General features: G+C 50.0%; 60 protein-coding genes and 1 pseudogene (1 of these 61 cut by a window edge). 24 read left to right on the top strand and 37 right to left on the bottom strand.

Annotated elements, in window-relative coordinates; genetic code table 11:
* Positions 1–6: 6 nt before the first annotated feature.
* Positions 7–210: a p-hydroxybenzoic acid efflux pump operon protein AaeX gene (gene aaeX / locus IEV89_RS18840; protein WP_188475053.1), complete on the bottom strand. Its 204-nt coding sequence runs from the start codon at positions 208–210 to the stop codon at positions 7–9.
* Between the two features lie 267 nt (positions 211–477).
* Here aaeX and aaeR point away from each other — a divergent pair, with 267 nt between their 5' ends.
* Positions 478–1,419 carry an HTH-type transcriptional activator AaeR gene (gene aaeR / locus IEV89_RS18835; protein ID WP_188475052.1) on the top strand — a complete coding sequence of 314 codons (942 nt, stop codon included), beginning with the start codon at positions 478–480 and terminating at the stop codon, positions 1,417–1,419.
* Positions 1,420–1,465: 46 nt separating this feature from the next.
* Here the strand turns inward: aaeR and tldD are convergent, their stop codons facing one another.
* The 8 genes from tldD to csrD form a co-directional block, all read right to left on the bottom strand.
* Entirely contained in the window at positions 1,466–2,911 is a 1,446-nt protein-coding gene (gene tldD, locus IEV89_RS18830) for a metalloprotease TldD (protein ID WP_188475051.1), read from the bottom strand.
* A 116-nt stretch (positions 2,912–3,027) separates the two neighbouring features.
* Positions 3,028–6,888, bottom strand: a complete 3,861-nt coding sequence (gene yhdP / locus IEV89_RS18825; protein WP_188475050.1) for an AsmA2 domain-containing protein YhdP — start codon at positions 6,886–6,888, stop codon at positions 3,028–3,030.
* Positions 6,889–7,071: 183 nt separating this feature from the next.
* Positions 7,072–8,541, bottom strand: coding sequence for a ribonuclease G (gene rng, locus IEV89_RS18820; RefSeq protein ID WP_188475049.1), 1,470 nt, complete (start codon positions 8,539–8,541; stop codon positions 7,072–7,074).
* The gene (locus IEV89_RS18815; RefSeq protein WP_188475091.1) at positions 8,531–9,124 is read right to left on the bottom strand and encodes a Maf family protein; all 594 of its coding nucleotides are present in this window, start codon (positions 9,122–9,124) and stop codon (positions 8,531–8,533) included. The genes rng and IEV89_RS18815 overlap by 11 nt, the downstream gene beginning before the upstream one ends.
* A gap of 7 nt (positions 9,125–9,131) precedes the next feature.
* The gene (gene mreD, locus IEV89_RS18810; RefSeq protein ID WP_188475048.1) at positions 9,132–9,620 is read right to left on the bottom strand and encodes a rod shape-determining protein MreD; all 489 of its coding nucleotides are present in this window, start codon (positions 9,618–9,620) and stop codon (positions 9,132–9,134) included.
* Positions 9,617–10,627, bottom strand: coding sequence for a rod shape-determining protein MreC (mreC, locus tag IEV89_RS18805; RefSeq protein ID WP_188475047.1), 1,011 nt, complete (start codon positions 10,625–10,627; stop codon positions 9,617–9,619). Before mreC ends, mreD begins: the two co-directional genes overlap by 4 nt.
* 261 nt (positions 10,628–10,888) lie before the next feature.
* The gene (gene mreB / locus IEV89_RS18800) at positions 10,889–11,932 is read right to left on the bottom strand and encodes a rod shape-determining protein MreB (protein ID WP_188475046.1); all 1,044 of its coding nucleotides are present in this window, start codon (positions 11,930–11,932) and stop codon (positions 10,889–10,891) included.
* A gap of 378 nt (positions 11,933–12,310) precedes the next feature.
* A complete protein-coding gene (gene csrD, locus IEV89_RS18795) occupies positions 12,311–14,248 on the bottom strand; it encodes an RNase E specificity factor CsrD (protein WP_188475045.1) in 1,938 nt (645 codons plus the stop codon).
* Positions 14,249–14,498: 250 nt separating this feature from the next.
* Here csrD and acuI point away from each other — a divergent pair, with 250 nt between their 5' ends.
* From acuI to fis, 11 genes are all read left to right on the top strand, one after another.
* Positions 14,499–15,479 (top strand): acrylyl-CoA reductase (NADPH), encoded by a 981-nt coding sequence (gene acuI, locus IEV89_RS18790; RefSeq protein WP_188475044.1) that lies wholly within the window; start codon positions 14,499–14,501, stop codon positions 15,477–15,479.
* Between the two features lie 162 nt (positions 15,480–15,641).
* Complete coding sequence (msrP, locus tag IEV89_RS18785; RefSeq protein ID WP_188475043.1) at positions 15,642–16,643, top strand: protein-methionine-sulfoxide reductase catalytic subunit MsrP; 1,002 nt, start codon at positions 15,642–15,644, stop codon at positions 16,641–16,643.
* 30 nt (positions 16,644–16,673) lie between these two features.
* Positions 16,674–17,276, top strand: a complete 603-nt coding sequence (gene msrQ / locus IEV89_RS18780; RefSeq protein WP_188475042.1) for a protein-methionine-sulfoxide reductase heme-binding subunit MsrQ — start codon at positions 16,674–16,676, stop codon at positions 17,274–17,276.
* 241 nt (positions 17,277–17,517) lie between these two features.
* Positions 17,518–17,970, top strand: a complete 453-nt coding sequence (gene aroQ, locus IEV89_RS18775; RefSeq protein ID WP_188475041.1) for a type II 3-dehydroquinate dehydratase — start codon at positions 17,518–17,520, stop codon at positions 17,968–17,970.
* 32 nt (positions 17,971–18,002) lie between these two features.
* Positions 18,003–18,473 carry an acetyl-CoA carboxylase biotin carboxyl carrier protein gene (gene accB / locus IEV89_RS18770; protein WP_188475040.1) on the top strand — a complete coding sequence of 157 codons (471 nt, stop codon included), beginning with the start codon at positions 18,003–18,005 and terminating at the stop codon, positions 18,471–18,473.
* A gap of 11 nt (positions 18,474–18,484) precedes the next feature.
* Complete coding sequence (accC, locus tag IEV89_RS18765; RefSeq protein ID WP_188475039.1) at positions 18,485–19,834, top strand: acetyl-CoA carboxylase biotin carboxylase subunit; 1,350 nt, start codon at positions 18,485–18,487, stop codon at positions 19,832–19,834.
* 85 nt (positions 19,835–19,919) lie between these two features.
* Positions 19,920–20,162 carry a YhdT family protein gene (locus IEV89_RS18760; RefSeq protein ID WP_188475090.1) on the top strand — a complete coding sequence of 81 codons (243 nt, stop codon included), beginning with the start codon at positions 19,920–19,922 and terminating at the stop codon, positions 20,160–20,162.
* The gene (gene panF, locus IEV89_RS18755) at positions 20,152–21,597 is read left to right on the top strand and encodes a sodium/pantothenate symporter (protein ID WP_188475038.1); all 1,446 of its coding nucleotides are present in this window, start codon (positions 20,152–20,154) and stop codon (positions 21,595–21,597) included. The genes IEV89_RS18760 and panF overlap by 11 nt, the downstream gene beginning before the upstream one ends.
* A 41-nt stretch (positions 21,598–21,638) precedes the next feature.
* On the top strand, positions 21,639–22,523 hold the full coding sequence (gene prmA / locus IEV89_RS18750) for a 50S ribosomal protein L11 methyltransferase (protein WP_188475037.1): 885 nt from the start codon (positions 21,639–21,641) through the stop codon (positions 22,521–22,523).
* A gap of 447 nt (positions 22,524–22,970) precedes the next feature.
* Positions 22,971–23,936, top strand: a complete 966-nt coding sequence (gene dusB, locus IEV89_RS18745; RefSeq protein ID WP_188475036.1) for a tRNA dihydrouridine synthase DusB — start codon at positions 22,971–22,973, stop codon at positions 23,934–23,936.
* Between the two features lie 21 nt (positions 23,937–23,957).
* Positions 23,958–24,254 carry a DNA-binding transcriptional regulator Fis gene (gene fis, locus IEV89_RS18740; RefSeq protein ID WP_004097144.1) on the top strand — a complete coding sequence of 99 codons (297 nt, stop codon included), beginning with the start codon at positions 23,958–23,960 and terminating at the stop codon, positions 24,252–24,254.
* A gap of 231 nt (positions 24,255–24,485) precedes the next feature.
* Here fis and IEV89_RS18735 read toward each other — a convergent pair.
* Positions 24,486–24,629: pseudogene (locus tag IEV89_RS18735) on the bottom strand (excisionase); the annotation flags it as partial.
* 107 nt (positions 24,630–24,736) lie between these two features.
* Between IEV89_RS18735 and IEV89_RS18730 the strand changes: the two are divergent.
* Both IEV89_RS18730 and IEV89_RS18725 read left to right on the top strand, forming a co-directional pair.
* A complete protein-coding gene (locus IEV89_RS18730; protein WP_188475035.1) occupies positions 24,737–25,000 on the top strand; it encodes an excisionase in 264 nt (87 codons plus the stop codon).
* 73 nt (positions 25,001–25,073) lie between these two features.
* Positions 25,074–25,445, top strand: a complete 372-nt coding sequence (locus IEV89_RS18725) for a hypothetical protein (protein WP_188475034.1) — start codon at positions 25,074–25,076, stop codon at positions 25,443–25,445.
* 4 nt (positions 25,446–25,449) lie between these two features.
* On the opposite strand, the gene IEV89_RS18720 is transcribed toward IEV89_RS18725, so the two are convergent.
* The 9 genes from IEV89_RS18720 to IEV89_RS18680 all read right to left on the bottom strand — a co-directional run bounded on the left by IEV89_RS18720 (position 25,450) and on the right by IEV89_RS18680 (position 31,255).
* Positions 25,450–25,644 carry a hypothetical protein gene (locus IEV89_RS18720; RefSeq protein WP_188475033.1) on the bottom strand — a complete coding sequence of 65 codons (195 nt, stop codon included), beginning with the start codon at positions 25,642–25,644 and terminating at the stop codon, positions 25,450–25,452.
* A gap of 131 nt (positions 25,645–25,775) precedes the next feature.
* The gene (locus tag IEV89_RS18715; protein WP_229746534.1) at positions 25,776–26,339 is read right to left on the bottom strand and encodes a hypothetical protein; all 564 of its coding nucleotides are present in this window, start codon (positions 26,337–26,339) and stop codon (positions 25,776–25,778) included.
* A 442-nt stretch (positions 26,340–26,781) separates the two neighbouring features.
* On the bottom strand, positions 26,782–26,955 hold the full coding sequence (locus IEV89_RS18710) for a hypothetical protein (RefSeq protein WP_188475032.1): 174 nt from the start codon (positions 26,953–26,955) through the stop codon (positions 26,782–26,784).
* A gap of 5 nt (positions 26,956–26,960) precedes the next feature.
* On the bottom strand, positions 26,961–27,824 hold the full coding sequence (locus IEV89_RS21920) for a phage tail protein (protein WP_188475031.1): 864 nt from the start codon (positions 27,822–27,824) through the stop codon (positions 26,961–26,963).
* A 92-nt stretch (positions 27,825–27,916) separates the two neighbouring features.
* On the bottom strand, positions 27,917–28,366 hold the full coding sequence (locus IEV89_RS18700; RefSeq protein WP_188475030.1) for a hypothetical protein: 450 nt from the start codon (positions 28,364–28,366) through the stop codon (positions 27,917–27,919).
* A gap of 14 nt (positions 28,367–28,380) precedes the next feature.
* The gene (locus IEV89_RS18695; RefSeq protein WP_188475029.1) at positions 28,381–29,136 is read right to left on the bottom strand and encodes a hypothetical protein; all 756 of its coding nucleotides are present in this window, start codon (positions 29,134–29,136) and stop codon (positions 28,381–28,383) included.
* 32 nt (positions 29,137–29,168) lie between these two features.
* Positions 29,169–29,342 (bottom strand): hypothetical protein, encoded by a 174-nt coding sequence (locus IEV89_RS18690; protein ID WP_188475028.1) that lies wholly within the window; start codon positions 29,340–29,342, stop codon positions 29,169–29,171.
* 378 nt (positions 29,343–29,720) lie between these two features.
* A complete protein-coding gene (locus IEV89_RS18685) occupies positions 29,721–30,347 on the bottom strand; it encodes a hypothetical protein (protein ID WP_229746533.1) in 627 nt (208 codons plus the stop codon).
* A gap of 14 nt (positions 30,348–30,361) precedes the next feature.
* On the bottom strand, positions 30,362–31,255 hold the full coding sequence (locus IEV89_RS18680) for a DNA-processing protein DprA (protein ID WP_188475026.1): 894 nt from the start codon (positions 31,253–31,255) through the stop codon (positions 30,362–30,364).
* 398 nt (positions 31,256–31,653) lie between these two features.
* Here IEV89_RS18680 and IEV89_RS18675 point away from each other — a divergent pair, with 398 nt between their 5' ends.
* On the top strand, positions 31,654–31,998 hold the full coding sequence (locus tag IEV89_RS18675) for a hypothetical protein (protein ID WP_229746532.1): 345 nt from the start codon (positions 31,654–31,656) through the stop codon (positions 31,996–31,998).
* Positions 31,999–32,339: 341 nt separating this feature from the next.
* Here the strand turns inward: IEV89_RS18675 and IEV89_RS18670 are convergent, their stop codons facing one another.
* The 9 genes from IEV89_RS18670 to IEV89_RS21985 form a co-directional block, all read right to left on the bottom strand.
* Positions 32,340–32,885, bottom strand: coding sequence for a type II toxin-antitoxin system VapC family toxin (locus IEV89_RS18670; protein ID WP_188475025.1), 546 nt, complete (start codon positions 32,883–32,885; stop codon positions 32,340–32,342).
* Positions 32,876–33,592 carry a hypothetical protein gene (locus tag IEV89_RS18665; RefSeq protein WP_188475024.1) on the bottom strand — a complete coding sequence of 239 codons (717 nt, stop codon included), beginning with the start codon at positions 33,590–33,592 and terminating at the stop codon, positions 32,876–32,878. The genes IEV89_RS18670 and IEV89_RS18665 overlap by 10 nt, the downstream gene beginning before the upstream one ends.
* A gap of 460 nt (positions 33,593–34,052) precedes the next feature.
* Entirely contained in the window at positions 34,053–34,382 is a 330-nt protein-coding gene (locus IEV89_RS18660) for a hypothetical protein (RefSeq protein WP_188475023.1), read from the bottom strand.
* Positions 34,383–35,004: 622 nt separating this feature from the next.
* A complete protein-coding gene (locus IEV89_RS18655) occupies positions 35,005–36,672 on the bottom strand; it encodes a DUF5906 domain-containing protein (RefSeq protein WP_188475022.1) in 1,668 nt (555 codons plus the stop codon).
* A complete protein-coding gene (locus IEV89_RS18650; protein ID WP_188475021.1) occupies positions 36,669–37,007 on the bottom strand; it encodes a hypothetical protein in 339 nt (112 codons plus the stop codon). The genes IEV89_RS18655 and IEV89_RS18650 overlap by 4 nt, the downstream gene beginning before the upstream one ends.
* Positions 37,004–37,309, bottom strand: coding sequence for a hypothetical protein (locus IEV89_RS18645; RefSeq protein ID WP_188475020.1), 306 nt, complete (start codon positions 37,307–37,309; stop codon positions 37,004–37,006). The genes IEV89_RS18650 and IEV89_RS18645 overlap by 4 nt, the downstream gene beginning before the upstream one ends.
* Positions 37,302–37,475: a hypothetical protein gene (locus IEV89_RS18640; RefSeq protein WP_188475019.1), complete on the bottom strand. Its 174-nt coding sequence runs from the start codon at positions 37,473–37,475 to the stop codon at positions 37,302–37,304. The genes IEV89_RS18645 and IEV89_RS18640 overlap by 8 nt, the downstream gene beginning before the upstream one ends.
* The gene (locus tag IEV89_RS18635) at positions 37,468–37,659 is read right to left on the bottom strand and encodes a hypothetical protein (protein ID WP_188475018.1); all 192 of its coding nucleotides are present in this window, start codon (positions 37,657–37,659) and stop codon (positions 37,468–37,470) included. The genes IEV89_RS18640 and IEV89_RS18635 overlap by 8 nt, the downstream gene beginning before the upstream one ends.
* Entirely contained in the window at positions 37,652–37,840 is a 189-nt protein-coding gene (locus tag IEV89_RS21985) for a host cell division inhibitor Icd-like protein (protein ID WP_308420896.1), read from the bottom strand. The genes IEV89_RS18635 and IEV89_RS21985 overlap by 8 nt, the downstream gene beginning before the upstream one ends.
* A 187-nt stretch (positions 37,841–38,027) precedes the next feature.
* Between IEV89_RS21985 and IEV89_RS21980 the strand changes: the two genes are divergently transcribed.
* Complete coding sequence (locus tag IEV89_RS21980) at positions 38,028–38,213, top strand: YlcI/YnfO family protein (RefSeq protein ID WP_308420895.1); 186 nt, start codon at positions 38,028–38,030, stop codon at positions 38,211–38,213.
* A 496-nt stretch (positions 38,214–38,709) separates the two neighbouring features.
* Here the strand turns inward: IEV89_RS21980 and IEV89_RS18625 are convergent, their stop codons facing one another.
* The 3 genes from IEV89_RS18625 to IEV89_RS18615 form a co-directional block, all read right to left on the bottom strand.
* The gene (locus IEV89_RS18625; protein WP_188475017.1) at positions 38,710–38,934 is read right to left on the bottom strand and encodes a helix-turn-helix transcriptional regulator; all 225 of its coding nucleotides are present in this window, start codon (positions 38,932–38,934) and stop codon (positions 38,710–38,712) included.
* Between the two features lie 94 nt (positions 38,935–39,028).
* Positions 39,029–39,805 (bottom strand): hypothetical protein, encoded by a 777-nt coding sequence (locus IEV89_RS18620; RefSeq protein ID WP_188475016.1) that lies wholly within the window; start codon positions 39,803–39,805, stop codon positions 39,029–39,031.
* Entirely contained in the window at positions 39,802–41,025 is a 1,224-nt protein-coding gene (locus IEV89_RS18615; RefSeq protein ID WP_188475015.1) for a tyrosine-type recombinase/integrase, read from the bottom strand. Before IEV89_RS18615 ends, IEV89_RS18620 begins: the two co-directional genes overlap by 4 nt.
* Positions 41,026–41,430: 405 nt before the next feature.
* Here IEV89_RS18615 and IEV89_RS18610 point away from each other — a divergent pair, with 405 nt between their 5' ends.
* The 7 genes from IEV89_RS18610 (at position 41,431) to IEV89_RS18580 (ending at position 48,664) form a co-directional block, all read left to right on the top strand.
* Complete coding sequence (locus tag IEV89_RS18610; protein ID WP_188475014.1) at positions 41,431–41,862, top strand: DoxX family protein; 432 nt, start codon at positions 41,431–41,433, stop codon at positions 41,860–41,862.
* A 420-nt stretch (positions 41,863–42,282) separates the two neighbouring features.
* A complete protein-coding gene (gene lpxP / locus IEV89_RS18605; protein WP_188475013.1) occupies positions 42,283–43,206 on the top strand; it encodes a kdo(2)-lipid IV(A) palmitoleoyltransferase in 924 nt (307 codons plus the stop codon).
* A 149-nt stretch (positions 43,207–43,355) separates the two neighbouring features.
* A complete protein-coding gene (locus IEV89_RS18600) occupies positions 43,356–44,051 on the top strand; it encodes a CTP synthase C-terminal region-related (seleno)protein (protein WP_229746538.1) in 696 nt (231 codons plus the stop codon).
* Positions 44,052–44,412: 361 nt separating this feature from the next.
* On the top strand, positions 44,413–45,438 hold the full coding sequence (locus IEV89_RS18595; RefSeq protein WP_188475011.1) for an amino acid ABC transporter substrate-binding protein: 1,026 nt from the start codon (positions 44,413–44,415) through the stop codon (positions 45,436–45,438).
* Positions 45,439–45,596: 158 nt separating this feature from the next.
* The gene (locus IEV89_RS18590; protein ID WP_188475010.1) at positions 45,597–46,775 is read left to right on the top strand and encodes an amino acid ABC transporter permease; all 1,179 of its coding nucleotides are present in this window, start codon (positions 45,597–45,599) and stop codon (positions 46,773–46,775) included.
* A gap of 9 nt (positions 46,776–46,784) precedes the next feature.
* Positions 46,785–47,894: an amino acid ABC transporter permease gene (locus IEV89_RS18585; RefSeq protein WP_188475009.1), complete on the top strand. Its 1,110-nt coding sequence runs from the start codon at positions 46,785–46,787 to the stop codon at positions 47,892–47,894.
* Between the two features lie 8 nt (positions 47,895–47,902).
* A complete protein-coding gene (locus IEV89_RS18580; RefSeq protein WP_188475008.1) occupies positions 47,903–48,664 on the top strand; it encodes an amino acid ABC transporter ATP-binding protein in 762 nt (253 codons plus the stop codon).
* 234 nt (positions 48,665–48,898) lie between these two features.
* Here the strand turns inward: IEV89_RS18580 and IEV89_RS18575 are convergent, their stop codons facing one another.
* Together IEV89_RS18575 and IEV89_RS18570 are read right to left on the bottom strand one after the other, a co-directional pair.
* On the bottom strand, positions 48,899–49,588 hold the full coding sequence (locus IEV89_RS18575) for an LrgB family protein (protein ID WP_188475007.1): 690 nt from the start codon (positions 49,586–49,588) through the stop codon (positions 48,899–48,901).
* Complete coding sequence (locus IEV89_RS18570) at positions 49,581–50,003, bottom strand: CidA/LrgA family protein (RefSeq protein WP_188475006.1); 423 nt, start codon at positions 50,001–50,003, stop codon at positions 49,581–49,583. Before IEV89_RS18570 ends, IEV89_RS18575 begins: the two co-directional genes overlap by 8 nt.
* A 113-nt stretch (positions 50,004–50,116) precedes the next feature.
* Between IEV89_RS18570 and IEV89_RS18565 the strand changes: the two genes are divergently transcribed.
* On the top strand, positions 50,117–51,025 hold the full coding sequence (locus IEV89_RS18565; protein ID WP_188475086.1) for a LysR family transcriptional regulator: 909 nt from the start codon (positions 50,117–50,119) through the stop codon (positions 51,023–51,025).
* Positions 51,026–51,051: 26 nt separating this feature from the next.
* On the opposite strand, the gene IEV89_RS18560 is transcribed toward IEV89_RS18565, so the two are convergent.
* The 4 genes from IEV89_RS18560 to IEV89_RS18545 form a co-directional block, all read right to left on the bottom strand.
* Positions 51,052–52,701 carry a Na+/H+ antiporter gene (locus tag IEV89_RS18560; RefSeq protein WP_188475005.1) on the bottom strand — a complete coding sequence of 550 codons (1,650 nt, stop codon included), beginning with the start codon at positions 52,699–52,701 and terminating at the stop codon, positions 51,052–51,054.
* A gap of 743 nt (positions 52,702–53,444) precedes the next feature.
* Positions 53,445–54,812, bottom strand: a complete 1,368-nt coding sequence (locus tag IEV89_RS18555; protein WP_188475004.1) for an NCS2 family permease — start codon at positions 54,810–54,812, stop codon at positions 53,445–53,447.
* Between the two features lie 632 nt (positions 54,813–55,444).
* The gene (locus tag IEV89_RS18550) at positions 55,445–56,113 is read right to left on the bottom strand and encodes a glutathione S-transferase family protein (protein ID WP_188475003.1); all 669 of its coding nucleotides are present in this window, start codon (positions 56,111–56,113) and stop codon (positions 55,445–55,447) included.
* A gap of 369 nt (positions 56,114–56,482) precedes the next feature.
* Positions 56,483–56,622 carry the 3' end of a methyl-accepting chemotaxis protein gene (locus IEV89_RS18545; protein ID WP_188475002.1) on the bottom strand. It continues 1,423 nt past the right edge of the window, so only the last 140 of its 1,563 coding nucleotides appear in the window; its start codon lies off the right edge, out of view; it ends in the stop codon at positions 56,483–56,485.

Here is a 56,622-nt window from a genome sequence, read left to right as displayed (position 1 = left end):
ACACCCTCAGATGAAGAAGCAAGAAATCAAGTAAAACACACAGCAAAACAGGGCTGTATTAAATAACGCCGGATGCCAGACAACGTCGTAAATCCCGGTAGGCTGTAATAGACGCCGCAACAGGAAAAAGATCACCAGCGCCAGCAGGATTTCAAAAAATACCGGAGGAAACGACAATCCGAAAATCACCATAACCGGAAGCAAACTCATGCATAATTCCTTAATGTAGCGCAGCGGAAAATCGCCCCTCACCACGTCCGCGCATGATTTATTATTTTAGACAATATCGTCTCATTCTGAGAGCCAGAAGAGGGTAAAAGACACCATGGATTTGCCAGGGAAGTGTGCGAAGGTAAGTAGCGATACCGCCAGTCAATACTGAAACTGGGGTTTATTACCTAGAAGGGTATATTAGCGTGCTTATTATCAAGTTATCAACATTCTGTGACCACAATCACTTTTAAGCCAGAGTTAACAATGGACCGATTAAAACGCATGTCGATTTACGCTCAGGTGGTGGAGAGTGGTTCTTTTACCGCTGCTGCACGTCGCCTCGACCTGAGCGTTTCCGCCATCAGCCAGACTGTTTCAAAGCTAGAAAATGACTTACAAGTCAAATTGTTAAACCGAAGCACCCGCAGCATTGGCCTGACCGAGGCCGGTAAAATATATTATCAGGGATGCCTGAAAATGCTGCAGGAGGTACGCGAGGTGCATGAACAATTATATGCCTTCAACAACACGCCAACCGGCACATTACGCATCGGTAGTTCATCCACAATGGCACAAAACGTATTAGCCGCGATGACCGCCGAGATGCTGGTTGAGTATCCTGGACTGAAAGTTAATCTGGTTACCGGCATTCCGGCGCCGGATCTGATTGCCGATGGCCTCGACGTGGTGATCCGCGTTGGTGCGCTCCAGGACTCCAGTTTGTTCTCCAGGCGGTTGGGGTCAATGCCTATGGTGGTCTGCGCCGCGCGCAGCTATCTGAGCCAACACGGCACACCTGACAAACCAGCCGATATGGTCAACTTCTCATGGCTGGAATACAGCGTGCGACCCGACAGAGATTTTGAGTTAATCGCACCGGAAGGTATTACGACACGCATTACGCCACACGGACGTTTCGTCACCAATGATTCGCAGACCTTAATTCGCTGGCTGAAAGCTGGAGTCGGCATCGCGCATGTGCCGCTAATGTGGATCATTGACGAAATCAACGCCGGAGACGTGGAGATCCTGTTCGGCAATTATCAGTCCGACCCACGTCCGGTGTATGCGCTCTATACCGAAAAAGACAAAATACCGCTGAAAGTGCAGGTGTGTATTAACTATCTGACAGAATATTTTAAACAGGTTGGGAAAGTTTATCAGGGGTATAGGCAAGGGACGATGGGGCCGAAATCATCAAAATAAAACGGGAACCCTGAGGTTCCCGTCAACGTCGATGAAAAAACGATGATTACGCGCTGCCACCCACGGTAATATTATCCAGCTTCAGCGTTGGCTGGCCGACGCCGACTGGTAGGCTCTGCCCCTCTTTTCCACAGACACCGACGCCTTTATCAAGCGCCAGATCGTTGCCGACCATGGAGATCTGCTGCATGGCTTCGATGCCTGAACCTATCAGTGTCGCGCCTTTGACTGGTTTGGTGATGCGACCTTTTTCGATCAAATAAGCTTCAGTGGTTGAGAAAACGAATTTTCCGGAGGTAATGTCTACCTGTCCACCACCAAAGTTTGGCGCATACAAGCCGTATTCGACGCTGCTGATGATCTCTTCCGGTGTGGATTTTCCCGCCAGCATGTAAGTGTTGGTCATCCGCGGCATCGGCAGATGCGCGTAGGATTCTCGGCGGCCGTTTCCGGTGGGTGGCACACCCATCAGACGCGCGTTTAGTTTGTCCTGCATGTAACCTTTCAGCACGCCGTTTTCGATCAGTACGTTGTACTGACCCGGTACGCCTTCATCATCAATGGCGAGCGATCCACGACGTCCTGGCATGGTGCCATCATCCACCACGGTACAAAGCTCCGATGCCACTAACTGGCCCATCTGACCGCTGAACATCGAGGTACCACGACGGTTAAAATCGCCTTCCAGACCGTGACCTACCGCTTCATGCAGCAGAACACCGGGCCAACCCGCCCCCAACACCACAGGCATTCCACCTGCCGGAGCCGCGACCGCACTCAGGTTAAGCAGTGCCATGCGCACCGCATCACGCGCGTAGGCCTCCGCACGCACTTCACCATCAACGCTTTCGAGGAAGTAGTCGTAACCAAAACGTCCGCCGCCACCGCTTGAGCCACGCTCACGGCGGCCATCATCTTCCACCAGCACGCTGACGGACAACCGCACCAACGGACGAATATCTGCCGCCAGCGTACCGTCAGTGGCCGCAACCAGTACACTTTCATACACGCCAGTGATGCTGGCACTGACTTCCTGCACCCGCTTGTCAGTTGCTCGTGCCACGCGATCAACACAATGCAGCAATTCAATTTTCGCTTCACGTGAAAGGCTTTGAAGTGGATCGAGGATCGTGTAAAGCGCCTGATAGCCAATTTCGCCCAGCGTATGGACTTTACCGTTACCTTGTTCACGTACAATGCTGCGCGCTGCTGAGGCACTTTGATTCAAAGCATTCAGGGTGATTTGGTCTGCATACGCGAAACCGGTTTTCTCGCCGCTGACGGCACGAACGCCTACACCTTGATCAATATTGTAAGAGCCATCTTTGATGATGCTGTCTTCAATCACCCAGGACTCGTGGAAACTGGATTGAAAAAAGAGATCTGCATAGTCGAGACGGCGTTCAGCCAGTTGACCTAACACAGCAAACAGGTCTTGATGACTCAGATTATTAGCGGTTAGTAACCGCTCACTGACTAAGGCCAAACTCATAAGTTCTTCACTCTCTTTGGGGATGAATTGTTCTGGCCGGAAGATTCGTCATTCCAGGCCAGACAATATAATCGTAACACGGGATATACATAGCCAATACCGTAATGACAGGTATTTCAGGGCGCAGCGGCGGCTGCGGGTTCTTTTGCAGGTCTTGGCTGGCGAAGAACCTCATTAATTTTTGGCTCGGCGATGGTGCCATCAATGTGATAACGGATCAGCGAAATTTTATTCCACAACGGTGCCAGTACCTTACTGGCAGCAAATACCGCAGCCCCCACAATGGGGTTGATGGCGAACGCTGTTGCCACACCGACCGTGGCAGAAATTTCCGGGGCGACCACGGCTTCCATATTCAGACGCTGGTTAACCAGATCAACGCTGCCAGTCATAGCGATATCAGCAGCCAGGCCGTCAACCAGCAGGTCATCGGTATGAATCACGCCATCTTTAATCCATGCTGTGGATTTGATCGAGTCAAAATAGAAATTTTTGCCAAAAGTATCGCTGAAATCTAGTTGTAACTTACGCATTAGAGCGTCAAAGCTCACAAGACGTAGTAGTTGACCAGCACGCCCGCCACCGAGGTCAGCAATTTCGCCTTTACCGAGATCCGTTTTCATCGTGCCATTGAAGGTTTTCAGATCCGGTTTCCAGGGTATGGATTTCCAGTGCAAGTCAAAATCGATGTTAAAAGGCGCACCGCGCAGCGGCGTAGTCACACCAAAGAACGAGGTGGCGACTTCGACATCTTTGCCCGTCAGTTTACCTTTCAGGCCGGTGCTTTGTCCTGAGCCATTCTGCTTCCAGTCACCCTGCACATCCAGGCGTACAACGCCGGTGTCGATAAGGCCGTTGCGCAGCGATAGCTGGTTACCCACTGGTATCAGATCAGCATTCACCCGACGGAAATTCTGCCCGAGGAACCAGCACGCTTGGCAACGGAGCTGTAAGGCAGGCCAGTTGGCGAAGGAGATATTGTCTTCAGCAAAAGGATTAGATGAGGTTTTACCTCCGCTTGCCGCATCAGCCACGGTCCACTGCGGGTTAAAGTAGAGGTAACGTAAATCGGCTTTCCACGGGCCAGCATCATTCATCATGAGTGTGCCGTCGATCTCTTTACCCATCGCCGTAATGCTCATACCGTTGCTGCCTTGGGTCGAGCGTAGCAGCAGGTCATTCCATACCTGGCCGCCCAACGTCAGTTGCGGCGTGGTCAACGTGATCTCATGCGGGAAGCTGAATTCGGGCGCAAGTGCCTTGCTGGCCACTTTGCCACGACTGCCGGCCTTGGTGGTGGTGGCGCTATCCGATGACATCAGCGCCAACCAGCTTTCACCATCTAGCGCCGGTAGATGCAACGTGAGGTTACTGGTTTGCGGTAACGCTGGCGTCTTCGCGGTATTCATCTGCCAGGCTGCGCGATCGAGTTTCAACTGTTTACCCAATAGCCAGCGACTATTAAAGCGGTCTTTCCCACCTAATACACCGCTAAGATCAAAACTTTGCAGCCCGCCTTTGACATTGACATTAAGGGGAAGAGCATGGCCGCCCTTTTTATCTAACGGGCTGGGTAAGTGACTACTTACATTCTTCAGATCCGTACTGATTGCAACACGGTAGTTTGGCTCGCCTTTATGCGGCAAAGAGATATCAACAACACCTTTCCATGGAGCGCTGCCACTGATTTTGCTGGCAACAACAGCCGGTGTGCCGGTAATTTTCGCCAGTTGCCAGTTCCCTTCCAACCCGACGTTAATGGTGTAATCGTCCTTCAGTTCGTGGGTGCTAAACTGGGCTTTAAATGGCTGACCGAACCAGTTGCCGGCGAGCTGGCTACTTTGCAAATTGCCGTTATCATAGGCGAACTGCCCGCTGAGGTGTTCCATCGTGCTGTTCAACGACTTAATAAACAGGCTGTTATTGTTGAGATTGACGCCCCCCGTGGCACGTACCATTTCGCCATTGAGTGGAATGCCTAAATGTAAGCGACCACTTACATCGCCGCTGATCTGCAATTCGTCTAACGCGGCTCCCAGCGAGTCTTTCAGCGGGGTATCCATAAAGTAGGCGCCAATATCTTTGCCCGTACCTTTGATATCAGCATCAATGAACAGTTTTTCTTTCAGATAGTCAGGGATATTTGCGACGACGTTGTTGCCATCCACTTTCCCCAACTGAGTATTGGCCGCCTTCATAAACAGACCGTCATTGAGGAAGTCGAGGTCAATATCCAGATTGGTCAACGCTGGCCACTCCGGCTGAAACTGGAAGGTCGAATGACGCAACGGCACCCAAACCTGGAATTGACCTTCGTTATTTTTGAACGGGAAATCCTGCGGGTTGCCGTTAAAGGTCAGCGTCGCATTGTCCACCTGCCCGCCCTGAATCGCACCGGAAAGGTAGTCTGCCAGATGTTTACCCATTAGGGTTTCAGGGAAATATCGCCAAGCCTGGCCTGCATCGTATAGACGAATACCGGTCAGAATATTCAGCCATGGCTGGCCGTTGGCGGGATGGTTATAGTGGAAGTCGCCGTGTGCCCAAAGCGCGTTGGCTTTGACATCCACACCTTTAGCCCACAAACCCCACCCGTCTTTGTCATTACTCCAGTCGAATGTCCCTTGTGCGGAACTCACTTCTAGCGGTGCACGAAACATTTCGCCATACGGTAGTGTACTGTCCTGTAAATTCACCGTCATCTGACCACGCTGTACGCTGCCTTTTAAAGCGCCGCTGAAATGATTAATACCCGGCAGTAATTTCCAGCGCTGCCAGGTGACATCATGCCATTTGGCATCAAAACGAGTGTGATCGGGCTGATTGATCGGAATGTCTAGGGCTAGCGTATCGACCATCCCTTGGGGTTGTAGATCCTGCCAACGCTCAAGCAGTTCCGGCGTCAGGAATGAGAAGGTTGGAATGATCGGGCCAAGCCGTTCAAGCTGTAACTGTGTACCGCGCAGGCGTAGTTCTTCACTTTGCGATGGTCCAAGGAACGCATTGTTTTCAGGCAAATAGAGTGCGCTAAGCGTACCTTTTGGCCAGGCCTGCCCGTCCGTTTTCAGGTTGAGCTGTTTAGTCTCCACTTGCCAGCCATTACCCTGCCGACTGCCGTGCATCGTCAGGTTTTCAACATCCAGTCGGTGGTCCTGGCCCTCACTTATCCATGTCGCAGCCCCCTTTTTCACCCAAGCGTCGCCAGCGGCGATATCACCATTGCGTACGGTAAGCCAGGCCGCAAGGCTAAAATCAGCACTTTCTAATCCGGTGTTACTGCGCAACCAGCGGCTGAACCAGGGTTTCATATCAATATTATCGGCCTGCAGATAAATCTTTCCGTTATTGAGCAGGCCTTTATTGTCGTTAAGATCCATACGCAGTTGAACGACGCCGTGCTGCCCGTTAAAGCTCGACAGACTCACCAATCCTTCAGCACGATGGCGGTTGTGACTGTTCAACCAGGTCAGTTGTGGGATAGAAATATCGGCGCGTGGACCGGAGGGTGTCAGAAAGGAGATACGGCTGTCGCGCAGGTCAAAATGGTCGACCTGTTTGAGAAAAATATCACTGATACGGTTGGCTTCGAAACCTTTGCTGTCTTTGGTGTTGCCGCCAAAAGTGGCGTTGATATCGAGATCGAGATTGTAGAACGTCAGATCACGAAACTGCCAGCGCATATGCAGCAAAGATTGCCAAACATCGAGCGCCAGTGTGACGCGTTCTACGTTGACTGAAGCATCAGGCAGGGTCACGCTGAGTTTTTTCAACTCCAGCGTCGGTCCAAAGATTTGCCAATTACCGCTGATTTGGTCGAGAGTGATCGGCACGCCGCTAATCGACTGCACCTGGTCAACCAACTGCTGCTGGAAACGATGAAGCTGAGGTAAAGCCAGACGCAAGCCACTGATAATCAAAGCAACAATCACGACAATTGTTGCACATGTGGTTAGCAGTATCCCGGGCAGTCGCCTCAAACTTATCTCCTTGTCTTCCATTCTGTGCGGTGTGTTAATTGACTTAAGTAGCAATGGAAACCAAACATTTATACCCTACATAATTCACGTTGCAGAAAGGCGGCAAACTAACAAACGCCAACCTCGTGACCCTCAGTGAATGCGTGTCGCCAACGCCTCTAAAACTTAAGTATTACAGGTATATCACATCATCACGACGTCGAACTGCTCTTGGTTGTAGAGCGGTTCAATTTGAACTTTCACCTGCTTACCGACAAAAATTTCCACTTCAGCCAGCGCGTGGGACTCTTCGCTTTTCAACGCTTCACCGACAGCCGCAGAGGCGTACACCAGGAAACGGTCAGCATCATAGGCATGATGAACCCGCACGATTTCGCGCAGTATTTCATAACATACCGTTTCGACCGTTTTCACCGTACCGCGGCCATGGCAGGTCGGGCAGCCACTGCACAATACGTGCTCCACGCTTTCACGAGTACGCTTACGCGTCATTTCAACCAATCCGAGCGCGGAGAAACCGTGAACCCCCGTTTTGACGCGGTCTTTCGACAATGCCTGTTCGAGAGAGTGCAAGACTCGACGACGGTGCTCTTCATTCGACATATCAATGAAATCGATGATGATGATACCGCCAAGATTACGCAGACGCAGTTGGCGAGCGATGGCCTGAGTGGCTTCGGTATTGGTATTGAAGATGGTTTCTTCGAGATTGCGATGGCCAACGAAGGCGCCCGTATTGATATCCACGGTCGTCATGGCTTCTGTCTGATCGATAATCAGATAACCACCTGACTTGAGTTCGACTTTACGCTCCAGCGCGCGCTGGATTTCGTTCTCGACATCAAACAGATCAAAAATAGGCTGCTTGCCATTGTAATGCTCGAGTTTGGCGGTCATTTCCGGAATGTATTCGCTGGTGAACTCCACCAGTAATTCATACGTTAATCGCGAGTCAACGCGGATCCGGTCCAGCGCTTCACCGGCAAAATCACGCAACACGCGGTGCGCCAGCGCCAATTCACCATAAAGTTTGCACTTAGTTTTGTTACGACGCTTGCGTTCCATCACTTTGGTCCACAAACGCTTAAGGAAGGCGGCGTCCTGCTTCAGTTCTTCTTCGCCCACGCCTTCAGCCGCGGTGCGGATGATGTAGCCACCGTGCTCATCACAATATTCCGACACGACTTTTTTGAGGCGATCGCGTTCTGCTTCACTTTCAATGCGTTGCGATACACCCACATGGGATGCACCTGGCATGAAAACCAAATAGCGTGAGGGCAACGTGATATCGGTGGTCAGGCGTGCACCCTTGGTGCCCAGCGGATCTTTTACCACCTGCACCATCAGATCCTCGCCCTGATGCACCAACTCTACGATGTCACGCACGTTGAAGTTTTTCTGTTCATCACGAGCCACACATTCGGTGTGCGGCATGATATCCGATGCGTGTAAAAATGCCGCTTTCTCTAAGCCAATATCTACAAAGGCCGCCTGCATGCCTGGAAGAACCCGGCTAACGCGCCCTTTGTAAATATTGCCCGCAATGCCGCGCTTGGCTTCACGCTCAATATGGATCTCTTGCAAAATGCCACCGTCAATGTAAGCCACTCTGGTTTCCGACGGGGTGACATTGACCAATAATTCAGCTGTCATGCTTTCTCCTAAGCTCGCGTAATGCAACAAAGTCACCGAACAGTTCCTGGGTTTCCACCAGAGGAAGTCCCATCACTGCGTAGTAACTGCCGCGAATTTCACGGACGAAACAACCGCCCTTTCCCTGAATACCGTATGCACCCGCTTTATCCATGGGTTCTCCGCTCAGAATATAGTGGTGAATATCCTCCGCGGATAGTGAACGAAAGGTGACATCAGTCACAACCAGCGTACTGCGATAAATATTTCGATCGGCAAAAGCCACCGCCGTCATCACTTGATGCTGGCGACCGGAGAGCGCAGCCAGCATTTGAGCGGCCTGAGCTTCATCCTGCGGCTTTTCCAATACCTTGCCCTCAAGGACCACGATGGTATCCGCGCCGAGCACCGGAAGATCCTGTGGAGCGACTTTCACTCCTGCCTGCGCTTTCTCACAAGCCAACCTGACGACATAGGCGTCTGGTGCTTCACCCACCTGCTGTTCTTCCGCGACATCAATAACCAGATGCTCAAACGCGTATTCAAGAACGGCAAGTAACTCACGACGTCGTGGTGAACCGGAAGCCAGATAAAGTGCAGTCATCATTCCCTCATTGAACAGCGAACTGACGGCGAATTTTACGCATCAGCAGAAAGAGCCATGGCCACAAAATACCGTCCACTACGCTGCTCCAAAAAACTTCAGGGTGGAACGAAACGTTAACCACCAAAAACTCTGCCCAGAAAATCACCACATCAACAGCCAGCGAGAGCAACATAACAATTAATGCCTGCTGCCAAAGCGCCATATTGCGGAATAGCTGGAATTTTAACGCCACCAGGTAAGCTGTCATCGCCAGTGCAAGAGCGCGTACTCCGAGAGTAGAACCGAGGATCAGATCCATAATAAACCCGACGATAAACCCCGTCCCCACGTTAACCCGGTGCGGTAAAGCCATGACCCAATAGATCAGGATAAGCATTAGCCAAGATGGGCGGAACATGTAGATCTCTTGGGGCCATGGCATCACCTGCAATAACATGGCTATCAGAAAGGATAGCCAAATTATCCAGCGCCCATGGCTCCGGTAGCGATTCATTGCCCGCCCCTGGTGGTTGCAGGCCGTGGCGATACCGGCGTAGTGATAGTACCGGTTGCAGGCTGCGGAACCGGTGCCGGTGGGCCCATATCACCCGGAGGTGGCAGGACCTGCGGCATCATTTGCATTAGACGCTCGTTGGCAACACGATGGACTTCCTCTGGTGGCAACGGTTTGTCCCCGTTACGATCAGAACCCCAAAGCAGTAACAGGTAACGCAAACGTTGCAGACCCGCCGTCGGGCGAGCCTGTATCACCGTGTAAGCACGCTGACTATCGACTCTAACCGAAGAGACGACGGCAACCGGGTACCCCTCAGGGAAACGCCCACCCAGACCAGAGGTCACCAGCACATCACCCACACGAATATCGGTATTGCTCGGTAAGTGCTCTAGTTGGAGATCGTCTGTGCAGCCACTGCCGGCGGCAATGACGCGGATATCATTGCGTAATACTTGAATCGGCAAAGCATGCGAGGCATCGCAGATCAATAATACGCGACTGGTCAGAGCGCCCACGGCGACCACCTGCCCAACGACACCTTTGTCACTGATCACCGGCTGACCGACATACACACCTTTTTGGCTACCCTGATCGATAACCACCTGGTCGCTATAAGGATCATTACTGGTCGACAGAACCTGCGCCACCATCTTGTGCTCATCCTGACGCAACGGTGACCCCAATAGTTCACGTAAGCGGGCATTTTCCTGTTTGAACTGACCAAGCAACATCAGATCGCTGTTTTTGAGCAGCAACTCCTGACGCAATGCGCGGTTTTCAAGTTCAAGGGATTGGCGGGTCGCGAACGTGTTGGATATCTGATCCAAGAATTCACGCGGAGCATTTGACAAAAAATAGAAAGGGCTGACGGCAGTGTCCATATAGGTACGGATCTTAACGAACGCACCTATTTTACTGTCGGCAAAAATCAGGACGATGGCAATGAGAATAGCCAAAAAAAGTCGCAGTTGCAGGGAAGGGCCCCTGCTAAAAATCGGCTTCATAAAATATGCGAGTTCCTCTGCAACAAAAGGTATCAGCCAATCGAAGTGAAAGACAACCCTGGAAGATAAAGCAGCAACCGAATGACGACGTGCGCAACCTGCCTGAACAATTTCTCATTCAGGCAAGTCAGTGCTCGACGCCAATTTGACACTGCATACTTTGACGCAGCAGGTTTTCACCAGATTGACAGCTACCTTTGCGGGCAAGACCCATTTTCGCTAAATAAAGTCTTTGCTAAAACGCTAACGTCTTAGCTTAGACTACTCTTCGCTAAATAAGTCGCCGCCGTGCATATCGATCATCTCCAACGCTTTACCACCGCCACGCGCAACGCACGTCAACGGATCTTCTGCGACGATCACCGGAATACCGGTCTCTTCCATCAGTAAGCGATCGAGATTACGCAACAATGCGCCACCGCCGGTCAGAACCATACCGCGCTCGGAGATGTCGGAAGCGAGTTCTGGTGGACACTGTTCCAGAGCAACCATCACCGCGCTAACAATGCCGGTCAGAGGCTCTTGCAATGCTTCCAGAATTTCGTTTGAATTCAGTGTAAAGCCACGCGGAACGCCTTCAGCCAGATTACGTCCACGCACTTCAATCTCATGGACTTCATCACCCGGATAAGCAGAGCCGATGCCGTGTTTGATACGCTCAGCCGTTGCTTCACCAATCAATGAACCATAGTTACGGCGCACATAATTTATGATGGCTTCGTCGAAGCGGTCACCGCCGATACGTACAGAAGAAGAGTAGACCACACCGTTAAGAGAGATGACGGCCACTTCTGTGGTACCACCACCGATATCTACAACCATGGAGCCTGTTGCTTCAGAAACAGGTAAACCTGCACCGATCGCTGCAGCCATTGGCTCTTCAATCAGAAACACTTCCCGCGCACCCGCACCTTGTGCAGATTCGCGGATTGCACGACGTTCAACTTGCGTTGCGCCGACGGGAACACAGACCAGAACACGCGGACTTGGGCGCAGGAAGCTGTTGCTATGAACCTGTTTGATGAAGTGCTGCAGCATTTTTTCAGTCACGAAGAAGTCGGCGATAACACCATCTTTCATCGGGCGAATAGCCGCGATATTACCGGGCGTACGCCCTAGCATCTGCTTAGCTTCATGTCCGACAGCCGCAACGCTTTTAGGCGAACCGGCACGATCCTGACGAATAGCCACAACTGAGGGCTCATTCAGCACGATGCCTTGTCCTTTTACATAGATGAGGGTATTGGCGGTACCCAGGTCGATGGACAAGTCGTTGGAAAACATGCCACGAAATTTCTTAAACATAACGAAAGGATAATCCTGCTAGCTGGGGGCGAAAAATAAAATCCGCCTACTTTACCAACCACGCGAAGCAGCGACAAGGCGCAAAAACGTCCTGCTTCGGTGAAATTGTCCACGATGTCGGTGACTTAACCTGCAGTTACTCTGACTGCAAAACATCTTACATCCAATTTCCGAATCCAGAGGCATCCAGATTCAGAGAGTATGATTGCAGATCTTTTGCAGGAATAAACAAAAGCACCAACACCGCACATGAATTCTTGCACTTACACCGGAATCCCCTGAAAAAGCAAACTGCTTAAGGCATCAGACAAACTTTCTGTGACAAGGACCGGTTAAAGGCTGGGCCATTCTACGTTAAATATTCCCATTACAGTCAGTTTAAACGTCACCGTTGTGTGAATATTTTTTGCTGACAGGTTCGACGGCTTGTGGTCCGGCAAAAAAAGCCCCTTGCCCACCGTGAATACCTTTTTCAACCAGCATCGTCCACTCTTCTTTCGTACGCACACCCGAGGCAAATACCTTGGCTTGCGTTCCCTCACATGCGCTGATAAGACTTTGCACAAACAGTTGATTTTCAACCCTCTTATCAATATCCCGCACCAAACCCGGATGGAGTTTGACACGATCAACGGGGAAACTCTTGAGATAAGAGGTACTGACTACCGTCAAACCCGCCAGAGAAACAGCCAAACGACAGCCCATCCCTTGCAGCAAACGTATCGCCGGGCGCAACTTGTCGATATGTTGACAGAGATCTGACTCTGCAAGTTCAATCAATATTCGGCTACGCTGTTTTTTTCCGCACTGCAACAGCGTATCACGCAACCAACGGAGAAAAGAGCGCTGCAATAATGAATCAACCGTCAGGTGAAATGCCAACGTTTCGTCAGGCCAGTGAGTGAGTAACGGAATAATCTGAGACAACATCTGTCGGTCATAGCTTTGCGACATCCCGAACTGCACCACTAACGGCATAAACTCCGCCGCTAACAGCTCTTGTTCACCATCAAAGATACGCCGCTGCACCTCACGATGATCCCGTTGGCCCTCAGTCAAGTATGCTGGCTTGTGATAAAGGCGCGGGCCGCCGCGCGCTAAAGTATTTTCCAGTAACGTGCGCCACTTAACACTGCCTCGCACTTTCTCCGGCACTTTTCTGTCGTAAATCAGCCAGCTATTGCTTCCCTGGAATGCTGCGTTTCGAGTGGCTTGTTCAGCATAGTCCATCACTTCTTCTGGCAATTGGCCGTGGCGATAGGCACTGATACCGATATAAAGAAGCGCATCGCGATCAATCGTATTTGAAGTGGGTAGCGCACCGAGGGCGTTAACCAGTTTTGCCGCCATGACTTCCGCATCTTTCAGGCTTCGGTGCGGTAACATTACGGCAAAATCAGTGTGGAAGTAGCGGGCCAGCAACGCGTTGGAATAACGCATAACAAAGGTAGAGAGAAGATTGATCATCGCCGAGCGCAGTTGGTCAACGGGGTGTTGGCCATGTGTATCACGTAGCATGTCGAAATCCGGCAAACGAACCAGCATGACAATACCGTGCGCGCCCTCCTCTTCCAATTGCGTGGCGAGCTGATTGTCAAAAAATAGCCGATTACTCAACCCAGTTTGTGAATCTTGCTGCGCGAAGGCGCGGATCAGCGTGTCCACGCGGGTACGTTGTTCCCGGGCGTCTCTCAGGTCGGTCAGCAGCAAATCAATTGCACTACTGACAGCAGGTGGCCATTCGGTAATATCCCCCAGAATCAGTTCATCACGCTCCCCGCGCAAAATACGGGATGCCCGGCCTTCCAGCTTCTCCAGCCCGGCAGTTTCCAAACGCAACCAGCGGAAACTGAGCAACACGGCGATGATCATCAATATAATAGTCACGCTGATGGCCAAGGTGGAAAGCCGTGAGCGGGTATAAGTGCCGATAGGATCAACATAGACGATGCGCATTGACATCGAGGGGTGCTGTATTAGAGGCAATGTGGTGGTGATGTGATCCGGATAACTGTTGTCCCATGGGGTATTCAGATCCGACGTATCTCGATATGAGAACAGCGTTTTTTCGTGCTCGAGCACTGTCACTTCGGAAATATCAAGCATACGCATCGCCGTGAGCATCCAGTGTTCAGGCCGCTGGGGTGAAGGCGAAACAAGAGATTGATCGTAGATTGTCGCCAGTATGCGTAAATGTTGTTCGGTATTTTGCCTGTTTAAAGAGATAAAACTGAAGGTAACACCGAGCAACATTAATAACATTGCCAGTGCAACCAGCATGGAAATCAATGCCGCCAATCTGTTAGTAAATCGCATCCCTGTGCCTTACCCGCTAGTGTGCCAATGGATGAGACCATCCCCGGTAAAAGCCTCTCACCACGGACCGTCATTGAAAGGCCACTACTATAAGACATAGGCGCTACAACGCCGGTAAGTATTTGTGAGTAAGGCCCTACTCACCAACACCTTAGTTGTCTCATGTCAGCCTCGTTAGCTTAAGTTGAGTTATATTCATAGCATAGCAACGGCACAATCAGTCAATTCAGAATTCTTATGGAGATAGTCAATGCGAGCACTTTTGTTGGAGCAGAATGACGGGAAAACAGCATCGGCCGTTGGCCAAATCAACACAGAACAACTGCCGGAAGGCGATGTGACCGTCGATGTTTATTGGTCGAGTCTGAATTATAAAGATGCCATGGCTATCACGGGTACGGGCAAAATTATTCGTGATTTCCCTATGGTTCCCGGGATAGATTTCGCCGGACGTGTCAGCAGCAGCCAAGATAAGCGCTACAACATCGGGCAACCCGTAGTGCTCACCGGTTGGGGCGTGGGAGAAACCCATTGGGGCGGACTGGCAGAGCAGGCTCGCGTCAAAGGCGACTGGCTGGTGCCGTTGCCGGAGGGCCTCGAAGCCCGCCATGCCATGATTATCGGTACTGCCGGTTTTACCGCCATGCTTTGCGTGATGGCTCTGGAGGAAGGAGGCGTACTTCCTGGCAACGGTGAAGTTATTGTCAGCGGTGCCAGCGGTGGTGTTGGCAGTACAGCCATCACTCTGCTGGCGACGCTGGGTTACAACGTAGTCGCCATCAGCGGACGTGCCAGCAATACCGATTACCTGACTCAACTTGGTGCCAAACGGATATTGACCCGCGAAGAGTTCAGCAAAGAGGGCCGTGCACTGGATAAACAACGTTGGGCTGGCGCTATCGACACTGTCGGTGATCAAACACTGGCAACGCTGCTGTCGCAAACGGTTTATGGTGGCACGGTTGTGGCCTGCGGCCTGGCGGGTGGTTATAAGCTTCCGACCACGGTGATGCCTTTTATTCTGCGCAATGTGCGTCTGCAAGGCGTTGACTCCGTCATGTGTCCACTACACCGGCGCATGGATGCTTGGGAGCGCTTGGCACAAACATTACCGGCATCATTCTATGAGCAGACGGCGACAGAAATCAGTCTTGAACAAGTCCCTGAAACGGCAGCAGGGATCATGGCAAATACCGTAACAGGCCGGACATTAGTGAAAGTACGGAGCTAGTGCAGTCATTGAATACAACAGGCACCGCTTGCGGTGCTCCTGTTTGAAAATCATCTTCCTCTCTGAAATTTCGTATTTTCCGCTACACCCTCGCTAAATCGACGTTTACCCGCCATTATTGAGTCATATTTATCAAGAGTGATAATGATACCGGAGTTGGTCATGAACAAATTGCGCAAATTGACTGAGGCGGACGTCACGCCGGAAAGTATTTTTCACGATCGCCGCAAAGTGCTGCAAGCCCTGGGCATAAGTGCCGCTGCCCTGGCATTACCGCAAAGCGCGAAAGCCGATGTACTCTCCTGGTTTAAGGGTCACGATCGCCTGAAAGCTCCAGCAGGCAAACCTCTCGATTTCACCAAGCCCGCCGCCTACCAAAATGATTTAACGCTGACACCGGAAGATAAAGTCACTGGCTACAACAACTTTTATGAATTTGGGCTGGATAAAGCCGATCCGGCAGCGAACGCAGGCCAGCTCGTCACCTCCCCCTGGAAAATTGTCATTGATGGCGAAGTCGGTAAACCGATCACGCTTGATATGGATGACATCATGAAACGTTTTCCGCTCGAACAACGCATTTACCGGATGCGCTGCGTTGAAGCCTGGTCGATGGTCGTGCCCTGGATTGGCTTCCAACTGAGCAACATTATTAAACTGGCTGAACCCACCGGCAATGCGCGATTTGTGGCCTTTAAAACGCTGTATGACCCGGAGCATATGCCAGGCCAGAAAGATCGCTTTATCGGCGGTGGTCTGGATTATCCCTACGTGGAAGGTTTGCGACTGGATGAAGCGATGCATCCGCTGACCATGCTGACCGTCGGCGTATATGGCAAAGCGCTGCCCCCACAAAACGGCGCGCCGATCCGCCTGACGGTGCCATGGAAGTACGGTTTTAAAGGTATTAAATCTATCGTTAATATCAGCCTGACTAAAGATCAGCCACCGACGACCTGGAATCAAATTGCCACGAATGAATATGGTTTCTATGCCAATGTAAACCCGCACGTTGACCATCCGCGCTGGTCGCAGGCGACGGAACGTTTTATTGGCTCCGGCGGAATTCTGGACGTTAAACGCCAGCCAACGCTACTGTTTAACGGCTACGGCGAACAAGTTGCCTCCCTATACCGCGGGCTGGATCTGCGTAAAAATTATTGATTTGCGAAGTAAATTGATGAGGGAAACTCAATGCGGCGTTTGAGTCTGACACACATTAAGTGGCTAAAAGTGGTCATCCATTTGGCCGCTTTTTTGCCGTTTCTTTGGCTATTATTATCCATCAATCAGGGCTGGTTCAGCGCCGATCCGGCAAAAGATATTCAGCATTTTACCGGCAGGATGACGCTTAAATTACTGTTAGCAACTCTGCTTATTACGCCAGTGGCGCGTTATGGCAAGCAACCGTTGCTGATCCGCGTACGCCGTCTGGTCGGTCTATGGTGTTTTGCGTGGGGAACCCTGCATCTTCTGAGTTATTCATTCCTCGAGCTGGGGATCAACAACCTGGCATTACTGGGCAGTGAACTGATTTCTCGGCCTTACCTGACACTGGGCATTATCTGTTGGATCATCCTGCTGGCGCTGGCTTGTACCTCAACGCTATGGTCACAACGCAAGTTAGGTGCAAAGTGGCAGATCCTGCATAACTTTATCTATGTCGTCGCAATTCTGGCCCCGATCCACTACATGTGGTCGGTCAAAGTCCTATCGCCGCAACCCATCATTTATGCGGTAGTTGCTGCTATCTTATTAGCATTACGCTATAAAAAATTCCGTCAGTGGCTGCGATAAGCAACGGAACTTTTCTGTGTTCTACTCCTCATAATTCCATGGTCACAACCCTCAGTTACATCCTGAGGGTTGATTATCTTCGCTGATAAGACCAGTATTTAGCTGCGAATTGCCACGATATCATTATAATGCCCGACCTAATGCTGAAAAGCTGGGCCGATTTGCCGCGAAATAGGTGACAAATCGGTGACGTCAGGGTATTTTCTACAATCTTGGTCTAATTGCCGGAGATAGGCTCACAATGGCGGATAAGTTTGACATTTTGCTACTTAACGGTCCTAACCTGAATTTGTTAGGGACACGTGAGCCTGAAACTTATGGAAGCACCACACTCAACGATATTGTTAAAGGTTTAGAACTGCAGGCTGCCGCAACAAACGTTACGCTCAGCCATCTGCAATCTAACGCAGAGCATCTCCTGATTGATAGGATCCATCAGGCACGCGGAAACACTGATTTTATCTTGATCAACCCCGCAGCCTTTACCCATACCAGCGTGGCGCTGCGCGATGCGTTGCTGGCAGTACAGATCCCATTTATTGAGATCCACCTGTCTAACGTTCACGCACGCGAACCTTTTCGGCACCATTCCTATCTATCTGATATCGCAGTGGGCGTTATCTGCGGACTTGGCGCAGATGGCTACCATTTTGCTTTACAGGCAGCGGTTAACCGCCTGTCTAAAACCCATTAATTTTTTCGCAAAAAGAGTACGGAATCACACCCATGGATATTCGTAAAATCAAAAAACTGATCGAACTGGTTGAAGAATCAGGAATTTCTGAGTTGGAAATTTCTGAAGGTGAAGAATCAGTGCGCATCAGCCGTGCAGTTCCTGCACCGGCTTATCCTATGATGCAACAAGCTTATGCGATGCCAATGCAGCAGCAACCGCAACCGGGTCTGTCTACGGCAGTTGCACCAGCCGCGGCACCTGTTGAAGCTGCTCCGGCTGCGATCACCGGACATATCGTCCGTTCACCGATGGTGGGTACTTTCTACCGCACGCCAAGCCCAGATGCGAAAGCCTTTGTGGAAGTCGGCCAGAAAGTTAACGCAGGTGACACCCTGTGCATCGTTGAAGCAATGAAAATGATGAACCAAATTGAAGCAGACAAATCTGGCGTGGTTAAAGCCATTCTGGTGGAAAACGGCCAGCCGGTTGAATTCGACGAGCCGCTGGTCGTCATCGAATAACGAGGCGTACCATGGTAGATAAAATTGTTATCGCGAACCGCGGCGAAATCGCGTTACGTATTTTGCGTGCCTGTAAAGAACTGGGCATCAAAACCGTAGCCGTTCACTCCACCGCTGACCGTGACTTGAAGCACGTACTACTGGCTGACGAAACCGTCTGCATTGGCCCTGCGCCTTCAGTAAAAAGCTATCTCAACATTCCGGCGATCATCGCTGCAGCTGAAATTACTGGCGCGGTGGCTATCCACCCTGGCTACGGTTTCCTGTCCGAGAATGCCGACTTCGCTGAACAGGTTGAACGTTCCGGCTTCATCTTTATCGGTCCGAAAGCAGAAACTATTCGCCTGATGGGCGACAAAGTGTCTGCTATCAGCGCAATGAAGAAAGCAGGTGTTCCTTGTGTACCAGGCTCTGACGGCCCGCTAGGCGACGACATGGACCAAAACCGCGCCTATGCGAAACGCATTGGTTATCCAGTGATCATCAAAGCCTCTGGCGGCGGCGGTGGTCGTGGTATGCGTGTTGTGCGTCACGATAAAGATCTGGAACAGTCCATCACCATGACCCGTGCGGAAGCCAAAGCGGCTTTCAACAACGACATGGTTTACATGGAAAAGTACCTCGAAAATCCACGCCATGTCGAAGTTCAGATTTTGGCTGACGGTCAGGGTAACGCGATTTATCTGGCAGAACGTGACTGCTCCATGCAGCGTCGTCACCAGAAAGTGGTTGAAGAAGCGCCAGCACCGGGCATTACCGCAGAAATGCGGCGTTATATCGGTGAACGTTGTACCAAAGCCTGTGTGGACATCAACTACCGCGGTGCGGGTACTTTCGAGTTCCTGTATGAAAACGGCGAGTTCTATTTCATCGAAATGAACACCCGTATTCAGGTTGAGCATCCGGTTACCGAAATGATCACCGGCGTTGACCTCATAAAAGAGCAGTTGCGTATTGCTGCTGGTCAGCCGCTTTCGATCAAACAGAATGAAGTTCACATTCAGGGCCATGCCGTCGAATGCCGTATCAATGCTGAAGACCCGAATACCTTCCTGCCAAGCCCAGGCAAGATCGACCGCTTCCATGCTCCTGGCGGTTTTGGTGTACGTTGGGAATCGCATATTTACGCTGGCTATACTGTGCCGCCGTATTACGATTCCATGATCGGCAAACTGATCACTTACGGTGAAAACCGTGACGTGGCCATCGCCCGCATGAAAAACGCACTGGCTGAATTGATCATCGATGGCATCAAAACCAACATTGATCTGCAAATGCGTATCATGACCGATGAAAACTTCCAGCACGGTGGTACCAACATCCATTATCTGGAAAAGAAACTCGGATTGCAGGAAACTTAAGAACGTACACTTTACGTACTCTCTTAGCAGGGCCGGATATTCCGGCCTTTTTCATTTGGGACTTTTGACGATGAAGACGCCAAAAATGGATAAGCGCTTTCTACAGGCGAACCGGGAAGCCCGCTGGGCATTCGGTCTGACGCTGGCATACTTGCTGGCCTGGTGTCTGGCAGCCTACCTACCGGACGATAAGCAGGGCATCACCGGTCTCCCCCACTGGTTTGAAATGGCCTGTTTGTTGGTTCCGCTAATTTTTGTATTCCTGAGCTGGTTGATGGTATGGGTGATTTACCGCGACATTCCATTGGAGGACAGTCATGCAGACTGAAGTCTTATTGCCGCTGGTCGCTTACTTACTGCTGGTGTTCGGACTGTCGGCCTATGCCTATACCCGCCGTCAGTCAGGGAGTTTCCTCACCGAATACTTCCTCGGTAATCGCTCGATGGGCGGTTTTGTCTTAGCGATGACTCTCGCTGCCACCTATATCAGTGCAAGTTCGTTTATCGGCGGGCCAGGTGCAGCGTATAAATTTGGGCTGGGCTGGGTACTGCTGGCGATGATCCAACTTCCGGCGGTCTGGTTATCACTGGGAGTTTTGGGCAAGAAATTTGCCATTCTGGCAAGACGCTACAACGCCGTCACGCTTAACGATATGCTCTATGCACGCTATAAAAGTCGTCTGGTGGTATGGCTCGCAAGTTTCAGCTTGCTGGTCGCTTTTCTCGGTGCCATGACCGTGCAGTTCATTGGCGGTGCCCGTCTCCTGGAAACGGCCGCAGGCATTCCCTACGATACCGGCTTGTTGATTTTTGGTATCAGCATCGCGCTGTACACCACGTTTGGCGGCTTCCGTGCCAGTGTGCTCAACGACGCGATGCAAGGCCTGGTGATGCTGCTCGGCACAGTGCTGTTGCTGGTCGCCGTGATTCATGCTGCCGGTGGTCTACACAGTGCGGTGGATAAGCTGCAACAAATCGATCCCAAACTGGTTTCTGCCACGGGCGCCGGTGACGTGCTTTCACTGCCGTTTATGGCCTCGTTCTGGGTACTGGTATGCTTTGGCGTGATTGGTCTACCGCACACTGCCGTGCGCTGCATCTCTTACAAGGACAGCAAAGCGGTTCACCGTGGCATCGTGATCGGTACGTTAGTGGTGGCAATCTTGATGTTTGGTATGCACTTGTCAGGTGCGCTGGGCCGGGCCATTCTGCCGGATCTCAAAATCCCTGATCAGGTCATACCCACACTGATGATCACCGTTTTACCTCCGTACGCCGCAGGGATTTTTCTCGCTGCTCCCATGGCAGCGATTATGTCGACCATCAACGCCCAGTTGCTGCAGTCATCTGCAACTATCGTTAAAGATTTGTACCTGGGTGTACGCCCCGAAGCGATCACCAATGAGAAGCGCCTGAAGCGTTTCTCCAGCTCAGCCACCTTTGTGCTTGGCCTGTTGGTGTTGCTGGCCGCGTGGCGTCCGCCTGAGATGATTATCTGGCTCAATCTGCTGGCCTTTGGTGGACTGGAAGCGGTATTCCTGTGGCCACTGGTTCTCGGCCTTTATTGGGAGCGGGCCAATGCGGCAGGGGCGCTCAGCTCAATGATTGTTGGCGCAGTTTGTTATACCCTGCTTGCCAGTTTCGACCTGCACTTCGCCGGTCTGCATCCGATCGTACCGTCGCTATTGCTCAGCCTGATGGCCTTTTACATCGGCAATAAGTTTGGCGATAACCACGCTGAACCCGTGCTGAAGCCGTCCTGAGGGCGGCTCCATTTTTACTGCATGCTTAGAAGAGAATTGCTATGCCTTGGATCCAACTGAAAATTAACACCACCGGTAACGACGCGGAAACGCTCAGCGACGCGCTTATCGAAAGTGGTGCCGTGTCTGTGACGTTTTTGGACACCCATGACAACCCGGTGTTTGAACCGCTGCCGGGTGAGACCTTGCTATGGGGCGACACCGACGCTATCGGCCTGTATGACGCCGAAACAGATATGGCCGAAGTCATCGCCATGCTGGAAAATGAGCCGCTACTGGGCAAGGGTTTCGCACATAAAATCGAGCAGCTCGAAGATAAAGACTGGGAGCGTGAGTGGATGGATAACTTCCATCCGATGCGTTTTGGCCAGCGTCTGTGGATCTGCCCGAGCTGGCGCGACGTACCGGACCCAACCGCTGTCAACGTGATGCTCGACCCAGGTTTGGCGTTCGGTACAGGCACTCACCCCACCACCGCGATGTGTCTGGAATGGCTGGATGGTTTAGACCTGCAAGGCAAAACCGTGATCGACTTTGGTTGTGGCTCTGGCATCCTGGCCATTGCCGCCCTGAAACTCGGTGCTGCAAAGGCTATCGGTATTGATATCGACCCACAGGCCATTCTGGCAAGCCGCGATAATGCGCAGCGTAATGGCGTGTCAGAGCGTCTGTCGCTGTACCTGCCTCAAGACCAGCCTGACAATCTCTCGGCTGATGTGGTGGTTGCCAACATCCTCGCAGGGCCGTTGCGTGAACTCGCGCCGCTGATTAGCGTACTGCCGGTCACCGGTGGCCACCTTGGGCTGTCAGGTATCCTGGCCAGCCAGGCGCAAGGCGTAGCAGATGCGTATCAGACGCTGTTCGAGTTGGATCCGATAGCTGAAAAAGAAGAGTGGTGCCGTATTACAGGTGTTAAAAAAGCCTGATTTTCTGCTCTCAACCCCGTCGAAACGACGGGGTTTTTATCATATTCCTCTGCTCTTTTTCTGCCATACCCACCTCCCTCTGCGCCTGCACATTTATTCGTCACTTTTTGTCATTAATTGTTACCCCGAATGACTCACTTTTTAACCGAATCAAGATCTGCATCACAGATATTTACGGTTGTTGCTACTTAAAACACCAAACTTAACCTTAGAATCAACTGGCTCATCCGGTATATACAGCGAGTTTTGAGGAATTTTCACAAGCGCACAATTTAATCAACAAGAGGTAACTCAATGTTTACTATAAATAAAAATGTCACATTGATAAATAATGCTTTTCAAAGAGGCATGTTACCGGCGTATTGGTCAAACTTTGGCCTTTCATCTCACATCAAAAATGCGTAATATACGCGCCCTTGCGGACATCAGTATGGTCATTCTAAGTCTATGCGCATCGGACACCACCAGCTTACAAATTGCCTGATTGCGGCCCCAATGGCCGGTATTACAGACCGACCGTTTCGTGCCTTATGTCATGCGATGGGAGCTGGAATGGCAGTATCCGAAATGCTCTCTTCCAATCCGGAAGTATGTCAGACGGACAAGTCACGATTGCGTATGGTTCATAACGATGAACCGGGGATCCGAGCCGTGCAAATTGCCGGTTGCGACCCCGAAGATATGGCGGCTGCCGCCCGAATTAATGTGGCGAGCGGTGCGCAGATCATTGACATCAATATGGGCTGCCCGGCCAAGAAAGTGAACCGCAAACTGGCAGGATCTGCCTTGCTGCAGTATCCGGATTTGGTCAAACAGATCCTCTCTGCCGTTGTGAATGCGGTAGATGTGCCAGTTACGTTGAAAATTCGTACTGGTTGGGCACCGGAACACCGGAACTGTGTACAAATTGCACAATTGGCTGAAAGCTGTGGAATTCAGGCCCTGACTATTCATGGCCGAACCCGTGCCTGTCTCTTCAATGGAGAGGCTGAGTACGACAGCATTCGGACAGTTAAGCAGAGTGTTTCCATTCCGATTATCGCGAATGGCGACATAACTGACCCGCATAAAGCCAGGGCAGTACTCGACTACACCGGAGCTGATGCTCTGATGATTGGACGTGCTGCTCAGGGGAGACCCTGGATCTTCCGGGAAATCCAGCATTATCTGGACACAGGGGAGCTGTTACCGCCGCCACTAATTGGGGAGGTTAAGCACTTGTTGTTAGGGCATATACGGGAATTGCACGACTTTTATGGTCAAGGCAAGGGATTCCGTATCGCCCGTAAGCACGTTTCCTGGTATATCCAGGAGCATGCCCCGAATGACCAGTTTCGGCGCTCCTTCAACGCCATAGAGGATGCCAGCGAACAGCTGGAGGCGTTGGAAGCATATTTCGAAAATCTTGCGTAACAAAAAAGAGCTGACAGAACTATGTTCGAACAACGCGTGAATTCTGACGTACTGACCGTTTCTACCGTTAACTCTCAGGATCAGGTTACCCAAAAACCCCTGCGTGACTCGGTAAAACAAGCACTTAAGGGCTATTTTGCTCAATTGAATGGTCAGGACGTGAATGACCTGTATGAGTTGGTATTGGCTGAAGTTGAACAGCCATTGTTAGACATGGTGATGCAATATACCCGTGGCAACCAGACTCGTGCGGCCCTGATGATGGGTATCAACCGCGGTACGCTGCGTAAGAAACTGAAAAAATACGGCATGAACTGATACTAATCAGTCAACCTATTGAAAAAAGGCGCTTTTACTTAATTGAAAAGCGCCTTTTTTATTAAAATGACTACACAACAGACTACACAACATTGTGAACAGTGATAAACAACGGGAAACAGAGGCACACTATTTCTTGGTTTATTAGTAAGAGTTTTTCTTACGCCTTGGCTGTTCAATCTCATCTAAAGCAGTCCAATTGGGTTCTGAGCTTACATCCGATAACGACCTTCTATTTCCCCTAGCCCAGTGATTCACTTCAATCAGGTCGATCCAGCGTTCTTTAACGCCATCAATTTTCAAAACCTGTAATCCTTCGTGCCAAATGCCTCGCTGTATTCGTTTGTTGATTGCTTCGGGGGTTTCGCCAGTCATTTGGCAATATGCCGTTAATGGAATGCATTCTAAACTCACTTTTGATCTCCCGCAGAACCTGTCATATATTGGCTAAAATTCACCCTATCGTATAAATAGGATTTGAAATGGCAAGATTAATACCGCTGTACGAATGGGCTATTGAGGAATTTGGTGACTATGCACCTTGTAAGGTAACTCTGAGCAGGTATGCAAAATTCGGCATGATTTACCCACCGGCGTTGAAAGTGGGCAGATCTTGGATGGTAGAAAAAGATGCTCGGTTTGTTGGTTTAAGCGAGCCTCTAATAAGCCCAACGATAAACCCGGCGTTGAGCCCAGCAGCTAACCTTTTGCTAAAAAAAATCTTGATGGATGGATGCAATAAGTAAGTGTATTTATTGTCAGGCAACACAATTCTTATTGTAGGATAGATCTACCCCACAATAAGAAAAGTACCAGCCAATGAGAATTACAGCCCGCAAGAAAGCCATTCTTAGCTACTTCGATCCCCATGCTCTTGACTTTATCCAGAGTGAAATTGGACGCCCGCCCTATGATGTGTCAGGAATTGCCTACCTGCTAAACGGTGGCTTGGCGGGCAATAAAAAACACCAGGTCGAATCTGCCAGGCGCACGCTTGAATCAATGGTGAAGGATGGACTATTGGAACGGGTTACTTCCTATGAGAAGCGTCAAGATAGAACGCAAGGTTCAGCTCAGGCGGCTGGAGTGTGGTGTAAGGTGTCGCGCTATGGATTGCCAGGGCAGTGCGCTGTAGCCCGTGACAACGGCGGAAGTAGTGCCATTGACGGCGAATGGTCACGGGTGGAGTAATTCTCTATCTGCGCGGCGGTGCAGGCTTATTCCATTGAAATGCACCGGTGCTGTTCACGCGCTGCTTATACCGTTCTTTGGCTGCCAGCGTTGCCGCTACCTTTGTCCGAATATCCAGCAAGTCCTTACCGCTCAGACCTAACCCCTGCTGCTTAGCCGCGGCGATCAAAGTATCTTCAATCTGTTCATGTTTTAGCATGTCGATATTCCCATTCGTCGGAAGAATCACAAAAGCCCGGTTATACAATTCTGAGTGCAATGCATAAAAAAAGGCCAGCACGAAGCTGGCAAAGGTTGGAGAGTGCAGGTCTGAGCCCGCTAGATTGTCAATTATTCATCTTTCCCAAGTACGTAGAGCAATGCCGGGATCACAGGGTAAGTATCAGACTCATCCTCGACCACATAGAGTACATGTTCCCGGCAGTCGCCGACGACATCAAAAGCCGAAAGGCCGAACGCACCACCCGCGACAATTTCAGACTCCCATTGGGGACAGTCATTCATCGCCAGGCGATAGCCTCCAAACGTCACTGGCGGGTTATCTGGCCCCTCGCTCAGGTATAGGCCCACAGCCTTAGCCGCCAATGCTGCACGTTCGTCTTCATCCATCTCGATAGCTTGCCCAGTACATCTGGCCAAATGCTGCTTAATCTCTGCAACGCTCATATCCACCAGCTCGCTCCCCGTCTTAGGCTTACCCCTGGCGGGTGCCGGTTTACTGTTGGCGTTCTTCGTGCGCGGATCATGGCTGTCACGGAATTGCTTCAGATAGGCATCGCAGGCCGTCTGATCAATCTTGCCGCCTACCCGCGTCGGAAACCCTTGCTTAGCCTCCCAGGTGTAAAGTGCCTGGCGGCTCATGCCGGCGTGTTTTGCATACTGGCTTACGCTCATAAAACTCATCGTGCTGGCTCCCGTTCGTGCGTGGCCGCCGGTGTAATATGTCAACCTGCAGGCGGCGAAGTGTCAATCAAACTGTAAAGTGTCAACCGCTTGACACTTTTTCTGTCAACTTGACACTTTCAGCCGGAAAAGTGTCAATCAAACTGTCAATCAAAATCACCGTCAATTTCCCGCCAGACCTTACCACGCTTGACAATTAACAATTGCGCAACAAAAAGTGACAAGTGTAAAGTGTCAATCAAATTCAAAAATTTATAGCTGGTGAAACCACACGGCGCGCAATGCCCGTGAGTTAAATAAATCCGGGGAAGGACCCATTTTTACTTGCCGATAAAATCATCCGTATATCCCTCCCCACTAAGCCATCACTGGCGTCTTAAGAGATGTTTTTTTCATGGCCTGATTTCCGATCTTCGTAGTTTGATATCAATCCCTATATATCCTTAAACACCCCGTCGATATAGGAATCACCAATATTGGCATCAACACCTTCATTAATGAGTACCACATCTAAACCTTCGCCGGGATCCCATGAAGATTCAGCATCCCAAAGAACAATGTTTACAACCATCCCGCTATCAATAACTGCATATCGTGAAATTATCATTCTCATCACCACTCAAAAGTAACAACACCAGAGGAACCATTACCTCCAGCCCCCCCTGCATAATTGGAGTTTGAAGCTGCGGCGGCACCACCTGCACCACCACTCCCATAACCATATGCACCGCCGCCAATATTTCCGTTCAGAGGTCCTAGCGCTGCACCACTAAATAATGAACCACCGCCATTCCCACCGCCGGCAGTGCCCCCAGCCGAACTTCCATTACTCCCTGAGCCTCCACCTGGGCCACCCGATGGGTACCCAACGCCTCCCGCAGAACCTCCGATTATTATGCCGCCCTTCCCTTGAGCCCCACCTTTGCCTCCAGTTAACGTTATGAGCGAACCGACGATGGTATCGCCGCCAGCCCCGCCATCATACCCATTGCCGCCGCCCGCTGTGCCACCAGCGGCAGCGTAGCCAAAAGCGCCAATGGTTATACTGATAATTTGACCCGGTGTGACACTGAATGCTCGTTTGTAAATCGACTGCCCGGCACCACCACCACCGCCGCCGGATGCATCGCCGCCAGCTTTACTTCCCCCGGCACCGCCGCCAGCGCCCCCTCCTGCAGCTGCTGAGGCATAAATTGTGTATACGCTAGCAGGGACAGTGAAAGAACCACTGAAAGTAAAAGTTTTTTGCCTTATAGCGCTCTGACTTATAAGTATTTTTATTGCAGAAAGAACTTGTGAATCATCAATTGGATTCAACGTCGCCCCACCCGAGATTGCTACATTGATCAACTCTCGCTGAATGGTATTCAACCATGTTGCATCAATAATTGTCGGCGGTGTACCTGCTGCAACGTTGCCACTTGTCCACTCCCCGTTAGCATCAGCCGTTTGTGTGATATTCCCGATTTTCTGCATCTGTAATCCTCGATATTTGTTAATTACTAAATAACTAAGCTAAGAAATCATCTTGGGAAAATTGAAAAAGACAGTACCGGTATTTCTGCAGGCTATGAATTAACATGCTTCTCCAGCGCCTTCAGTGCCGCATTGAATCCCGCACGGTAGCCGTTGCTGTCCTGGTGAGTTGTGCTGTAAGTGAAGGCCTCCTGATTACGATCTTCTGTATCCATGCATTCCCAGCCGGAACAGATGGCCTTCATTTTTTGCTTAGTAAAGTTGCTGAGATGGCGATGGCTGGCTTCAAGCGTCTCAATAGCTCGCTCTGAGGGTTCGCCGCGGTCAATAAGCTTGAGTGCCAGTATCGGGTTGTTCTTCGCTGGCTGGCTGACCGCAATTCGGTGCGCATTGGAATGCTTTGGCTTTGCCTGCTGCTCTTCAGGCGGGGAGTTATCACCTAAAAGTGCCAGCGCCCAGCGCTGTTCTGGTGAACAGCGGCTTACCGGCCCGCTGCTCTGCAGGCCGAGACTCTGAAAATCGAGGTGGCTAAAATCATTCATACCCGTTCACCTAATTATCGAATTGGCGTTCCGGCAACTCCCAGCCCAGCATCCAGTTGAGACTTGATCAAGGATGCCTCATTTACTGGAGTTGCTGCCCTGCCACTCACCAGTCGACTGTCACCCGTCAGAACGGCACCGGTTGCACGCATACGCTGATTGCGTCGGGCTGCTGCATTGGCCACTTCCTGTTTGTATTCTTCATCAGCCCGGCGGCGGGCTTCTACATTGTCCGGTGTATTTGGATTGTCTTCATTCGCCATGCGCCTCATGGTTTCCATGAATTCCTGATGCTCGTCATCGGTCAGAGGCTCTTTCAATTTCTCCAGCGATTTAGCCGCACGGTTGCGACCTGCCATATATCCGTTCGTATCGCCACGCTGGGTTGAGAAGGTCAATGCTGTGCTCGCCTGGTCTTCTTCGTCCTGAAACTCCCAGGTCGGATCATTGGCTTCCATGAAGTTCTGCGTGAACTTGGAGAGTGCCATTGGGGCATCAGCCAACTGGGCGACGATTTTCTTTGAAGACAGGTCTGTGTCATTCAGCAGCCGCATGGCCAGAATGGGATTGGCTTTGGCTTCGTCCGAAACGGCAACGTTATGCTCCCGACTGTGTTGACTCGGTTTGGCAACGATAATCACTTTCTCTTGTTGCTTAGTTTGATCAAGTGGTACCGGGGCATCGGTACTGGCGCTGAAAAGGTGGCCGAAAGGGCCCGTTCCTGCAGTTGCTTTACTGTTGTTGCTAAAGAGGTGTTTGAATGATTTCATCGATATATCCATCATTGTGATTGTTTAGCTGACTAAGGCAGAACGCGCTTACTCAGTGCTTTATCCATAATTCCCCGTGCGATGGCATGGAGGCTAGGCGTGATGCCAAGCTGAGATTTCACCCGTTCCTCTGCCTGAATACGCTCTAAAGAATTCACCTGTTCCTGACTGAGCAGAATGGGTCTCACTTTCGCCTTGCTGGTCATAAAGCCTCCTAACCCCTGATATAAACACAGCCCTTAGTATTGCATAAATAGCAATACTATCAATTATTATTGCATAAATAGGGATAATTGTGTTTCATGCATTTAAGCTGCATACGTATTTACAGCAGGTGGTGCGGGTGATTGGCTCACTAACGTTTACCTTGTTTACAGACGACAGATAAAACCCAGGCAGGCTTCCGTGTTCCGACAGTTGTTGCAGGGGGAGATAGATCGTGTGCTCAGGACTTCAGGAAAGGATAAAACGGCACGGCTCAATGAAGCCGATTATCAGATTAAAGCGGGTAGGATGTGGGGAAAAAATACTTCCAGTGAATAGAAGAGGAGAGATGCAAAATCGATCTTAACAGGAAGCGGTAACTAATCCCCCATGTCGAAATCATCAATCCATTCGGCTTCTCGTTCAGTCCTAGCAATAAAAACACCAATTATCACATTATTAGGCAGATGCTGCCTGATAGTGGTTTTCATTGCTTTGAAGTGGCTCCCTGCAGTTAAAACATCATCAAAGATCACAATGCTGTTTCTTATACCGTTAGCAGCAGCGTGGTTAAAGATATAATTCTGAGCAATCTGCTCAGGATTAGGGCGATTATCAGCAGCATGTGAGGCTACCATTGATAGTCGCTGCGTTATGAGCTCTCTGAAGTCGAAATCTGCCTTATTCTGCTGACAAATTCTCAATACATCGACAAGCCTGTTGTCATACAAAGGGTCTGCTGGACACTTCGATGGGGGGATGGGAACGAAGCTCAAAACATCTGTATTGCTGATTGTGTTGATTAGCTGCGCAGCGCGCCTGATGGCTGATTCCTTATATTGATATTCAGCCCTTCCCTTCCGGTCTATTCCCTTTTTGAAGTTATGGATTAAATTATTGGTTTCGCTAAACCCATAGCCTTGACGAGCTGTATATTCGCCAAAGAAGTAGCAGCAATCATCATCGGCCAAATGATGATGCTGATTGCGAGTAAGCTCGTCGATCATTGTTAGCCGCATAATCAATCCAGATTGCTCCGAATATCATCGTAATCCCTAACTCTGATAGCCCCCTGTGCTTCATATTTAGCGGGCCATGAGATTGAAGTATTCTTGAAGCATGACTCCAGAATGAATAGTTTTCTGCCCTGAGCTAGGGCTGCACGAGCTTGAGTCAAGGTGCCTGATGTGTCAGACGCTTCAATAATTATGGTGGCTTTGGTCAGGGCAGACATCGTGACATTACGCTCAGGGAAAAATATCCTGTTGCTGCGATAGTCCTGATCCAGATAGCGCTGAAATGGCACTTGGCTGATAAGCAGAAAATTATCTCTTATCTTTTTCTGCAAATCGACATTTTGCTTTGGATAGTTATGGGACAGGGGCGTACCGATAACAGCAATAGTGTTGCCGCCCATCTCTAAAGCAGTTTCATGTGCGCAGGTATCAACACCTTCAGCCAATCCTGAGACAATCGTAAATCCATCATTAACGAGGCACTTAACAAGCTTTCTCGTTCTTCGGGCCCCTTCCTCAGATACTTTGCGCGAACCAACAACCGCAACAGAAGGCGTATTAACTAAGTCCCACCAGCCCTGATAGTAGAGAACTTCAATAGGATGCCGGGCATCGCGCAGTTTCTCCGGGTATTCACCAGCCCCATGCACACGAACGCCAAAATCATCGACATTGTACTTATCGAGGATGTTTTTCAGCTTCGATTTGAAGGTTTCGATCGTGCTATCTGGAACTAATTCTGACGGCAACACATTACCGTGTGCATGACGAAACTTATCAGCAATCGTTTTAAAGGTTGCGCCTTGCTCCGTCCACAAGGCCTCGTAAGCAGCCATCTCCCTGAAAGGAGACACAGCACGCTCAAATGAGTTGTGTGATGCGAAATCAAGTAGTGACATAGGTTTGTTCTGGCTATCCGTTGAGAAATTAAAAATGCTCACCTCTCACTTTACAGTAATAGAAAAAACCTACAATTACTGTATGAATGATCAGTGTTATTATTTATATCATAACTATGAAGCTGTCAATAAGCGCACTTTCAAAGCTATCACCCAACCTTTCGGGCTTCCCCTGAAAAATTCAAACGCTGCCAGCAGCTTCTTGTGCTTTGCCAACCACTTACCCCATTCCAGACCTGCTGCGCCGTAATTCTGCTGACAGGGTTCTTTCAACGCGTAAGCGTGCTGCTGGCGCTCTGGATAAGTTGGGCCAGTCGAGAGCTTCTCTTTCTAATCTTACTCCGTGCTGAATGACGGCATGCTAGAATGTAATAAATTATTACCATCTAGGGACTCATATGAAAAAAATCAAAAGCGTTATTGGCTGCTGTATGTTTGTAGCTTGTTCAAGTTTCGCTGGTATCAACTACAGCAAAGAGCAGCTTAATAATATGGCGTCATCAGGAAATTATCCTGAGCAGGAAGATGCGGTTACTAAAAGTGCAAATCCGATGTCTTTTGAAGACTGTAAAAGTGGGGCTCTGAGCATGTACAGCCAAGTAGTAGGGGATTATCCAGTTCAGATAGTGGTAGACACTAACATCCTTTACGTTCTGAAGCTTTGGACTAATGACGGGGCTATTGTAATGTCTTGCTCTGGGCCAGATCAAAAAAGGGTAGTTACTGTGGCTCGGTACAAATAAAAAAACAGCGTATTGAGCTTATTCATTCTGTTTTACCGATATGCCGGTTTAGTACTGCCCCCCGCTGTTAATACCTGCCCCATTAAGCCGTTAATCGTAGTTGTACGCATCAGTATGCCCGACCGCTTTACCTCAACATTCGGCAACAACTTCACAATCTCCAACGCATGGTGGCCAATGGACCACCAGCACCGTTGATAGCCTCAAACGCAGGGCGAGATAGTAAGTTGCCGAAGTTTACGGTTAAATTCGGCCAGTAATCTTAAACACAAAGTGTGTGATAATTTACTTGATAATCAGTGATTACAGACACCAAAAAACTAGCGAAGGGCCGAGTTGGACTAGTGGAGATCAGATGATATATCTGAACTCATATCAATTAGGACTTGCACTGGAACAGGGTCAATATCTGCGAGTGATTTAACAACTATCCCCATTTCTTTGCAACGGTTGAACACGCCTTTATCATGCGTCCAAACTTCATCGGCATTTAGTGATTTTGCTATTGAAATTATTTGCCTATCAAACCTAACCTTATTTGCAGTATCAGACTTCATCATGTTTTTTAGCTCTTTTAATGATGGCATCTGAGCGCATTCTATTGCTGCAATTTCGTCAAAACTAGCAATCTCGAAGCATACCTTACGCTGGATTAAGTTTAGGTGAGTTTGATGGTCTTTTTCATCTATTCCCACCAAGTACTCAGCTAAAACAGGGGTGGGGATAATAATTATTCCGCCACTGCGTTCTACCATATCGATTAATGCCTCTATTCTCCTCTCGGGATCAGGAATCTCTATCCCTGTCTCAGGATTAGACAGTTTGCATCCATCTCGCATTCCAGTGATAGCCTGCACTAAGATGTTTGTATCGAATATTATTCGCAATTTAGTGCCCTTAAAGCTTGTAAGATGGCTTGTGTGTCATCTTCTTCTTTCCATTGATTACCAGAAGCATCATGCAATGCTTTAAATGCAGTCTTCAAATTGGACTTTTCAAGAACTTCATAGGATTCAATTATTAATTTTTTAAGCTTCCATTTCCCATCTTTTTTTAACCACTCGCTACTACCTGAAACTCTTACCTGCTTAAAAAGATGAGCCCCAAGTTGGGCTGCCATAGCTGGCGTAGCTTCGCAATGGAATGTTTCCCCGTTTGCGCCCTCAAGCTTAACCGGGGCTGAATCGTCTTTGCCGCCAACGTTATATAACTTTCCTTGGACTTTACCTTTTTTTCTGACTATGAAAGGTAAATCTTCCTTTATCGACGGGAATTCTAAAATAGTCACCTTATCTTGGTTGATGATTTTTGCTTCAAATCCATCCTGAGCAAGAAGGGTAACTAACTTAAGGTATGAAGATCCGGACGCGTTAGCCTGGGAGATTGAACGTTGAATGACGGCATTATAAGAGGCTACGTTATCAACCCAAGTATTCAGACATGCTGACCCCTCGCTCACATCCTTAAAGTGAACGGCGTCTACCGAGCCATATAGGTCGGATAGAGCTGACAGATACTTGCCAAGACGAGACATTGAAAGGTCGTCAGGACTTGTTCCACCAAGTTTTAGGGTCAGGCGATTGTCTTTGCCCATGAATTTTGTATAAACCTCTACATCAGTTAAAAAACGCCAATTACCTCGATTTCATTGTTGTGCATGACTGATCTGGCGTCAATTCGTTTCTGCCGTTTAATCTCTGCGACCTCACCCGAACGTTTCTTCAGGCTATTGGGCTAAAATCATTAAGGCAGCATAAGCTTAAAGGTTTGCAACACAAATACTGGGAATATATCGAGTAAAAACGGACGGATGCCAGACTGGGCAACTGCGCTAAATTTTAGATATCGGTTAGCCAATATGCCGTTTTAACATTCCCTCAGCCAGTCGCTTAACCATCTCCAACGCGCCGTTCACGTTGGTGGCGTTCAGCCACGATTAAGTCACAGTGATAACTGCGGTTGCGCCATCTTCTCTAGCTCTATTTTCATGCGGCATCCTTAATTAAATAGGGAAAATGCCATTTAGACTCAGAACCATATAGTGAGAAGCGACCTTACTTAGTCTTGAGCAGCATTTTTACTATCTGAACAATGGAGTAGATCACTAGCAATTCTGCAGATGCCAGCGCGTAGATGACATAACCCCACTTAGCCCATATAGATTTAAAGAAGATACTTGCGTGAGACTGGATGCGGCAAATAACAAAAACAATCACAACGAGCATAGGGGGAGCGACAAACAGTGTGAGTCCCCACAATCCAACCGCAAGCCCGCTTTTAACGATATAGGCCAGTGGAATGGCAAAGAGAAAGGTTAAAGCGGCGTTACCCAAGAGTATGTCTTTGATCGTGTTTTCGATGAGTTTTTGTGTATCTTCTTTCATTACATTTATTCAGTTACGCTCGTAACTAAATGGTATTTAATAAATGTATCCCACACAATGATCTAATGTCAATTTCATGGTGATGACATCGACACATCTATAAAACATGTCTAAATAATGATTTTTTATAGATACATATAGAAAACCATAACGAGGACCATCTCGAAATGGTCAGGCAGGGATGTCAAAATTTAAAGTCGCGGTGCAGAACATACTTCTGTAAGCCCCTAGAGAGTTTTCATCATAGCGCGTTGCAGGTCTGCCACCGATCGCGGCGTCATTTTCCCTGCTCCTGCGTTGTATCCCGGCCAATAATCACCAGCGATGCTTAACAGCTAAACTTCCTCGGTATCAAATTTCATTCGTAGTTTTGCATTTTTTGCTGTACCACCTGTACCACTTTGCATTTAACCCAGTACTGGCGCGGCTTGCAGCTGGTACAGGTAGGTAAAACAGACCTAAACCGACCTGTACCACCTGTCCCTATATCCCCCTTAAAACGGTATAGGTGGTATAGGTCTGGTATAGGTTAATAAATGACCTGTACCATATATAAATCCATACAACACAACGTTTTAACGCTGTGTTGTACAGGTGGTACAGGTCTTTCCTCGTACATGTGTTATGAGATAAACACCATCGCCGGATCTTCTCCGATTAGCCCGGCAAACCTTTCCTGCAGCTCCTCTACGGCTGGGACCTCGTAATATTTGCCCGGCCCCCTGTCGGAGCGACCGCATACGGACATATTCAATCGAGCCATTACCTTTCCCACCGCAGAACGTGCCGCCGCCTCGGTGAGCTGTTCTCCATGAGCCTCACACCAGACATTGAAACGCGATATCAGATCCGTGGCATAAATCTTATCCGTATCACCGAAAGGCTTACCCTCCCACAGTTCGCTATAGAGATACTGATAAGCTGGTGGAAGGCTGGCTAATTTTTCCTCCACCAGCGCAGCGGTTACCGGTGGGCGACGGGGGTCGAAGCCTGCCAGTTCATAACTGAGCAGATAGGCCAGAAGGTGCGATGCCCCTCCGTGGTTAATCCAGTGGTGTAACTGGTCAAAATAACCTTTGTTTTGTGCTTTGGTACCGTCAGGTTCAAGCACCAGGTAACGGCGTTCTCGCATACCGGCCCTGATAACGCGCTCGTGGTTGCTGGCAAACACAAAGCGAGCATAGTTCGGCATGGGTTCCGGATCTTTCCCTTTCCGCTCGAGGTTTATTGTCGGCTCACTGATAATCGCCTTGAGCCTGTCAGCGGCGCGGCTGTCCGTCAGTTCGGCCTCATCCACGAACACAAACAGCTTATTGGCGATCGTGCCGTTAAAACGCCCAGCGATTTGGCCCGGCCCGTTTACCTGAATGCCGTACATCCCCAAGATTTCAAGAAGCGGCTTTACCATTGACCCCTTACCCGTTCCCTCTATCGACTTCATCACAACAGCTACAGAGGGCTTTTCCTCGGGCTTTTGGAACAAGTGCGCCAGCCAGCCCACCAGATACTTGTACGCCTCATCGTGACCCGCACAGATAACATCTCGCAGGTGATCAAGGTATGGGCCGCATTCACCGTGAATGGGATCAACAGACAGGCCGCTGAAAAGGTTGTAGACGCCGGATGGACATAGCGACGGGTTTGGATAAAACCCCACACCATCAAGCCTTTTGGAATGACCCGGCCACTGTAGCCATGCCTCACCCAGCTTGCGGCCCGCAACCCTGCCAACATCCAGAAAATTATTCCTGAATGAATTTAGCGTTTGGAAAGCGTGAGTCTCCCCAGTAACTGGATTAGCTCGCATGCTGGCCACGTGGTGATCACCAAAAGCCAGAACGTGCGTGTAGGTGGTGTTCAACCCTTCTAATTTATCAACATCATCACCACTAACAGTGGTCCCATCCCCCAACTTGCGACGGTCGATCTGCGCCACAGAAAACGCAACTGGCGGGAATAAATGATTAATACGTTTGCTATCGGATAAAGCATCATTGAGATCAGTCCGACCGATAAACTCCAGAATCACATCTTCCCGCTTCTCCCTAGCCTTATCGGGATTTCGGCTAGAGAAATAACCATTTTCAGTGAGCCATTCAGGGGTAACGCCTCCCCCCACAGAAAGTGCGCGCATACGAATAGCCAGGCCACCTAATGGGCTCAGTGGATCATGCCTTTGTATCGCTGCTGAAGCATCCTCTGACATGATTGGTTTACCAACCACCCAAAGATAGACGCAGGAAAAGAGTGCATCGGACCAATCCAGTTTTTGTTTTGTCTCCACTGTCATAGATTCGGCCTCATAGACATGGTGAATTTACCGATCAGCGGGTGGTACCAGTACTTGCTGCCATATTTCCGTTTAGCAGCCCGGATGATCAGCAATGCCGCTTCCCGAAACTTAGCTTCATGTACCGCATAGCTGCCACCATGACGAACAATCATCACTCCGCTGTTACGCGCCAGCTCCTCGGCCTTCTTGGTGGAGATCCCCATCTCTGACGCCATCGTGGTTAACGGTGCCATACCTTCTGGACAGGCATCCTTACGGGACATCGCTGCCAGCGCCAGCTCAAGGGCGGCAACACGTTTTTCCAGCTCGTTAAATTTGATTGGGCTGATCATTTGATTACCCCCCGGCGTTTTAATTCGTAATCGGCGCTCTCACGGTTTTGATCAAGGGCCTGCATCAACCGTGGCAAGTGCCTCAGAGCGCTACTTAAACCCATCATGTCTCTTCGGCATTCTTCATCTGAATATTCGTCACTATCGCAAGCTTCCATGGATAAACAGCCCAGAGTGGTAAGGGCGAAAACTATTCCTGACGCAGCATCACCACAGTTGTTTTTGTAATCAGTGAGTGCTTCTTGAGAGAGGTTTTTGAGGAGGTCAGAGTTACTCACGACAGCATGGTAGATATCACGCATGATCCACCTCCAGCAATGCAGCCAAGGCACGTTCCAGCGCACAGTTAACAGCCTCAATGGCCTCTTGAGCCTCCCCGGGTTCAACGTCATTCAATACCAGGCGGAGAATAGCTTTGGAGTGGATAAGCTCAGTGACTGCAACCTCCTGAGGATTCAGCTTAAGCATGGCGGGCCTCCCCTGACTTGAGATCCTGGGCAAGTTCGCGAGACCGAACCAAGGCAATATCTATCAGCACGATCGCCGTCTGTTGCTCCTCCTCGATGTTGTCTCTCATCAAGAGAGATGCAGCCAGCAGGGTGGCAATATTCCTGATTTTATTAGGCGCATCCAACATAGTGAGCTTATGCATGTTGCCCCCCCTGAACCGGCAGGCGGCCAGCAAAGACCATCACGCAGCCAACTGGTGACTGGTCACGGGCTTCGCGTTCGGTAGTGGCGGTGATGTGAATAACATTGCTAGAGCTGGCGCTGAGAGCCAGAAAACGCCATGTGAATTTAGGATGAGTTTGGGTATGCTGTGATCCAGCCATAATCGTTACCTCTTTTAACGGTTTGGTAAGAGGCCCGCCGGTGTTGGTAGCACCTGCGGGCTTCGCACTTAAAAGGTGTATGTCACCTATGTTTTTAACGTTAGCCCAAAGTGAAATACACCTCAAGTCTTTTCTTATCATTTTTTTTGCGTATACTGAAATACACCTAACACAAGGAGTCTCAGTAATGGCAACAGGTGCGAAGAACGCTAAATCACAAATGACAACGGTTCGCATACCACATGACGTGATGGAAGATATCGAGCTTTTGAAGCAAGAAGGTGAAAGCACGGCAGGCTTTCTCGTAACTGCTGCTAAGGGAGAGATCAAACGCCGCCAGCGGAAGCTGGCCAAAGAAGAACCGAAAGGATAAGCCCCGATGCGTAAAATAATCATCATGCTCATCGTTATTGCCGTGGTTTCGCTTTGCCGATGGGTGTTTTTCGCGCACGGGAAATAAATAACCTGTTGATTTTGTTCCAGAGAGGAGATTTCCTCTGTGGGAATATTGTTGTCTAAAAGAAGATCGGCCGGTTTCTCGGCCAACCAGGTATCAGCGGAGTTTTCCGCCGATTGGAGATCTCCCGAAAACCAAGGAGACTGGGTAGAGCGCCAACGCCGCATACCCCCTGCAAGAAGCGAGCTGCAGATTTGCAACACAGTAAGGAACCGCGCCATTGCCGCAGTTACCGAAGGAGGAATTCCCCCCGCGCTCAGATGTTGCGCGGATTTCACGTAGTTAGAAGAGATGTGAGCAAATCTGCGCGCATTGACCTGATCGATCACTGTGCTATGCTCTTCAGTGTTCTTGGTGAAGTGACTTAGGCGGCCCTGCAAGGTCGCTTTTGTTTTTGCAGGCATACCCTACCTCACACCGTTTTATCGACGATGACTTTCGGCTGGCTATGCTGCCATCCCACAATCTCAGAAAGCATCCAGCCAACAGCTCGCCCCCCAAGCTTTCTGCGAGCAGGAAATTTACTTTCTTTTTCCATTAAATAGCGAGTGGTTCGGCAGAGACCCGTCAACTGGCGACACTCGGCCTCACGTATTACTCTTTCTAAGATCTGTGGGGGTTGTTTTAACTGGTTCATAATTAATTACTCTCGTTCATTAGAAGACGAGAGCAATCATTACTTTAATGATATAACATAGCTGAAATATTACGTTTGTCTTCGCAATATTGCGTCAATCAAGATCTCCAATACTATCAACATCTATAAATTTCAACCAACTATCAACTGCTACCCCTGATGGGGCATGAAGATTTTTCCCCTCGAAATCTGCAAGAATAATTCCTGATCCTGAACTTTTCCTTTCTAAATGTTGCCTTGGACTGTTTGCAACATCAGCTCCATAATGAATTTGTAAAAGCGACTTTATAAACTTAGCCTGAGCATTACGAGTTTTGCTAGACCCTTTTTTAATTATATCTGGTAGGCTTGGCGCAACATTATTGGAAGGAACTCCTGAGAGTCTAGCAATCTCAACGTCCGTCATAAATAACCTATCAATAATATGATTAAGCGATACCTTCTGAACCTCGTCTTCATCTGGCTCAATATAAACAGCACCAATAACATTATCGAACCCGGCACCATTACCCGCTGGGCAAAAAACTTGGTTAAGAGAAACCGGAGTGTCAGATAAGAAGTCGAAAGCTAATAAATCTTGAGGGGGTAATGCAGCCAAGCCATAGAAATCATTTATATAAACACCATCGCTCGCACGCCTTAATTTAAATGAGTTATACACACCATCAAAATAAATCTTGCTCGCATCAAATAAAGTTTCCATATTATTTTCATCTGCCAATTCAAAATCACAAGAAGCTTTATGAAATGATAAATGAATACATATCTCCACACTGGAGGTTGCCCCAAAATGTATGAGGTCTGACACATCGCAATTGAGCTTCTTAGCGGCTTTATCCAGTGGGTAGTATAAGCGTGCCGGTAAATTCATTTTGCCACCTTCATTAATATAATATTTTCATGTTCACCAGCAAGCAGACTCAGGCGCTCACACCACATATTCAGCGCCTCTAATTTTTCCGGCATGTATTGGCTAAGATTATATACGGCCATCACGCTGGGCATGGTATGCCCCAAAAGCTGTTCGACTACATGCGGAGCAATGCCCAAGTCATTGAGCTTAGTAGCGAACGTGCGGCGTAGATCGTGAAGTGACCAAGGTTCTGCATGCCCTAAGCGCTTCCAGACCAGTCGGCCCCATTGGCTCACTGCAGATGAGTCTTTGATCTCTCCGAGCAATAGACCGCTGGCTTTATGCTGTTCATGTAGTTCTTCTATAAATGGCTGCAAAGCCTGTGGTACTGGTCGAACTATCTTGCTGCCGCCTTTGCTGTGTTCCTTAGGCACGGTCCATACCCACTTTTTTAAATCCCACTCTGACCAGGTAGATAGTCTAGTTTCTTGAGAACGGCACCCAAAAGCCACCAGCAATCGCAACATAGAGGCGTAATAAGGTTTGAACTTGAGTTGCTGGCTAGCCTGCCAAATCTGACCGATCTCTTCGTCAGTATGGTCTCTGTCACCTTTTATATGTTTGCTGCCAACATCAGGTATCGTTAAATCGTCTAGTACATTACTAACAGCATAGCGTCGCACCCGGCAGAATTTGAGGGCCTGTTTAGACATCTGAAAAACGTAACCTGCGGCTACAGGGGAATCTTTCTTGATCCGGTCGAAACACTCCAGCCAATGCCGGGTTTCGCACTGCGCCAGCGGCAGAGCGCCAATATAAGGATAGACATGCTTCTCGAGCTGAGCCTTGTGCCGTTTTACGTTAGCGCGGTTGTCAGTTGCGTACTCTGATATCCAGTAAATGAGTGCATCTTTAACGGTGACTGGTTTAAGAGTTTCAGAAGAGGTGAAATTTAACTGATGTCTTGGGTCTTTGCTGTCAGCTAACCAAGCGCGGCACTGATCACGTTTCTCCCGAGCCAGCTTTAATGGCATATCGGGATAATTACCCAATTTTAAGCGCTGCGGCTTTGCTTCCCGGCCACCAAGCCTGTAAGCAAAGAACCAAGTCATAACCCCAGTTTTAGAAACCTTAATACTCAGGCCATCGCCATCAGCATAAAAATTCTCATTAGGGCTCTCTCTCCCGATCATTTTTCGAAGAGAGGTGTCACTTAGTTTGTTGGTTATTCCGGCCATAAAATCTCAGTTCATTTTGCCCACGGACTACACCATAGACTACACCACTTCCCGCATACTTATAAACCAGAGCAAACAACGATGAACAAGAGATAGTATTAAAATCAATAAATTCAACACATTGACTTTAATTAATGGATCACGACGAACGGCAATAAACATGACTTCATAGAATACGGCATGAACTGATACTAGTCAGTTAAGTATTTGAGAAAAGGCGCTTTTCCGCAAGGAGAGCGCCTTTTTTGTCGCTACTTTTTGTGGTTTAAGGTTCGTGTTGAAGAACCGCTAGAACGAAACTGCGCAAAACATAACCCAGATCAATTTGAATGAGAATAATTCTCTCAATGATTCGACGAATACGTCGTAATTTAAGAGGACAAAAACATCGCTGAGGATACGACTATGCTGCAGAAAATCATCACCCGTTTTAATGCATCGTTGAATAAACCCGACCTGGCTAACTTGCTGTTACGACTGACCTTTGGCCTGCTGATATTTCATGGTTGGCATAAACTTCACGACGGTATTGGCGGCATTCAGTCTATGCTTGAAGCTCACAGCATCCCGGGGTTTGTCGGTTATGGCGTACTGGTAGGCGAATTTATTGCCCCTATCATGATCATTCTAGGTATTTTTACTCGCCCGGCGGCACTGGTGGCGGCAATAACGATGCTGGTTGCCTGGCTGCTGGTGGGTATCTCGCATACCTTCGAACTTTCACAGACCGGTGCCTGGGCCATTGAAGATATCGTCTATTACTTCATGGTCGCAGTGGTTATCGCGCTGATGGGTTGCGGGCGTTATTCGGTGATGAAAAACCCGCTATACCGCTAACGTTAGGAATCTGCTGAAAATGCGCCTTCGCCAGCGCATTTTTAGTTTTTTTACGCATAACGTTACATTCCATCAAAATACCGCACCCCAGATTTCGATAATGAATGGTTTTGTATGACTTTCTAAGAAAATCCACAATGCACGATAAAATCGTCTATTTGTCGGACTATCCCCCACTCTGGATTGTTAGGTGAGCGTGATATACTGCGCACCAAGAGTCGTTTTCGCCCCGCTCATCGCCAAAAAAAGCCCATTAGCAACGCGATTTCGCCTTTTAAAGTAAAGATTTCGTCAAGTCAGGTGCCGTTTAAAACATTCATCCGCTTACGTTGTCCAAATATTTCCCACACAATACGTATTGCTGCTGTACTTTTTTATACGTGGTACCTCAGATTCTTAAATACCGATGATTGAGCTTATATGACCTCTCCGTCCTGTTTTCGCGCTTCATTTTTACATCCACGCTACTGGCTAACCTGGTTTGGGCTGGGCATCCTGTTTCTTTTGGTCCAGCTCCCTTATCCCGCCCTTTATCGTTTGGGAAACTGGCTTGGCCGTACGTCAATGCGCTTTTTGAAACGCCGCGTCTCCGTCACCCGCCGCAATCTGGAATTGTGCTTCCCTGATTTGGAACAAACCGAAATCGAACATCTGATCGTCCGCAATTTTGAGTCCCTGGGCATGGGCTTGATGGAGACCGGCATGGCTTGGTTCTGGTCAGATGCGCGAGTAAAACGTTGGTTTGATGTCAGCGGGCTGGAGCATCTAAAGAGTGCGCAAAAGGACAGCAAGGGCGTACTGGTCATCGGTGTGCATTTTATGTCACTGGAGTTGGGTGGCCGTGCGATGGGTCTCTGTCAGCCGATGATGGCGATGTATCGCCCGCACAACAATAAAGCCATGGAGTTCGTGCAGACATGGGGCCGCATGCGGTCTAATAAAGCCATGTTAGATCGCAAAGATTTGCGCGGTATGGTGCACGCACTGAAAAAAGGCGAAGCAGTATGGTTTGCACCGGATCAGGACTATGGTCCGCGCGGCAGTGTGTTTGCACCGTTATTTGCGGTTGATCAGGCCGCAACCACCAGCGGTACTTACATGTTGGTTCGTCTGGCAAAACCTGCGCTGGTCACCGTCGTATTGATCCGTAAAGACAATGGCAAAGGCTATAACTTGGTTATCCGGCCAGCACTGAAAGATTACCCAGTCGACGATGAGATGGCCGCTGCGGCTTATATGAACCGTGTTGTGGAAACAGAGATCATGCGCGCCCCTGACCAATATCTGTGGCTACATCGTCGCTTCAAGACCCGCCCGGAAGGTACCCCTTCGCTCTATCTCTAAATAGACCTATCCAAACAAGCCTGACGATCTGGTCAGGCTGCTAGTACTTGCGCAGCATAGAAATGCTTCATTATTCAATAAAAATTATTCTCATGACGCGAGATTAACTTTTATATAACATCTCCTTTTAACTCCCCAGGAGAGAAATGATGAGCAAGCCAATACGTCTGGCGTTAGTCGGGGATCACAACCCCGCCATTGTTGCCCACCAGGCTATTCCCCTCGCAATACACCTCGCAGCACAACGGTTTGACCTTGATATTCACGCCTGCTGGCTGGCGACCGAAACCCTTACTGACGATCGGCCATTAAACGATTTCGATGCCTTCTGGTGTGTGCCTGGCAGCCCTTATGTCTCGACAGAAGGCGCATTGCGGGCTATTCGCTTTGCCCGCGAACACAATAAACCCTTCCTCGGCACCTGCGGCGGATTCCAGCACGCTATCATCGAATATGCCCGCAATGTTATGCAGTGGCAGGACGCAGGACATGGTGAAACAGACACCGAAGGGCGTTTGGTCATTGCGCCACTGGCCTGTGAAATGGTGGAGAAAAAGGCCGGGATCCGTCTGGTTGCAGACAGCATTCCAGCCCGTGCGTATGGCTCTCTGGATATTGAGGAAGGGTATCACTGCCGTTATGGTATCAACCCTGAATTTCAGGCCGCGCTGGAAGCACAACCGTTACGGATGGTTGGCCACGATCACGCTGGCGAAATCCGCGCGGTCGAACTGCCAGATAACACGTTTTTTGTTGCTACCTTGTTCCAGCCTGAGCGCGCAGCGCTTAAAGGCCAGCTTCCCCCGCTGGTGGCTGCCTTGATTCAGGCTACGACGCAGCCATAGACTAAAAGCGCTCAGATCGCAGGGTCTGAGCGTTTTTAGATCTGCCCACAATTAACCATCACTTAACCATGCAATAGCATTCTATTCACATCATTTGCGGTGAGATCCAGTTCCAAATAGTGAAATAAGCCGCACCGTTTTATTGCAAACATGTTGACCACGCACCGGATTGGGGCAATAAATTCAATCACGCCAATCAATGTTACTGTGCGATACCCTTCCGGTACTTGTTTGATAAGCGTTTCTCATGTTGGCACTCCTCTTGCAACGAACTCGTGCAGAGGGCTATGCCCCAAAAAACACAGGGTGCTCCGCGCACTCACACAATAATAATTTTCGGCTTTGTCTCACAGGACGATTTATGAAAAAAATACTGCTCTCAACACTGCTTGCCGCAGCAAGTTTCGCCACTTTGGCAGGTCAGGCACACGCAGGCACAACGCTAGATGCCGTGAAGAAGAAAGGATTTGTCCAATGTGGGATCAGCGATGGTTTGCCCGGTTTCTCTTACGCTGATTCAAAAGGTAAGTTTACTGGCATCGACGTTGATGTTTGTCGTGCTATTGCCGCGGCCATTTTTGGTGATGCAGGAAAAGTAAAATATACCCCGCTGACCGCGAAAGAACGTTTCACCGCTCTGCAATCCGGCGAAGTGGACATCCTGTCACGTAATACCACCTGGACGTCCTCGCGCGACGCTGGTATGGGTATGATCTTCGCTGGTGTGAATTACTACGACGGCATTGGTTTCCTGACCCATAAGAAAGCAGGGTTAAAGAGTGCGAAAGAGCTTGATGGAGCAACCGTTTGCATTCAGGCCGGTACGGATACAGAACTGAACGTAGCAGACTACTTCAAAGCGAACAAAATGACCTATACACCGGTCACCTTCGACCGCTCCGATGAAAGTGCCAAAGCGCTAGACTCAGGCCGTTGTGACACTCTGGCTTCTGACCAATCTCAGCTTTACGCACTGCGTATTAAACTCGGCAAACCTGATGACTTCATGGTTCTGCCAGAAGTTATCTCCAAAGAACCTCTCGGCCCGGTCGTTCGCCGTGGTGATGAAGACTGGCTGGAAGTCGTGCGCTGGTCACTGTTCGCCATGCTGAATGCTGAAGAGATGGGCGTAACTTCTAAAAACGTTGAGCAGTTGGCCGCAAATCCGACCACGCCTGACATGAGCAATCTGCTGGGTAAAACCGGTAAATATGGCCAAGATCTTAAACTGCCAAACGACTGGGTCGTGAAAATCGTTAAGCAGGTTGGTAACTACGGCGAGAGCTTTGACCGCAATGTCGGTGCAGGCAGCGCGCTGAAAATCAAACGTGGACAGAATGCACTTTGGAATCAGGGTGGTATCCAATACGCACCACCGGTCCGTTAATTAAGCCTTATTTAATTTATACAGATAATCCCCAACGTGATTGGCGTTGCAGGCAGGTAGCAGCGTGACGCCAGGTAATAAGGGGATAAGGATACCGATGCACCAGTCGTTCCCTGGTGCATCGATTCCAGATGAAAGATTGCTAAAGGTCATTCCCTATGTCGCAACGCCCAACCGAAAAAAGGTCGTTCTCGCTAACGAATCCAGTGGTCCGTGCCTGGCTTTACCAAATTTTCGCGGTGGTGTTACTGGTTGCCTGTCTGGGCTACCTCCTGCACAACGCTATTACTAATCTGAGCACAAGAGGCATCACCTCGGGTTTTGCTTTCCTCAATAGAGGGGCCGGTTTCGGCATTATTCAGCATCTTATTGACTATCAGGAGGGTGACACCTACGCGCGCGTTTTTGTTATTGGCCTGCTTAATACCTTACTCGTTTCAGCGCTGTGTATCGTGTTTGCCTCCATTCTCGGTTTTATCATCGGGCTTGGTCGCCTTTCAGATAACTGGCTGATCCGTAAAGTTTCCACCATCTACATCGAAATTTTTCGTAATATTCCACCGCTTCTGCAAATCTTCTTCTGGTATTTCGCCGTGCTGCGCAATCTGCCGGGACCACGCCAAAGCCTGGAAGCGTTTGGGGTCGCCTTCATCAGTAATCGTGGTCTTTATTTACCTTCGCCCGAGCTGGCACCAGGCAGCCTGGCGACGGCCATTGCGCTACTGCTGGCGGTGTTGGGTACTTTGGCCCTTAAACGCTACAACCACTTCCGCCAAATCCACACCGGGCAGGTTGGCCGCAGCTGGCCATGGGCCATTGCGATGCTGCTTATCTTTCCAGCATTAGCGCATCTGTTCTTTGGACCGGCGCTGCACTGGGACATTCCTGCGCTACGCGGCTTCAACTACCGTGGTGGCATGGTACTGATCCCAGAGCTGGCCTCGCTGACATTAGCGCTGTCGGTCTATACCTCAACCTTTATCGCTGAAGTGATCCGTTCAGGGATTCAGTCGGTTTCCCACGGACAGCATGAAGCGGCGCTCTCTCTCGGCCTGCCAAATCCGGTGACGTTGCGTCAGGTTATTTTGCCACAGGCAATGCGGGTGATTATTCCACCGCTGACCAGTCAGTACCTCAACATCGTGAAAAACTCCTCGCTGGCCGCGGCCATCGGTTACCCGGATATGGTGTCGCTCTTTGCAGGTACGGTGCTAAATCAGACCGGGCAGGCGATTGAAACCATTGCGATGACCATGTCGGTCTATCTGATCATCAGTCTGGTGATTTCGTTCTTAATGAACATTTATAACCGGCGTATCGCGCTGGTCGAGCGTTAAGGGAAACGAATGACGATGAGCACACATCCCCATTCCTTACGGGTTGTCAAACCCGGCACGCCGGTTGGCACCGCCGTATTGTGGGCGCGTAAAAACCTCTTTTCCAACTGGTTTAACAGCCTACTGACGCTTTTCTGTTTGTGGCTACTGTGGGTGGCGATCCCTCCCCTACTCAACTGGGTCGTTTTTCAGGCTAACTGGATTGGCACTACCCGTACTGACTGTACAAAACAGGGCGCGTGTTGGGTCTTTATTCATGCCCGTTTCGGTCAGTTTATGTATGGTTTGTATCCGTTTGAAGGACGTTGGCGCATCAACCTGACGCTTGTCGTCGGGCTACTAACGCTGATCCCGATGTTTGTGAGTGCTATGCCACGCCGTGGGCTATACATCACCGCCTGGGTCATCCTGTTCCCCATTTTTACCTGGGTCATGCTGTACGGCGGTTTCTTTGGTCTAAAGGTGGTTGAAACTCGCCAGTGGGGCGGATTGACGCTGACACTTATCATCGCCGCCGTCGGGATTGCCGGTGCCTTGCCGCTGGGTATTTTGCTGGCTCTGGCGCGTCGTTCGCGATTGCCGATCGTGCGGGTATTATCGGTCGTTTTCATCGAGTTCTGGCGCGGTGTGCCGCTGATCACGGTGTTGTTTATGTCCTCCGTCATGCTGCCCTTGTTTATGCAGGAAGGCACCAACATCGACAAGTTGGTGCGTGCCATGGTTGGGGTGATTCTGTTCCAGTCGGCTTACGTGGCGGAAGTGGTGCGAGGCGGGCTACAGGCGCTGCCGAGAGGCCAGACTGAGGCTGCCGAGTCGCTCGCACTGGGCTACTGGCGAACCCAGGGACTGGTCATTCTGCCGCAGGCATTAAAGATGGTGATACCCGGTCTGGTTAACACCATCATCGCGCTGTTCAAAGATACCAGTCTGGTGATCATCATCGGTCTGTTCGACCTGTTCAGCAGCGTACAACAAGCCACCGTCGATCCAGCGTGGCTCGGCATGTCGACCGAAGGCTACGTCTTCGCCGCTGCCGTTTACTGGATTTTTTGTTTCAGCATGTCGCGTTATAGCCAACATTTGGAAAGACGCTTTCACACCGGACGTTCCGCACACTGAGGTAAACCATGAGCGACCATCAAGTCACTGAACCTAAAAAAATGATGATCACGCTGCAAGACGTGAACAAGTGGTACGGGCAGTTCCACGTGTTGAAAAACATCAATCTGAACGTGAAGTCGGGCGAGCGCATTGTATTGTGTGGCCCTTCAGGTTCGGGTAAATCGACCACCATCCGCTGTATCAACCATCTGGAAGAGCATCAGCAGGGGTTGATCGTGGTAGACGGCACCGAGCTAAATGACGACCTGCGCAACATCGAGCGCGTACGCACTGAAGTTGGCATGGTGTTCCAACATTTCAACTTATTCCCACACCTGACCGTGTTGCAAAACTGCACATTGGCACCCTGCTGGGTGCGTAAAATACCGAAGAAAGAGGCCGAGGAACTGGCGATGCATTACCTGAAACGCGTGCGTATCGCCGAGCACGCGCACAAGTTTCCTGGGCAGCTTTCGGGAGGACAGCAGCAACGCGTGGCCATCGCTCGTTCGCTCTGCATGAAGCCTAAAATCATGCTGTTCGACGAACCCACTTCTGCACTGGATCCGGAAATGGTGAAAGAGGTGCTAGATACCATGGTGGGACTGGCAGAGGAAGGTATGACGATGCTATGCGTAACACACGAGATGGGCTTTGCCCGTACTGTCGCCGACCGGGTGATCTTTATGGATCGCGGGGAGATCGTCGAAGAAGCGCCGCCGCTGGAGTTCTTTGCGAATCCAAAGTCAGAAAGAACGAGGGAGTTCTTATCGCAGGTGATTCATTAACGCGCTAATGTTGTGGGCTGCGGCCCACATACGCTTTTAACCTCCATTCAAATTCAACTTCAAGACCTTGGGCTGCCGCCCAAACCGGCCTTAAGGTCAAGATCGTGGGCGCCGGCCCACACCGGGTTAAGAGCCGTAAACGCGGCCCTTAACAATCCTGCGTTTTTTATGAAGCTTCCGTAGCTACGCTGGTCACAATGGCCGTGTTTCAGGGGCCAAAACGATAGCCACCAACTACCACATCAACACCCCGATGACCGGTGCCATCACCACGGTGACAACCCCCGCCAACATCATCACTAAACTCGCGACCACGCCTTCCTCCGCCCCCAACTCATACGCTCGAGCCGTCCCGGCGCCATGCGACGCAGCACCTAAACCCGCGCCTTTCGCCAGCCCGCTTTTTACCGCCAATCGCAGGAAAAGAATATCGCCGACCGCCATACCAAATACGCCAGTGATAACCACAAACAGCGCCACCAAGTCAGGCTGTCCCCCCATTTGCTTCGCTGCAGCCAGTGCGAATGGCGTGGTGATGGAACGCACTGCCAGACTGCGCTGTATCTCTTCCGGCAGGGTCAGCATTCTCGCCAGCCAGACTGAACTGCTGACGGCAACAACGATGGCCGTCAGCACGCCTGCACTTAGCGACATCCAGTGACGGCGGATCACCGCCATATTTTCATAGACCGGCACCGCGAACGCAATGGTCGACGGGCCGAGCAACCATAACAGCCAATGGGTTTCACCTATGTAATCCTGATACGACGTATGCGTTGCTACTAGCAACACCACCAGCACAACCGGCGTGAACACCAACGGCATCAACAGCAAGCGACGGCGCTGACGGTAAAGTCTTTTGTTGGCGTAATACAGCCCCAGCGTGACAACAAAACACAAAATGCTGATGAGAAAATCAGTCACGGGATATCTTCCTCGCCGCCAAACGTTGTTCCAGACGATAAACCCTGTCCACAACCAAGGCTGTCGCGCCCAGTGTCAGCATGGTGCTAATGCCAATGACCAGAAAAATCTTCCAGCCCTCGACCATCAGCAGTTGTGCATAGTTAACCACCGCGACGACAGCGGGCACAAAAAACAGCAACATTTCGGCCAGCAGCCAACGTGAACCGGCTTTCACCCATTTAAGTGGCAAGACGCGGGACACTATCAGCAATAACATCATCAGCATGCCCACGATATTGGCCGGTAAGGGGATATGCAACAACGTGACCAGACGGTCTGCTATCAGGAAAACAATGGCATACAGCACCACCTGAACAGGAACCTGACAGCGATTTAACAGGGACGGCGCTCGGGCACGCAACACCAACAACATGAGGACGACCTCAAAAGAGGAAAAAGAGAATAGACTGAATTATATGCTGTCAGGAAACCGGTAAAGAAATGAATTAAAATCATCCCAATGATTCCAAAATGGAATACTCAATAATGGATGTCCGCACACTACGTTATTTCGTCGAAGTGGTCCGCCAGCAAAGCTTTACCCGCGCTGCGGAAAAACTGTTTGTCACTCAGCCGACCATCAGCAAAATGCTGCGTCATCTGGAAGACGAACTGGAATGCACACTGATCGTCAGAGAAGGGCGTCGCCTGCGTCTGACCGACAGCGGGCAGGCGGTGTATCAGCGCGGCCTGCATATTTTGGAAGAGTTCCGTCAACTCGAAGCCGAACTGGAGGACATCAACTCGGCGAAACGTGGGCGACTGCGGCTGGGGATCCCACCAATGGTAGGGACACAAATAGCACCGCTGATCGGCAAATTTCGCCAACACTATCCCGGGATTGAGTTGATCATCTCAGAGTTTGGGGGTCTGACGGTGCAACAGGCGGTGATCTCCGGTGAACTAGACCTGGCACTGACCGCCCTGCCCGCCGACGCCGTCACCTCAATAACGTCGTTGCCGCTCTTCAGTCACCCGCTGTGCGTCGTGGTACCACGCAACGAGAAATGGCTAAACCGCACCAGAGTCCCGATTGCCGAACTGGCTAGTGAAAGCATCTTGATTTATAACGAAGATTTTGCGCTCTACCGCATGTTGATGGACGCCTTCAGCACCCATGGATTTACGCCAAAAATCGCCGCCCGCAGTGGTCAGTGGGATTTCCTCGCTGCTATGGTACAAACCGGTATGGGCATCGCTATTTTGCCAGAACCTATCTGCCGGCAGTTGGATAAACACAGCCTGATGTGGATCCCGCTGGAACCCGCTATGCCCTGGCAACTGGGCCTTATCTGGCATCAGGGGAGCTATTTATCACACTGTGCCCAGGCATGGATTGCACTTTGCAGAGAGTACTGGCAGCAGGAAGGAGAAGAAGGTGCGCACGCCATATAGCGCACCCGTGGTATGAGGAAAGACGATCAGACTTCCTTCTCTGCCAACAACGCTTCAAGTAAATCGAGGTCATGCAGCAGTTTTTGCAAGGTTTCGTTACTGATTTTCTGAGTAGCGCGCAGGTGATAATACTCACCACGCTCCGCACGTAGGGCCGTGAGGCGGAAGCGGCGCTCGAGGTTTTCCAGCTTCAGCGCGGCTTCTATATCATCTTTATTGGCCGTTCGCCGCCGCAATGTCCCTATCACCCGTGAGCTGATCTCCTTTAGCGTCTGCTCGTCGATATTCTCTTCAGCATCCGCCGCGAGTCGTTCCTCCATTTTATGCAGGCTTTCAATCGCCACTTCGGCAGCAATCGACTTCGCCATGCGCTCCTCTTTTCGGAAGGTCGAACCGTCGGCGACCACTACGCCTTTGAGCAGGAATGGCAGGGCAATCACGCCGGCAATCAGTGAGAACAGGATCACACCGGTCGCAAGAAACACCAGTTGGTAACGCGACGGAAAAGCGCTGCCATCGGTCAGGAATAAGGGAATAGAGAGCACACCCGCCAGGGTTATTGCTCCGCGCACCCCAGCGAACGAGGCGACCCACAATTCACGAGTACTGTAGCTGCCAAACAGTAACGGTTTCTTTTTCATGAAACGGTTACTGATGTTTTTCATCACCCACAGCCAGACAAAACGCAGCAGCAACAGCGCAAAGTAAATAATGCCGACATCCGCAAATAGGTGCCAGGTGACAATCGAAGGATCATGCGTAGCCTGAACGAGCGAATTCTCAAGAATACCCGGCAATTGAAGACCAAGCAGAATGAACACCATGCCGTTAAATACAAACTCCAGCATCGACCATACGCTGTTGGCACGCAGGCGCATCGCCAGTGGTGCATTACGGATAATACCGGACTGGCTGATGGTCATACCGGCAGCCACGGCAGCCAGAATGCCTGACACACCGATATGTTCGGCAATCAGATATGAGGCAAAGGGTAACAGCAGAAGAAACACGATTTGCGTCGCGGGATCATCGCCGCTCCAGCGGCTCATAATGCGCAACGATTTACTGTACAGCCAAGTCACCGCCACACCAGCCATCAGACCGCCAATAGCCACTTTGAGAAACTCAACCGAAGCACCACCGACGGTAAAGATCATGGTGCCCATGGCCACCGCGATAGCAAATTTCAGTGACACCAGGCCGGACGCGTCATTCATTAGTGCCTCGCCTTCCAACACGCCCATGATCGATTTAGGAATGCGCCCTTTACCGACAATGCCGCCAAGCGCCACAGCATCGGTAGGAGAGAGTACCGCCGCCAACGCAAAAGCGGCGACCAGTGGGATATCAGGCACCATCATATAAATCAGATAACCGATACCGACCACCGTGAGCAGCACCAGCACAAGCGCGAGCCCCAGTATTTCACGCCCGTGGTGTAAAAATTCACGGGTTGGGGTTTTCCAGCCATCGGCAAACAGTAGCGGAGGAATAAAGAGGACTAAAAATAGTTCCGGGTCGAAATCCACATGCAAGCCAAAATTCGGCCAGGCCAGCAAAGCCCCGACGGTGATTTGCATGAGAGGAAGTGGAACTTGAAACGGCAACATTCTGGTCACGATGCCTGAGAGCGACACCACCAGAATCAAAATCAGAATAGTAAAGAAGATTTCCATGCTTTCCTTAGACTCTTTTTTTTATGATTCCAGTCGAACTGAGTCCGACACATACCATGGGAATAGTAGATCAAAAAAGAGGGAGGGTTAAATCAGAGCGTGCTTAAACCCGCTTTTAAATTCAAGTTTAAGACCTCGGGCTAGCCGCCCAAACTGGCCCAAAGGAGGTGTAAACGAACCTCCTTTGGAATCCTGCGTTTTCTCACTGCGCGCTTTCGCTGAATCGGGATGGACGTGTTTCAGGTGCCACAGCGATAGCCGTAAAATGTCAGCCCTGACGGGTTTCCCGGCTGCGGGTTCGAGCCAGGGGTAAAGATGTTGTCTCTCCACCGACTTGCCAGTGACATTTTGAACACGGCCGACGCTTCTTTAAATTCAAAATCAAAATCGGCACGTTATTTGTCTTTAAAGATGTCGAGGCCGCATTCAAAAATGGCGCTGAACGAGAGGTGCAAAACCGCGTGTTTTTTTACGCGGGTTGGAACCCGAAGTGAAGGAACCGCAACGCGGCGGCATTTTGCGGCGATAATAGCGGCACCTGAAACACGGCCATTGTGACCAGCGCAGCTGCTGTTTTTAAAAGAGCCGGAGATTCTTAAGAGGCGTGGCGATAGGCGCCTCTTAAGGCCGGTTTGGGTGGCAACCCAAGGTTTTGACCTTGAATTTAAAAAGCGGGTTCAGACCGCAACCCGAAACCCGCCCTTGCCCTTAAAGGGCGTTACATTTTTTCGCCCTAAAAAATCTTAAATGGCCCATCCACCCGCGTAGAACGCCACTAACGCCACCGCGATGATCACCGTGCCGACATTAAGCTTACGCCATTCGCCAGAGAAGATACGGCCGATAACCAGTGCGCTAAAGCCCAACATAATACCGGTCACAATATTGCAGGTCAGCACAATAAAGACGGCACACAGCAGTCCAGACATGGCATCAACAAAGTCATCAAAATCCAGTTTCGTGACGTTGCTTAACATCAACAATCCAACATACATCAGCGCCGGTGCCGTAGCATAAGCCGGAACCAGATAAGAGAGCGGTGACAAGAAAAGCATCAACAGGAACAGTACACCAACTACCGTTGCCGTCAGGCCGGTTTTGCCTCCTGCCGCTGTACCCGCCGCCGATTCGATATACACCGCCGCTGGCGAAGCACCGACCAAACCCGCAAATATGCTACTGAGGGAGTCTGATGTCAGCGCTTTACCCCCGCTGATGATCTGACCCTCTTTATCGAGCAAGTTAGCTTGCCCGGCAACCGCGCGGATCGTGCCAGTCGCGTCAAACACCGCCGTCATGACCAGCGCCAGCACGCTTGGCAGCACAGCCAGTTTGAGCGCGCCCATGATGTCGAGATTAAACAGAACAGAATGTCCACTCGCGTCAGACAACGACGGCATGGCGAACAACCCCTGATACTTCACCGCGGGATCAAAAATCAGGCCGATGATGGAGATCGCAATAATCACCAGCAGAATACCGCCAGGAACGCGCAGTTTTTCAAGACCGAAGATCACCGACAAACCGAGTAAGGTCATAATCACCGGGAAAGAGGTGAACGCGCCAAGCGTCACCGGCAAGCCGTCGAGAGGGTTTTTGATCACCAGCCCGACACCGTTGGCCGCGATAAGCAACAAGAACAGGCCGATACCAATGCCGGTCCCGTGCGCAACGCCCATTGGTAGATTGCGTAATATCCACGAGCGGATACCGGTTACGGAGATGATGGTAAACAGCACCCCCATCAGGAAGACCGCACCCAGAGCAACGGGTACGCTGATGTGCTGGCCCAATACCAGACTGAAAGCGGTAAACGCCGTCAGTGAGATAGCACAGCCAATTGCCAGCGGCAGGTTAGCCCACAGTCCCATTAATAAAGAACCGAAGCCTGCCACCAGACAGGTTGAGACAAAAACGGCGCTCGGTGAAAAACCCGCTTTCCCCAACATGGCCGGAACAACAATAACGGAATAAACCATCGCCAGGAACGTCGTCAGACCGGCAATGACCTCCTGACGGACATTGCTGCCGCGTGCAGAGATTTTAAAAAAAGCATCAAGCGAACCCGTTCGCGCAGCAGTACTGCCCGTTTGGTTGTGTTGACTAGACATGTGCAACCCTCTGAAGTGTCTTGCTGAAAAGCCTGCGTGGTCATTACGAAACCGTTTCGTCACGTTCACTTCCCTACCCAGTGAAATGCGTGCCGAGAAACCGGCAGAACCGACGCGCAAAACCAAGGCAAACGTTTAACTCTCATCGCGTAAGGCAGAAATAAATACCACGGTACTGCAAAGCAAACGATTATCCGGCCATTAACCCTCTCTTTTCAACTCCTGTTCGCGACAAATTGGTCTTATTTGTTGATTAAAAATGCATATCGTCCAGTAATTTGCGCAAACCCATTCTTTTTGGTGTTTTGCCTGATAATCGGGTTATGTATAACGTTATTTTGCCTGATATTCAGGCAATACGGGCAGGCGAAAAAATTGGCGTTCAGGGAGGATTTAAACAAAATGGTGCGAATTAAACGCCGTATTCAATAAACACGTCGGAATGACCTTCGACATAATGCCAATAATAGAGAAACACCGCCGAAGGGATAATAGGTTTCACTTATGTTTCACCGGAACGCCTTACAACCTAAAAACGTCAGCAAAACATAATATATAGAATCAAAAGATCCTATTGAGGTGAGGAAACATGGCCAACCTCTCTTCAACTTGAAGTATGACCAACATATCCGTTAACTCCCGATATGGTAAGGCCCGCCTTGTTCCAGCGCTTTCTGATAGGCTGGTCGCGCCTGAATGGTCGCAAGCCAACGACTGACATGCGGATATTTGTCCAGCCCACCGCGAGACACCATCGCCTCAATCGGGAAACTCATTTGAATATCCGCCGCGCTAAAATCGCTGCCCGCAAACCAGGCACTGTCTGCAAGATGCTTTTCGAGATAAGTACCATGAGTGGCCAGTTGCTTATCCAAATAATTCTGCTGTACGCCTTTACCAATGGCTCCGGCAATTGGACGAATAAGCCAGGGCATCGGCGGTTTACCGAGACGTCCAAAGATTAACTTCATCACCAAAATTGGCATCAGCGACCCTTCGGCATAGTGCAGCCAATAACGGTATGCCTGTCTTGCAAAATGATCCGTAGGTTTCAGGTTGCCTTGTGCATCATAGGCTTCTTGCAGATACTCGATAATGGCACCTGACTCAGCGAGCGTCAGATCGTTATCCACCAGAATGGGAGATTTCCCCAAGGGGTGCACGCTCTTCAACGCGTCTGGTGCCAGCATGGTCTTTTCATCACGTTGATATCGTTGTATTTGGTACGGAACGTCCAACTCTTCCAACATCCACAGAATTCTCTGTGAGCGTGAGTTATTTAAATGATGAACCGTGATCATGCATTCTGCTCCTAACTGATAAGGTTGATTTATCAGTAACTATAGTCGATATGAGCGGGGCTGTAATTACACCAATAAAAAGCCTACTTTTATTATGCTGTAACAACACAAGGCAGTTCGTTTCATTTAAATCCAGCCTCGCATTAAACTTAAATTAATTTAATACGGAGCGACGAATGCATGGCCTTTATTTTTCATAAAGGCCATCATCACTGTGCTGTAATTAGCCGTGTATACGTACTTCACTGTGTCGGGTCTTGCCTCCTTTCCAGTGAATACAACGAGGTGCTTATTTTATTTTCCTTCATCCTTGCCATGCTCGCTTCTGATTGCCAAACCTCACGCAATAACACTCAGCAGGCGATGACCTTACTCTGCAGCTATGCGGAAAAATCGCACAGCATTGCGCAACTCGACACTTTGTTCGGTCAGTGATTGCGCGGCGGCGGCGGCCTGCTCCACCAGCGCGGCGTTTTGCTGCGTCACCTGATCCATCTGTTCTACCGCAA

Source organism: Hafnia psychrotolerans, from assembly GCF_014639435.1.
Taxonomy (GTDB): Bacteria; Pseudomonadota; Gammaproteobacteria; order Enterobacterales; family Enterobacteriaceae; genus Ewingella; species Ewingella psychrotolerans.
This window is presented reverse-complemented; position numbering and strand designations above follow the sequence as displayed.

Bases quoted from the DNA above. Each gene is read 5' to 3' on its own strand.
- csrD (WP_188475045.1), bottom strand. From the start codon at position 14,248: ATGCGATTTACTAACAGATTGGCGGCATTGATTTCCATGCTGGTTGCA.
- IEV89_RS18710 (WP_188475032.1), bottom strand. From the start codon at position 26,955: ATGATAATTTCACGATATGCAGTTATTGATAGCGGGATGGTTGTAAAC.
- IEV89_RS18730 (WP_188475035.1), top strand. From the start codon at position 24,737: ATGGCAAGATTAATACCGCTGTACGAATGGGCTATTGAGGAATTTGGT.
- panF (WP_188475038.1), top strand. From the start codon at position 20,152: ATGCAGACTGAAGTCTTATTGCCGCTGGTCGCTTACTTACTGCTGGTG.
- IEV89_RS18635 (WP_188475018.1), bottom strand. From the start codon at position 37,659: ATGCATAAGCTCACTATGTTGGATGCGCCTAATAAAATCAGGAATATT.
- IEV89_RS18645 (WP_188475020.1), bottom strand. From the start codon at position 37,309: ATGCGTGATATCTACCATGCTGTCGTGAGTAACTCTGACCTCCTCAAA.
- IEV89_RS18720 (WP_188475033.1), bottom strand. From the start codon at position 25,644: ATGCTAAAACATGAACAGATTGAAGATACTTTGATCGCCGCGGCTAAG.
- IEV89_RS18595 (WP_188475011.1), top strand. From the start codon at position 44,413: ATGAAAAAAATACTGCTCTCAACACTGCTTGCCGCAGCAAGTTTCGCC.
- IEV89_RS18760 (WP_188475090.1), top strand. From the start codon at position 19,920: ATGGATAAGCGCTTTCTACAGGCGAACCGGGAAGCCCGCTGGGCATTC.
- mreC (WP_188475047.1), bottom strand. From the start codon at position 10,627: ATGAAGCCGATTTTTAGCAGGGGCCCTTCCCTGCAACTGCGACTTTTT.
- IEV89_RS18690 (WP_188475028.1), bottom strand. From the start codon at position 29,342: ATGACCAGCAAGGCGAAAGTGAGACCCATTCTGCTCAGTCAGGAACAG.
- dusB (WP_188475036.1), top strand. From the start codon at position 22,971: ATGCGCATCGGACACCACCAGCTTACAAATTGCCTGATTGCGGCCCCA.
- mreB (WP_188475046.1), bottom strand. From the start codon at position 11,932: ATGTTTAAGAAATTTCGTGGCATGTTTTCCAACGACTTGTCCATCGAC.
- fis (WP_004097144.1), top strand. From the start codon at position 23,958: ATGTTCGAACAACGCGTGAATTCTGACGTACTGACCGTTTCTACCGTT.
- acuI (WP_188475044.1), top strand. From the start codon at position 14,499: ATGCGAGCACTTTTGTTGGAGCAGAATGACGGGAAAACAGCATCGGCC.
- IEV89_RS18650 (WP_188475021.1), bottom strand. From the start codon at position 37,007: ATGATCAGCCCAATCAAATTTAACGAGCTGGAAAAACGTGTTGCCGCC.
- accC (WP_188475039.1), top strand. From the start codon at position 18,485: ATGGTAGATAAAATTGTTATCGCGAACCGCGGCGAAATCGCGTTACGT.
- IEV89_RS18590 (WP_188475010.1), top strand. From the start codon at position 45,597: ATGTCGCAACGCCCAACCGAAAAAAGGTCGTTCTCGCTAACGAATCCA.
- lpxP (WP_188475013.1), top strand. From the start codon at position 42,283: ATGACCTCTCCGTCCTGTTTTCGCGCTTCATTTTTACATCCACGCTAC.
- IEV89_RS18570 (WP_188475006.1), bottom strand. From the start codon at position 50,003: ATGTTGTTGGTGTTGCGTGCCCGAGCGCCGTCCCTGTTAAATCGCTGT.
- IEV89_RS21920 (WP_188475031.1), bottom strand. From the start codon at position 27,824: ATGCAGAAAATCGGGAATATCACACAAACGGCTGATGCTAACGGGGAG.
- IEV89_RS18695 (WP_188475029.1), bottom strand. From the start codon at position 29,136: ATGAAATCATTCAAACACCTCTTTAGCAACAACAGTAAAGCAACTGCA.
- IEV89_RS18610 (WP_188475014.1), top strand. From the start codon at position 41,431: ATGCTGCAGAAAATCATCACCCGTTTTAATGCATCGTTGAATAAACCC.
- IEV89_RS18660 (WP_188475023.1), bottom strand. From the start codon at position 34,382: ATGAAAGAAGATACACAAAAACTCATCGAAAACACGATCAAAGACATA.
- IEV89_RS18655 (WP_188475022.1), bottom strand. From the start codon at position 36,672: ATGACAGTGGAGACAAAACAAAAACTGGATTGGTCCGATGCACTCTTT.
- mreD (WP_188475048.1), bottom strand. From the start codon at position 9,620: ATGAATCGCTACCGGAGCCATGGGCGCTGGATAATTTGGCTATCCTTT.
- IEV89_RS18685 (WP_229746533.1), bottom strand. From the start codon at position 30,347: ATGATCGACGAGCTTACTCGCAATCAGCATCATCATTTGGCCGATGAT.
- IEV89_RS18550 (WP_188475003.1), bottom strand. From the start codon at position 56,113: ATGATCACGGTTCATCATTTAAATAACTCACGCTCACAGAGAATTCTG.
- IEV89_RS18560 (WP_188475005.1), bottom strand. From the start codon at position 52,701: ATGGAAATCTTCTTTACTATTCTGATTTTGATTCTGGTGGTGTCGCTC.
- IEV89_RS18675 (WP_229746532.1), top strand. From the start codon at position 31,654: ATGAAAAAAATCAAAAGCGTTATTGGCTGCTGTATGTTTGTAGCTTGT.
- IEV89_RS18680 (WP_188475026.1), bottom strand. From the start codon at position 31,255: ATGTCACTACTTGATTTCGCATCACACAACTCATTTGAGCGTGCTGTG.
- IEV89_RS18585 (WP_188475009.1), top strand. From the start codon at position 46,785: ATGACGATGAGCACACATCCCCATTCCTTACGGGTTGTCAAACCCGGC.
- IEV89_RS21985 (WP_308420896.1), bottom strand. From the start codon at position 37,840: ATGGCTGGATCACAGCATACCCAAACTCATCCTAAATTCACATGGCGT.
- aaeX (WP_188475053.1), bottom strand. From the start codon at position 210: ATGAGTTTGCTTCCGGTTATGGTGATTTTCGGATTGTCGTTTCCTCCG.
- IEV89_RS21980 (WP_308420895.1), top strand. From the start codon at position 38,028: ATGGCAACAGGTGCGAAGAACGCTAAATCACAAATGACAACGGTTCGC.
- prmA (WP_188475037.1), top strand. From the start codon at position 21,639: ATGCCTTGGATCCAACTGAAAATTAACACCACCGGTAACGACGCGGAA.
- IEV89_RS18620 (WP_188475016.1), bottom strand. From the start codon at position 39,805: ATGAATTTACCGGCACGCTTATACTACCCACTGGATAAAGCCGCTAAG.
- IEV89_RS18615 (WP_188475015.1), bottom strand. From the start codon at position 41,025: ATGGCCGGAATAACCAACAAACTAAGTGACACCTCTCTTCGAAAAATG.
- aroQ (WP_188475041.1), top strand. From the start codon at position 17,518: ATGGCGGATAAGTTTGACATTTTGCTACTTAACGGTCCTAACCTGAAT.
- IEV89_RS18665 (WP_188475024.1), bottom strand. From the start codon at position 33,592: ATGGGCAAAGACAATCGCCTGACCCTAAAACTTGGTGGAACAAGTCCT.
- IEV89_RS18725 (WP_188475034.1), top strand. From the start codon at position 25,074: ATGAGAATTACAGCCCGCAAGAAAGCCATTCTTAGCTACTTCGATCCC.
- IEV89_RS18600 (WP_229746538.1), top strand. From the start codon at position 43,356: ATGAGCAAGCCAATACGTCTGGCGTTAGTCGGGGATCACAACCCCGCC.
- rng (WP_188475049.1), bottom strand. From the start codon at position 8,541: ATGACAGCTGAATTATTGGTCAATGTCACCCCGTCGGAAACCAGAGTG.
- IEV89_RS18700 (WP_188475030.1), bottom strand. From the start codon at position 28,366: ATGAATGATTTTAGCCACCTCGATTTTCAGAGTCTCGGCCTGCAGAGC.
- IEV89_RS18565 (WP_188475086.1), top strand. From the start codon at position 50,117: ATGGATGTCCGCACACTACGTTATTTCGTCGAAGTGGTCCGCCAGCAA.
- msrP (WP_188475043.1), top strand. From the start codon at position 15,642: ATGAACAAATTGCGCAAATTGACTGAGGCGGACGTCACGCCGGAAAGT.
- tldD (WP_188475051.1), bottom strand. From the start codon at position 2,911: ATGAGTTTGGCCTTAGTCAGTGAGCGGTTACTAACCGCTAATAATCTG.
- msrQ (WP_188475042.1), top strand. From the start codon at position 16,674: ATGCGGCGTTTGAGTCTGACACACATTAAGTGGCTAAAAGTGGTCATC.
- IEV89_RS18640 (WP_188475019.1), bottom strand. From the start codon at position 37,475: ATGCTTAAGCTGAATCCTCAGGAGGTTGCAGTCACTGAGCTTATCCAC.
- accB (WP_188475040.1), top strand. From the start codon at position 18,003: ATGGATATTCGTAAAATCAAAAAACTGATCGAACTGGTTGAAGAATCA.
- IEV89_RS18580 (WP_188475008.1), top strand. From the start codon at position 47,903: ATGAGCGACCATCAAGTCACTGAACCTAAAAAAATGATGATCACGCTG.
- IEV89_RS18815 (WP_188475091.1), bottom strand. From the start codon at position 9,124: ATGACTGCACTTTATCTGGCTTCCGGTTCACCACGACGTCGTGAGTTA.
- IEV89_RS18625 (WP_188475017.1), bottom strand. From the start codon at position 38,934: ATGAACCAGTTAAAACAACCCCCACAGATCTTAGAAAGAGTAATACGT.
- IEV89_RS18715 (WP_229746534.1), bottom strand. From the start codon at position 26,339: ATGAGCGTAAGCCAGTATGCAAAACACGCCGGCATGAGCCGCCAGGCA.
- IEV89_RS18555 (WP_188475004.1), bottom strand. From the start codon at position 54,812: ATGTCTAGTCAACACAACCAAACGGGCAGTACTGCTGCGCGAACGGGT.
- aaeR (WP_188475052.1), top strand. From the start codon at position 478: ATGGACCGATTAAAACGCATGTCGATTTACGCTCAGGTGGTGGAGAGT.